This window comes from Lentzea sp. NPDC055074, assembly GCF_053608005.1.
The window spans coordinates 1-57,671 of record NZ_JBSGUQ010000005.1 but is presented as its reverse complement, the minus strand read 5'-3'; the positions used below and the strand labels follow the sequence as shown (position 1 = coordinate 57,671).

Here is a 57,671-nt window from a genome sequence, read left to right as displayed (position 1 = left end):
GATCCTGTGCTGCAGCACCTGCTTCATGACCACCGACTCTGATGAGGCCGCCTCGCGCGCGCAACGCGCGTCCCCCTGCCGGGTGGTGATCTTCAGCCGCACGGTACCGGCCGGGCCCGTTCGGCGGCACCTCCGCAGAGGCGGTATAGTTATACCGGCACCCGCTGATGGAGGAACACGTTGATCGAGCTCAAGTCCCCCGCCGAGATCGAACGCATGCACGTCACCGGCCAGTTCATCGCGGAGGTGCTCGACGAGCTCTCCACGAAGGCCGCCGTGGGCGTGAACCTGCTCGACCTCGAGCACCACGCCCGTCACATGATCGAAGAGCGTGGCGCGGTGTCCTGCTACTGGGACTACTCACCGTCGTTCGGGCGCGGCCCGTTCCGCAACGTGACCTGCCTCGCCGTCAACGACGCGGTGCTGCACGGCCTGCCCAAGAGCTACGTGCTGCGGGACGGCGACGTGCTGACCATGGACATCGCCGTCCTGATCGACGGCTGGGCGGCCGACTCGGCCATGACCGTCATCGTCGGCACGCCCCGCGAGGAGGACCAGCGCCTGGTCCACGCCACCGAGGTGGCGCTCGCGGCCGCGATCGAGGTCGCGCAGGCGGGCAACAAGCTCGGGGACATCTCGGCGGCCATCGGCGAGGTCTGCGGCAGGTTCGGCTACACGCCCAACCTGGAGTTCGGCGGGCACGGCATCGGCCGCACCATGCACGAGGCACCGCACGTGGCGAACAACGGCCGGCCCCGGCACGGCATGAAGCTCAAGCCCGGCCTGACGATCGCGATCGAACCGTGGCTCGCCGCGACGACCGACCAGATCATCTACGACGAGGACGGCTGGACGTTGCGCTCGGCCGACGGCTCGCGCACGGCGCACTCGGAGCACACCGTCGCGATCACCGAGGACGGCCCGCTCGTGCTGACCCGCCGCAAGAGCGAGCTCAAGGCGCAGACCGGCTCCGACACGTCTCAGGCGCGTCTGCCCCAGTCCTGAGACCGGTGGTCACGGTCGGCACCCTCGGGTGACCGTGCAGTGGGCTGCGGGAAGGGCACCACAGCACCCACTACAGGCGCTCCAGCATCGTCCGGACGGCGGACGCGATGAGTTCCGACGGTGAGCCGGTGCCGTAAGGAGAGGGGATCTCCCGCAGTGCGGCGCGATGCCCCTCCACGTCGTCGAGCCACGCCAGCACCGAGCCGCCGACCAGCGGGCCAGGAGGAACGAGCGTGCCGAACGTGCCCTCGATCTCCGGGCGTTCGGTGCTGCGCCGCACGACCACAACCGGCCGTTTGAGCACGCTCACCTCCTCCTGGATGCCGCCCGAGTCCGAGACGATCACGGCGGACCCGTGGGCCAGGGCCAGGAACGCGCGGTACGGCTGCGGTTCGATCACCTGCAGGCCGTGCAGCAGGCTGTCGAGGCCGAACGCGGTGACGCGTTGCGCGGTCCGCGGGTGCAGCGGCAGCACGACCGGCAGCGGCAACGCGCCGAGCTCGCGCAGGACGATCTCCAGGTTGCCCGCGTCGTCCACGTTCTCCGGGCGGTGGATCGTGGCGAGGACGTAGCGGTCGCGCTTGAGGCCCAGGTCGCCGAGGACCACGTCCTCCTCGTCCTCGGTGGGCAACGCGTGCGCCAGCGCCTCGACGACGGTGTTGCCGGTGACGGCGATGCGGCTGTCCGCCACGCCCTCGCCCAGGAGGTTGTCGCGGTTCAGCGGCGTGGGCGCGCAGCACAGGTCGGAGAGGTGGTCGATGAGCACGCGGTTGTGCTCCTCCGGCATCGCCCGGTCGTAGCTGCGCAGGCCCGCCTCCACGTGCACCAGCGGCACGTCGCAGGCGTTGGCCGCCAACGCTCCCGCGAGCGCGGAGGTCGTGTCGCCCTGCACGATCACGGCACCCGGCCGGTGCGCGGTCAGCACCTCGTCCACGGCCGAGACGGCGCGGCCGAGCTGGTCGCCCCGGCGCAGCCCGCCGAGCTCCAGCTCGTGGAAGGCGCCCGGGTCCGGCACATCGCGGCGGATGAGCGAGTACATCGAGCGGTCGTAGTGCTGGCCGGTGTAGATCATGGTGCACGCGCTGCCGAAGTGTTCGACGAGCGGCGCGAGTTTGATCAGTTCGGGCCTGGTGCCGCAGACGATCGTCACGCTGTTCGTTTCCCGCACCGCGGCAAGGTACTTCATCGATCTTGACGATTCCGGCGAAATCCCGCACACGTTCACTCGAAAGAGTTGTCTGGGATATCGCTCGAAAGTGTTGCGCCCCAAGCGTGTCGTAGTGTCCGCGCTCATGTCCGGTCATCTGGCACTTGCGGTGTCCACTGTGCTCTACGGCCTGGGGATAGTCGCGCAGACCGTCGCCGCGCGGAGGGCCGACGAGCGTCCCGGCACCGGGGTGGGGCTGCTCGCCCGCCTGGCCTCCGACCGGTTGTACCTGCTCGGGTTCTCCGGTCAGGTGGGCGGTTTCCTGTTCGCGTTCCTGGCCCGCGAGGATTTGCCCCTCTACCTGGTGCAGGCCGGGTCGTCGTGCGCGGTCGGCCTCGCCACCGTGATCGGTGTGGTGGCGCTGGGCTGGCGGATCCGGCGCGTCGAGATCGCGGTGCTGGTGGTGATGGCGTGCGGTCTGCTGCTGCTGACGGGGGCGGCGGCGCCGTCCACGGCCCGTGAGCTCCCGCTGGTGCCCGCGTTGGTGGTGCTGGGGCTGCTGACTCTCGCGGTGCTGCCGCTGGCGCGCACGTTCAAGGCCATGACGCCGGTGCTCGCCGGCGTCGCGTTCGCCGTGGTCGCGGTGGCCGCGCGCAACGTCGCCGGCAAGCCGGTGCTCGACCTGGTGCTGCATCCGCTGACCTGGGTGATGGTGCTCGCCGCGTTCGTCGGGCAGGCGTGCCTCGCCTCGGCGTTGCAGCGCACTTCGGCCACGTCCGCGGTGGCGTCGATGGACGCGACCACCGTCGTGATCAGCTCGGCGGCCGGGCTCGCGCTGATGGGCGACCAGATCGCGGCCGGGCGCGAGTGGTGGGTCGTGCTGGGCGTGGTGCTCGTGGTGTCCGGTGTGCTGGTGCTCGGGTCCGTCGCGCAGAAGCCCGCTCAGGACCTGGTCTCCGCCAGAGGTGAGCGGTGAGGCCCGTCGCCAGTGTGTCGCTGGACCTCGACAACCTGTGGGCGTACCTGCGCACGCACGGCGACCCCGGCTGGGAGAGCAGGCCGAGCTTCCTGCCGTCCGCGGTGCCGCGTCTGCTGGACGTCCTCGGTGAGCAGCGGCTGACCACCACGGTCTTCGTGGTCGGCGCGGACGCGGAACGGAACGACGGCGCCGAGGCGGTCGCGTCGATCGTCGCGGCCGGGCACGAGGTCGCGAACCACTCCTTCTGGCACCAGCCGTGGCTGCACCGGTTCTCCGACGAGGAGGTCGAGAAGGAGGTCCTGCGCGCCGAGGAGGCGATCACGGCCGCCGGTGCTCCGCAGCCGGTCGGGTTCCGCGGACCGGGGTACAGCGTCACGCCCGCGTTGCTGGACGTCCTGCAGCGGCGCGGTTATCTCTACGACGCGAGCGTGCTGCCGACGTGGATCGGGCCGCTGGCCCGCGCTTACCACAACCGGTCGGCCGGCTCGACCGACGGCGGCGAGGACCTGTTCGGCGGGTTCGGCAAGGTCCGCGCGCCCAACACCGCGTACCGCTGGCGGGACGGGCTGGTCGAGCTGCCGGTGACGACGATGCCGTTGCTGCGCGTGCCGATCCACGGCGCGTATCTGCTGCAGCTGCACCAGATCTCCCCTCGCCTGGCTCGCGGGTACTTCCGCACGGCGTTGCGGTTGTGCCTGGCGCGCAAGGTCTCCCCGTCGTTGCTGCTGCACCCGACCGACGTGCTGTCCGGTGCCGAGGCGCCCGGGATGGAGTTCTTCCCCGGCATGGCCGTGCCCGGAGCCGAGAAGGTCGCGCTGCTGGGCTGGGTGTTGTCGTTGCTGCGCAAGCACTTCGACGTGGTCGGCACCGGCGAGCACGTCGCGCGGATCTCGGGTTCCCCGTTGCGCGAACGGGATCCGGTCGCATGTGGCTGACGGTCCTGCTGCGCGTCTTCGCCTGCGGGACGGTGGCGCTCGCGCCGCTGGAGGGGTACCTGCTGCAGGTGCACGGGCAGTCGGCCAAGGTCGTACCCGCACTGTTGATCGGTGTGTGGCTGTTCTCCCTTTGGCGGCACCGGCGTCTGCCCGCGCCGCATCCGCTGCACCTCGTGGTCGCGTTGCTCGCGGTGGTGCTGCTGTCGACCTCCGCGGTGCACGTGGCCGAGCCGTTCACGCTGGAGTACCTGGTGCGGTGGGTGCCGTTCCTGGTGATCGCGGTGGTGCTCGCCGACGTGGCCGCGCGGGAGGTGCCGGTGCGCGCGCTGCTCGCGGCGACGGCGGCCGGTGCGGTCGTGGCGGCGGCGGGCGGGCTGCTCAGCGTGGCCGGCGGCTCGTTGCGCGCCACCGGGCCGTTGGAGGATCCCAACGACCTGGCGTTCTTCCTCGTGGCGGCGTTGCCGTTGCTGGTCGCGCTGCCCGCCAGAGGCTGGTCGCGGATCGTGCTGCTGGTGCTGGGCGCGGTGCTGGTGGCCGGTGCCGCGGCGACGTTCTCGCGCGGCGGCGGGATCGCGCTGGCCTGTGCACTGGTGTGGCTGATCGTGCGCCGGGCCCTGCCGGTGCGCGCGGTGGTCGTGACGGCGGCGGTCGCGGGGGTGGCGGCGCTGGCGTTCGCGACGACCGCGCAGGCCGAGCTTTCCCGGGCGTTCCAGGAGAAGAGCCACATCGCGGGCACGAACGCCGACACGCGGATGCTGCGCTGGCAGGCGGCCTCGCGGATGCTCGCCGACGACCCGGTGCTCGGCGTCGGGCCGGGCGGGTTCCGGCAGCAGTACGCGGCGGCCGGGAACAACGCCGAGATCGACGAGCAGACCCCGGTGGCGCACAACCTCTTCCTCGAAGTCGCGGCCGAGCTCGGGGTGCCCGGGTTCGTGCTGCTCGTCGCGTTCGTGGCGGTCGGGTTCGTGGCGAGCGAACGGGCGTTGCGGCGCGGGACGGACTGGCGTGAGGCCGTGGCCGTGCAGGCGGGGCTGATCGCCGTGCTCGTCGCCTCGATCTTCCTGTCCGAGCAGTACTACCTGCCCCTGTGGTCGCTCGTCGCCATCGCCGTCGCGATCGAGCGGCGTTCAGTTGAGGAGCCCCGATGCGCGTTCTCCACGTGATCAGCGAGATGGGCGCGGGCGGTGCGGAGTCGCTCGTGGCCGGCATGGCCCTGGCGGGCGGTGACGTCGGCTGGGAGTCCGCGGTGGCGTCCGGCGGCGGGTTCCGCGCCGAGTCGTTGCGCGCCGCCTCGGTGCCCGTGTTCGACGTGCCGGTGGCGCGCCGTTCGCCGTGGGGTGTCGTGCGCGCGTCCTGGGCGGTGCGGGTGGCGGTGAGCCGGTTCCGGCCGGACGTGGTGCTGGCGCACAACGTGTCCGCGTCCCTGGTGGCCCGCCTCGCGTCGCGGCGTCCGGTGGTGACGGTGTTCCACGGCGTCGCCGAGGCGGACGTGCCCGGAACGGTCCGGGTGCTGAACCGGGTGTCGTCGGCCGTCGTGACCGTCGCCTCCGCCGCCCGCACGCGCCTGCTCGCCGCCGGGCTCGACTCGGTGGTGATCCCGAACGCCGTGTTCCCGACGGTTCCCTCGGCGGACCGCGCGACCGTGCGGGCGCGGCTCGGCACGCCCCTGACCGTGCCGGTCGCCCTGTGCCCGGCCCGGCTGGAACCGCAGAAACGGCACGACGTGCTGCTCGCCGCGTGGGCCCAGGTCCCCGGCGACTGCGAACTGTGGCTCGCGGGCGACGGCAGCCTGCGCGCTTCCCTGGAGAAGAGGGCGGACGGCAGGGTCCGGTTCCTCGGCACCCGCACCGACGTGCGTGACCTGCTGGAGGCGGCGGACGTCACCGTGCTCACCAGCGACTGGGAGGGCATGCCGATCGCGCTCCTCGAGTCCCTGGCGGCGAACCGCCCGATCGTCGCGTCCGATGTGGACGGTGTGCGCGAGGTGCTGGCCGGCGGTGGCGGCGTCATGGTCCCCCGCCGGAGCCCGGAGCAGACCGCGAAGGCGTTGCGCGGCCTGCTCTTCTCCCCCACCGCGCGCTCGGTGGCCGCTTCTCACGACGGCTCGGCCGACGCGCACACCTTGATGAAGTCCTATGACGAACTGCTTCGTACCGTCCTGGAGGGACGATGAAAGCTCGCAGAGCTGTGCTGGAAGGCCTGCTGGCCGCCGTGCTGGTGGGCGGGGCCGTGCTGCTGGCCGTGGCGCTGCGCGACGGCGTGACCGAGGGCAGGCTGACCCTGCTCGCCACCCCGTCCGCACCGGACAGCGCCCAGTTCGGCGAGGTCACCTCGCTGGCCGCGCCCGCGGTGGTGCAACTGGTCCGCAGCCCGTCAGTGCTGGAGGTGGCGTCGAAGGCGGCCGGCACCACACCGGACCGCCTGTCCGACGCCATTGCCGTCGAACTGGTCCCGGCCTCGGGTGTGGCCCGCATCTCGGTGCGCGCGGACACCTCGGCGCACGCCGCTTCCGCCGTGACCGCGGTGGCGCAGGCCGTGATCGAGGCCGACCTGCTCGCACCCGCGGCCAAGTTCCGGCTGGTCGACCCGTTGCCGGAGACCACCCAGGTGTCGCCGGACTGGCGGCTCGCCACGGGCCTCGCGCTGGTGGCGGCGGTGATCGCGGGTGTGGCCGTGGTGGCGTTGCGTCGCTTGCGGGGCAACGTGGTGGGGGCCGCCCTGTCCACCGCCGGCATCCGCCATCCCGTCGTCGTCGCTGCCGACGACGACCCGGATCTGACTTCGCGGCTCACGTCGTTGTGCGTGGCAGCGGCTCGGCCGGTGCGGGTGTTGCCGGTGAGTCCGTCGCTGGTGGAGCGGGCGGAGGAGCTGGCTCGGGCGTTGCCGGACAAGGCTTCCGAGCCGGCGGACGGGACCGCGGTGATCGCGGTCGCGTCCGGCGATCGGGCTCGGCGCGATGATCTGGCGACGGCTCTGGCGGTGCTGCCCGCTTCTTCGGTGCTGGTGGCGGTGGTGCTGGCGTGAGCACGACGACGCTGTCAGACCTCGTGGGGACGCTGGACGTGAGGAACCGCTCCCCCAGGGTTGCGGCCAACTCGAGTCGTTCCCGGCTGTTGCCGTCCTCGCTGCACGCGACGCCGCTGCCTGCTTCTTCGGAGCTGGTGACCAGTGGCGCAGGCATGAGCACGACGACACAGCTCGACCTGGTCGGGACGACAGGAGCGAGGGACCGCTCCCCCAGGAGTGCGGACAGCTCAAGCCGACCGCGGCTGCTGCCGTCCTCGCTGCACGCTACGCCGCTGTCGGCCTCGTCGGTGCCGGCCTCGTCGGTGCCGGCCTCGTCGGTGCCGGCCTCGTCGGTGCCGGCCTCGTCGGTGCCGGCCTCGTCGGTGCCGGCCTCGTCGGTGCTGGCGGCGGTGGTGCCGACCTCGTCGCTGTCGGCCTCGTCGGTGCCGGCCTCGTCGCTGCGGGCGGCGGTGGTGCCGGTATGAGCATCCCGAAACTGTCAGACCCGCCTGAGACACTTGAGGTGGGGGCCGAATCCCCCCAGGGGGCCGGTGAGTCCGGATCGATTCCGAACGCCGCCGCCCCGACCGCACCCGTCTCCGGCTCCGGCTCCGGCTCCGGCCTGACGATCTCCCGCGTCACCGCCCTGGTGCGCCAGATCGACCTCCCGATCGCCCTCACCGCGGTCGGCCTCGCCGCGCTGGCAGCCCTGGCCACCGTCACCGCGGTAGCCGCCACCTCGATCGTCCTGGCGGTGGTCCCCGAATGATCACCACGACCAACCGGGCGGGACTGGCGAAGACCGTCGGCGTGGCCCTGGTGGCCGCCGCCGGCGCCCTGAGCGCGGTTCGTGCGCTCAAGCCGTCGTGGGAGGTGCCACTCCCCACCGAGGCGAACCTCCCCGAAGAACGCATGCAGGACTTCCGGGACGCGCTGTACTTCCCCATCCGGGAGTTCCTCAACGGCGGCAACCCGTACGACCCGGCGGTGATGTTCGAGCACTGGCCCGTGCGGCAGAACTTCAACCTCTACCAGCCCTACCACCTCGTGCTGCACCTGCCGTTCGCGCTGCCCGAGTACCGGGTGGGTGCAGTGGCGTTCGCGCTGGCCTGTCTCACCCTGCTCGTCGGGCTTGCGGTCATGGCCGCGGGCCGGGCGCGGTTGCCACTGGTAGCGGGCACGGTCGTCATCAGCACGCTGCTGGTCACGAGCCAGGTCGGCAAGGCCCAGATGTACGTCGGGCAGGTCAACCCGCTGATCGCGGTCGGTGCGGCCGGGGCACTGCTGTTGCGCACCCAGAGTCCCGGGTGGGCGTCCGCGGCGCTCGCGCTGGCCTGGTTGAAGCCGCAGTTCGGGCTTCCGCTGGCCTTGCTGCTGTTCGTGCGCGGTGATCGGAAGGTCGCACTCCTGGGCACGGTGCTAGCGGCGCTGGCCAGTCTGCCGGTGGCAATGCTCCTCGTCGTCAGAGGGGGCGGGGTCGGCGAGTTTCTCGACGTCATCTCGCGGAACCTCGAGTGGGCCAGCAGCACCGGGTACGGCGCGGTCGACTCCCTGACGGCGCAACGGGTCGACCTGCCCGCGGTGTTCTTCCGGACCACCGGGTGGTTGCCGCCCGCCGCGGAACTGCTGGCGTTGTGCGGGGTTCTCGCTACCACCGCGCTGCTGGCCCGCAAACTCGACCGGACCGCGAACGGGGGCGAGGCGGCGGATCTGTTGACCTGTCTCGGCATCGTGGTCGCGCTCGTGCACCAGCCGGGCGACGTGCTGATCGCGGTTCCGGCGATGGTGGCACTGGCCGTCGTGTGCTGGCGACGGCGCAAGGACAGTCACTGGCGGTGGGCCGGCGTGGCCACGTTGCTGCTCGTGGTTCCGTTCGCGCACTTGTACTTCGTGGACACGGTCATCAGGAACACGCTGGGAGCGCGCGCTAGCGTCACGCTGGACGGCATCGCGGTCGTGGCCGCGTGGGTCACGCTCGTGGTGTTCGCGGTGCGGCACGTGCGGCGCACCGCATGACAGACGTGGCGGTGCGGGGGTCGCTCTGGCTCTTCGCGGTCAACCTGGTGAGCAAGAGCAGCCAGATCGTGGTGACCCTCGCGCTCGCCCTGTTCCTCACGGAGGCCGACCTCGGCGCGGTGGCGCTGGTGGTGTCTGTCGTCAACATCGGGCAGGTCGTCCAGGCGATGGGCGTCTACGACATCGTCAGCCGCACCGCCCTGGACCCGAGGAGAACCGCGGGAACCGTGCTCACGATGAGCGTCGCGACCGGGGTCGTGCTGGCGGTGGCGATCGTCGCGGCCGCGGGTCCGATCGCCACCGCGCTCGGGGCTCCGGACGCGGCGAGCATGCTGCGGCTCGCGGCGCTCACCCTGCCGTTCACGGCGGCGGGCGGGGTGCAGATGGCGTTGATGCACCGCGACCTCGACTTCCGCCGCCGCATGCTCCCCGACGCGGGCGGCATGCTCATCGGCGCGGCGGTCACCGTCACGCTGGCAGCGCGGGGAACCGGTCCGGAGGCGCTCGTCCTCGGCCTGCTCTGCACCGCGGTCGCGCAACCCGTCCTCGCCGCCGTCGCCGGAGCGCGAATCCGGCCCGGCTGGGACCGTGAAGCGGCAACGGAAGCGGCGAAGTGGCTCGCCGTGGTGGGGCCCGGCGCGTTGATCGCCGTGCTGCTGATCAACGTCGACTACCTCGCCCTCGGGCACGTCCTCGGACCCGAGGCGGTGGGCGGGTACAGCCTCGCGTTCCGCATCGCCTGGGTGCCGTACATCATGATCGCGGTCGTGCTGGGCGGGGTGGTGTTCCCGATCTGCGCCGAGCTGGTCCGCAATGGACAGAGCACTCAGCTGCCGAACACCCTGCAGAGGTTCACGACCGCGACCCTCGTGATCACCGGCGGCCTCTACACGACGGTCGCGCTGTCCGCTCACGGCATCGTGGTGCTCGGCGAGCAGTGGGCCGACGCCGCCGAGCTCCTGGTCCTGTTGTGCGGCTACGGCCTCGGCCTCGGCCTGCTGCACGTCTGGTACCAGGTGATCAGGGCCGCCGGACACGCCCGCCAGTACCTCGCCCTCGAGACGATCCACCTCGTCGCCCTACTGTCCGCCCTGGTGTTCACCACCGAACGCGGCCCGGCGGCGGTCGCCGTCACGCAGCTCACCGTGGTGTGGCTCCTGGTCCCGGTGACGTGGCTGGTCCTCCGCCGCAACGGTCTCGCGTTCCCCCTGCCGCTCACAGCGATCGGCGGTGTCGCGGCAGCGGCAGCCGTCTGCCTGGCCCTCGCCACCGTCCTGCCCGACAGCACCGGCGTGGCAGGCCTGGTCACCACCGGCCTGCTGCTCCTCGCCGTCTACGGCGCGATCGCCCTGCCCCTCAACCGCACCGTCCTCATCGGACTGAAGGAGCGCGCGTGAAGATCGTCCACGTGACGCAGCCGGTCGAGGCGGGGGTCGCCGTCGTGGTCCTCGCCCTGGCCAAGGCCCAGCAGGAGCGAGGCTGGGACGTCGGCATCGCCTGCCCGCCCACCGGCTGGCTGCCGGACGAGGCGACCAGAGCAGGCATCCCGCTGCACCCGTGGCACGCCACCCGCACGCCAGGCCCGAACACCGCCCGAGAACTCCGCTCACTCCACAAGATCCTCAAGACACACCGCCCGGACGTCGTCCACCTGCACAGCTCCAAGGCAGGTCTGGCGAGGCTCGTCCTGCGCGGCCGCACGCCGACGATCTTCCAGCCCCACCTGTGGTCGTTCCGCGTCGCCACGGGCCTGCTCAGCAAAGCCTCCAGGCTCTGGGAGGCCAAGGCGTCCCGCTGGACGACCCTGCTGCTGTGCGTCAGCGACGACGAGCTCAAAGCCGGCCGCCGTGCAGAAGTAACCGCACGAGCCGTGGTCGTCTGCAACGGCGTCGACACCGAACGCCTGAGCCCGAAGCCGAAGTCGCACGACACCCCCACGGCGTTGTGCGTCGGCAGGCTCGCCCACCAGAAGGGCCAGGACCTGCTGCTCGAAGCCTGGCCGGACGTGCTCGCGAAGGTCCCGGACGCCGAGCTCCTGATCGTCGGCGACGGCCCGATGGCCGAACGACTCCAGGCCGCGGAGCACCCGAACACCCGCTGGCACGGCCACAGCGACTCGGTCGCCGGCTTCTACGCCGAAGCCGACGTCGTGGTCCTGCCGTCGCGCGCCGAAGGCATGGCACTGGTGCCGCTGGAGGCCATGGCCTGCGGACGCTCCGTCGTCGCGTTCGACGTCGAGGGCGTCGGGCAGAGCCTCGGCGACGCGGGCGAGGTGGTCCCCGCCGGCGACACGCAAGCCCTGGCGCAAGCGATTGCGCAGCGCCTCTCAGACCCGGAGCTCGCGGCCACCGAAGGAAAACGGGGCCGGCACAGGGCCGAGACCCTCTTCGACCGCGACCGCATGACCGACCAGATCCTGACGCTCACCGCGAAGCTGGTCACCGAGGAAGGACGACGATGACACGGATCGCCTACCTGCTCACCCAGGACAGCGGTGGCCCGGTGGACGTGACGGTGCGCCTGGCCGCCGCGCTGGCCGAGTCGGGCGACGCGGAGGTGCGCGTGTTCGGCCCGCGACCGAGGCGCGGCGCCGAGCTCATCGACCCGTTCTTCGAGGAGACGCTGGTGATGCGCAAGGGGGACGTGGCCGCCGCACGGCAGGCACGGGCCTCGATCAAGGCGTGGCGCCCGGACGTCGTGCACGCCCAGGACCGCCGCTCCGGACTGGTCAGCGCGGGCCTCGCGACCACGGGCACCAAGATCGTGCACACCTACCACGGCGTGCCCGACGACGTGGCCGAGCCGTGGTTCCGCAACGTCCGCGGCGCCACCCCTCCCCCGGCCTACACGAGGGCAGTGCTGGCCGCCGACGCCGCCGTCGCGCGCGTGGTGCACCGGACCGTCGTGCCCGCCAGGGAGATGGGCCGGTTCCTGCGCGAACGGCTCTACGTGCCCCCGCACCGCATGACCCACATCGACAACTGCGTCGAGGTCGGCTCCGCGAACCCGCCCGCCAGGCCGGTCCGCAAGCTCATCTTCGTGGGGCTCCTGGTGGAGCGCAAAGGCTTGCTGAACCTGCTGGACGCGCTGGAGACCACGATGCCGGAGGACGCCACGCTGACGGTCGTCGGCGACGGTCCTCAACGGCTCCAGGCGGAGGGCAGGGTCACGCGCAGGGGCCTCACGAACAGGGTCGAGTTCCTGGGTTTCCGCAGCGACGTCCCCGACCTGTTGCTGGACCACGACGCGCTGGTGCTCCCGTCCACGATGGAACAGCAGCCGCTGGTCGTCGCGGAGGCCATGGCGGCGGGCAAGCCCGTCGTCGCCACGGACACCGGCGGTGTCGCGGACATGCTGGGCGTTCCCGGGGACGACTGCCCGAAGCCCGGCGACGTCCCCGCACTCGCGGCACGGCTCGAAGCGCTGTTCGCCGACCCCGACCCCGCGAGCACCGGCGACCGGCTCGCCACGAGGGCACGGGAGCGGTTCACCCCGGAGGTCTGCGCCCGCAGGCACCTCGACCTCTACCGCAAGCTCACCGCCGCGGACCGTTGACGAGCACCACCGCGTCGGCTGCGGGCAGGTCGAGCTTGGTCGGCACCGGTTCGCCCTTGAGCGTCACGAGGCCCGGCGGAGGCGTCAGCAGCACGGACGTCTTCGTCGGGTTCACGGCCACCCAGCCGCCGGTGTAGCGGCGGTTCCACACGCCGCTGGGCAGGCGGTTGGCGGTCTCGACGGCCTCGCCGAGCCGCGCGTCCTGGTACAGCGACCAGTACGGGTTCTTGTAGTCGGGCTGAGCCCTCGTCCAGCACGTGTGGGGGCTCGCGAGGAGCGCGGCCGAGGCGTACCCGACGCGTTCCTCCTTGTCGGTCTTCGTGTGCGTGATCAGCAGCAGCCACGACTCGCCGAGCGCGGCCTGGGCGCGCTGCTCCTTGAACTGGTTGCCCTGGAACGTGATCAGCTCGCCGGTGCCGTCGTCGCCCTGCAGGCCGAAGTTCTCCTCCATCGCGCCCGCGTACCGGGAGTGCGCCGACCAGCGGCCGGGGGTGAGCTGCGACTCGGAGACGTTGGGGATCAGCATCTTCCCGGCCTTCTCCAGGGCGTCACCGGTGAGCTGGAGCATGCCGTCGAGGCCGTCGCGCAGCAGCCGGTCCGTGCCGGCGGCGTCGGCGGTCCCCGCGATCACGCCGGACGAGTAGTACCGCAGCGAGCTGAAGTCGTTGTCCGCCAGCACGCCGTCCCAGCCCTCGCGCAGCACCTCGCTGACGACCGCGTCCGCCCACGCCTTCTGGTAGGCCGGGTCCCACACCGTCATCTGCCAGTGCTTCGGGTAGCCGTCCCACTCGATGCGCTGGCCGAGCGTGCTGGTCGCGAACCACGCCGGCTGCTTCTGCTCCGCCGCGACGTACCCGACGCCGGTGGGCAGGTAGCGGGCGTCCCGATCGCCCTCCACCGCGCCGTTGTAGTTGCGGGTGCTGGAGAAGTCCTTGTACACGAGGACTTTGACCTTGGGGTTCAGCTCGTGGAGCTTGCGCATGGCCGCCGTCTCCCACGCGTTGAGCACGACGACGTCGTAGTGCTTCGCGGCGGCCCGGATCTCCCACGACGAGGGCGAGTCGCCGATGCCGTACCACCACGCGCAGGGCGCGAGCGCCTTCGGGATCGGCCCGTTGAGGATCGGGTCCGACTCGGCGGCGCTGACCGCACATGCACTCGAAAGAAGTACGAAGGCGACAGCGACGAATCGACTTATCAGCGATTTCTCCGACAACACAACTCACCCGCTGTCATCAGTAGAATCCTCAGGTCGAGCCACAACGACCAATTCGCGATGTAGTAGTTGTCGTATCGAGACCTGTCGGCGATGGAAGTGTCACCTCGCAGACCGTGCACCTGGGCAAGTCCAGTGAGTCCGGTCGGGACGCGATGGCGCGCCCAATATAGCTCGTGAATAGCGGAAAACTCGCGAACGAAACCGGGACGCTCCGGGCGTGGCCCGACGACGCACATGTCGCCGCGCAGCACGTTCCACAGCTGGGGCAGCTCGTCGAGCGAGGTGCGGCGCAGGAACCGGCCGACCGGGCCGACCCGCGAGTCACCGACGACGGACCACTTGACCTGCGAGTCGTCCTCGCCGGACTGCCGGACGCTGCGGATCTTGTAGAGGGTGAACGTGCGGTCGTCCATGCCGACGCGGACCTGCCGGAAGAACAGCGGCCGGCCGCTCTCGACCAGTACGGCGAGGGCGCACAGCCCGATCACCGGCGAGAGCACGACCAGGGCGAACGCCGCCAGCAGCAGGTCGGCCGCGCGCTTGATCCACCAGGTCGGCCTGCTGGTCGGGGCGGTGCCGAGGCGCATCAGCGGGTAGCTGCGCAGCCGTTCGATGCCGGGGCCGTCGGGGTGCAGCTCGTACATGCGGGGCACGACGAGGGTCGAGCAGCCGAGGCGGTGGGCGGTGATCGCCGCGTCCACCAGCGGTGAGTCGCGGGTGTGCGAGAACGCGAGCACGACGGTGCCCGCCTTGAGCCGCACGATCGCGTCGGCGAGGTCGCCGTCGACGACGTCGAGCATCGGCGGCTCCCGGTCCGGGTCGGGGCCCGAGTCGGCGAACGCGACGGGCCGCAGGCCGAACTGGGGGTGCTCGAGCATCGTCCGCGCGAGGTTCACGCCGACCTCGCCCGCGCCGACGATGATCGTGCGGTCGCAGCGGTCGAACCGGCGGCGGCACCAGCGGCCGAACGCGAACACGCCCCACCGCACCGGCTCGATGACCAGCGCGAACTCGATCATCGCCCACTGCACGGCGGAGAGGTCGGCGGTGTCGGCGCCGCTGACCAGGCCGATGCCGGACAGCAGGGCGAAGGCCAGCGCGGTGCTCGCCGCGGACCGGGGCAGGTCCTGCAGCCACGACAGCCAGAGCCGTCGCCGGTAGAGCCGCCAGGCTCCCCTGATCGTGAGCACCGCGGCGAGGACCGCGCTGCTCCAGCCCCAGCCGAGACCGTGCCGCGCGCACACCACGACGAGCGCCGCGGTGTCGGCGACAGCGAGCAGGACCGCGACCGCGTTCACCCGGCTGAGCAGGTCCCGGCCCACCGAGGACGGCTTGAGCGGGCGTTGCGACGGGCGTCTGCGGTCAGCCTCGCGCGCGGGCAGTGGGGCAGCGGGAACGGCAACCGCCGAGAATCGCCTCATTGGAAGATCATCCGATCGAAGGAGTTTTGGCCACAGGAGCGCACGAAAGAGTGAATGAACTCTGAGAAATCATCTCTTCGGGTATCAATATTCCCTCTTCAGTGTCCCGCGTGACCGCAGTTGGTGAGGTTTCGACGTTGTTCCTGCCCTGAACTCACCCAGGGCCGCACTCAAAGCTTTAGCACGCCGTGTCAATAATTCACGCCACCAACCACGAGTCTTCGAAGAGGGGGCGCCAGAGTGAGAGTCGACGAACACGGCATCCGGCATTCGGCCGGTGAACCGGTCGCGATCGTGCAGAAGCCGATCCGCACGTGCGGCGATGTGCACGTCGTCCTGCCCGCCTACAACGAGGCCGTGGCGCTGCCGTCCCTGCTGGCGCGCATCGCCCGCACCGACCTCGCCGACCGGATCACGGTCTGGGTGGTCGACGACGGCTCGTCCGACGGCACCGGCGCCAGCACGACCGGCGTGCGCGGGCTCGACGTCCGCCTCGTCACCCACCCGGTCAACCTCGGACTCGGCCAGGCCGTCCAATCAGGACTGATGGCCGCGCTCGACGAGGCCGAGCCCGACGACGTGCTGATCGTCATGGACGCCGACGACACGCACGACCCCGGTGTCTTCCCGGCGATGCTGGCCGAGGTCAAGGCCGGCGCGGACGTCGTGATCTGCTCCCGTTTCGTCGCGGGCGGCGACGACTCGACCGCGCCGCAGTGGCGCCGGCTGCTCTCGCGCGGGGCCCGCGTCGTGTTCGGCAAGGTGCTGCACTTCGACGGGGTCCGCGACTTCACGAGCGGTTTCCGCGCGTACCGGGTGAGCCTGCTGCGCCGGGCCTCCGCGCACTGGGGCGAGCGCCTGGTCGAGGAACGCGGGTTCGCCTGCATGGTCGAGCTCCTGCTCAAGCTGCGGCACTGCGGGCCGATCGTCAGCGAGATCCCGCTGCACCTGCGCTACGACCGCAAGCCCGGCGCCAGCAAGCTCCGGCTCGGCCGCACGCTCAAGCAGTACCTGCTCCTGCTCACGCGTGACCGCCTCGCGCCCGTGCCGTTCCGGAAGCTCTGATGCCCCAGCGCGTCGTCGTCATCGGCGGGGGCATCTGCGGCCTCGCCACCGCGCACCGCCTCGCCCGCGAGGGCATGGCCGTGACGCTGCTCGAGGCGAGCGACCAGCTCGGCGGCCTCGGCACGTTCTTCACCTCGCAGGGCCGCACGGTGGAACGCTTCTACCACTGCGTGATGCCGACCGACGACGCGTTGCTGGCGTTGCTCGACGAGATCGGCCTGCGCGAGAGCGTCGACTGGAACCCCACCTCGATGGGCATGGTCGTCGAGGGTGAGCACCGCTCGTTCAACTCGGCGCTCGACCTGCTGCGGTTCCGGCCGCTGAGCCTCGTGAACCGGATCCGCTTCGGCGTGGTCTCGTTGCTGCTGCGCCGGTTGGGCAAGGGCAAGGACCTCGACGGCATGCGCACCGAGGACTGGTTGCGCGGCCTGTACGGCGACAAGATCTGGGAGATGCTGCTCGCCCCGATGTTCGGCGCCAAGTTCGGTGCCGCGTTCGGCGACGTGCCCGCGCTGTACGTGTGGCAGCGCCTGGGCCGCGAGAGCAACGAGGCCGTGCGCGGCTACCCCGCCGGTGGCTACAAGAGCGTGATCGACGCGCTGAAGGCGTCCATCGAGGCGCACGGCGGCGAGGTCCGCGTCTCGGCTCCGGCCGCGCGGCTCGAAGCCGACGAGGACCGGGTGGTCGTCACCCTGGCGGACGGCGAGACGATCGAGGCGGACCACGCGGTCTCCACTCTCCCGCTGCCGGCGTTGCGGACCATCGCGGACACCGCCCTCGCGCCGCTGCTGCCCGACGTCCAGCTGCCGTACCAGGGCGTCGTCAACACCTTGTTCTTCCTGCGCAAGCCGTTGTCCGGGCACTACTGGGCGCCGGTGCTGCGCTCGGGCACGGACTTCGACGGTGTGATCGAGATGACCCCGCTGACGGGCTCGGAGCGCTACGGCGACCGCCACCTGGTGTACGTCATGCACTACACCGGCCGCGACTCCGCGCTGTACCGCGAGGACTCCGACAGCATCGCCCGCCGCTGGACCGAGCAGCTGCTGAGCATCCACAAAGGACTCACGCCGGACGACGTCGACGAGGTGCGCGTGTTCAAGGCGCCGTTCGTCGAACCGGTGTACCCGCTGGGCTACCTCACGAAGCGGCCCGCCGTCGAGGTCGCCGGCACCCGGCTGCTGCTCGCCACCACGGCCCACGTCTACCCGAACGTCACCAGCTGGAACTCGAGCGTCGAGCTCTCCGACTCGGTGACGGCCTCCCTCCTGCGCGACGCCAGGAGCTTCTCGAACCAGGAGAACACCGCATGCTCAGCAGAATCGGCGCGGTGATCGCAGCACTCACGATCACCGCGGTCAACCTCGTCTCCTCGCAGCACGTCCAGGCCGATCCCGCGCCGCTGCTGCCGGACCTCCGCCAGGCGCCCGTCGGCTGCCCCGGTGGGTACAACGGCTCCCCGCTCCTGTGCCGCGCCTGGGACGTGTGCCTCGTCGAGGACGCGTCGGCGCCGCGCGGCAAGTGCATGAACCGCGGTGGGTCCGCCCAGGCCGTGCGCCTGCGGTTCACCACGTCGATCGACAACGTGGGCGACGGCCCGTTGCTGCTGCACGCGCACCGCGACAGCACCTCCACCCCGACGATGAACGTCCGCCAGGCCGTTCAGTCCGGTGTGGACGGATCGCTCGCCGGGTCGTACAACGAGGCCCGCCGCGAGACGAGGTCGAGCGCGTACTACGAGCCCGCGCCCACGCACACGCACTGGCACCTGCTCAACTTCGAGTACTTCCAGCTGCGCAACCCCGACGGCAGCGTGGTCGTGACGGACCGCAAGAACGGTTTCTGCCTCGGCGACCGCTACGAGGTCTCCGACGACCTGCCGAACAGGCCGACGGATCCCACGACCCCGGCGGGCCGGCTCGCGAAGCGCCTGGACGGCCACATGTGCGAGCACCACAACCCGTCCGCATTGGACGTCGTGTTCGGCATCTCGGTGGGCTCGGGTGACGACTACAAGTACGAGGTCGACTTCCAGTGGCTCGACCTCACCCACGTCAAGTCCGGTGTGTACGACGTCGTGAACGTCGTGAACTCCGACCGGGCGTTGCTGGAGAAGAACTACGACAACAACGCGGCGTCGATCGCGATCTCCGTGCAGTGGCCCGGCGGTGCGGTGAACCCGCCCGCCACGATCACCGAGGCCCCCTCGGTGCGCATGATCCGCAGCTGTCCCGGCAAAGCGCGTTGCGCGAAGTCCGGCGGCTGAGGAGTTTCAATACAAGCCCCAAACGGGGGTGTCCGCACCGCGGGCGCCCCCGTTTTCTTTTGTACCGGGACAAACGGTCACGATACGGGCGCATTACCACGGAGCCCGCTAATGACACAAACCTTACTCTGCGATACCAATAGCCGCCCCGCATAGCACACCCGTGCAGTCGAACGCAATTGCGCAAGACGACGGCGATAACGGTCAAGTCAATAGACCGCATGGTGCAATCTTCATCACAGTCCAGAGTGTCGCACGCAACCCCCTTGGCTCTTGACCTGGGCATGTGGCTGGTTGAGAGAATTCACTTCGCGATTCCACCCCGTCAGGATTGCGACCCGATCGATTCCCGGCCGATCAGGAGTGCCCCATCTTGAGCGCGCCAGCCGTCTCGCTGCACGATTTCGCCATCGGACAACTTCACAACCTCCTGCGCGCCGTCGGTTTAGCCGGCTCCGCTAATACGGCGACAAAACTGCTGGGTGAGGCATTAGGACCGGGTTCCCGGCTGCCCCTGTCCCCCACTCCGCATTGGCCGTCATTCGTCGCCGACGACCACTCCCCGGTCGAATTCTCGGTGGCTTTGGCCCAAAACGAGCGCCCCGCCGTGCGGATGATCGTCGAGTCGCTCGCCGAGCAGCCCGGCAGCCGGGCCAACCTCGCCACCGCGCTCGAGGTGCTCGACCGGCTGGTGCGGGAGCACGGCTTGAGACGGGACAAGTTCGACCTGGTGCGCGACCTGTTCCTGCCGGAGGACCCGCAGGGCGCCTTCGCGTTCTGGTACGCGTTGATCGTCCAGCCCTCGGGCGCGCCCGCGATCAAGGTGTACCTCAACCCCGACGTGCGCGGGCCCGCGCACGGCACGGACCTCGTCACCGAGGCGTTGTCACGGCTCGGTCTGAGCACTGCGCTCCCGGCCATCACCGAGCACGGCCTGCGGCGCGAGGGGCTCGACAGGTTCTCCTTCTTCGCCCTCGACCTCATGGACGAGAACCGGGCGCGCGTGAAGACGTACGTGTCGCACGACGACGCGATGGTCTCGGACGTGGTGCACGCCGCCGCGGTGGCCCCCGACGTCGATCCGGAGCTCCTGGCGGACGTCTGCGCGCTCGCGTGCGGTGGCACCGGCCCGTTCACCCGACGCCCGATGATGTCGAGCTACACGTTCATGGCGGGCGACACGGACCGGCCGAGCGGCTACTCGCTCTACATGCCGCTGCGCGACTACGTCGAGGACGACCTGGAGGCCTGCGAGCGCGTGCTGGCGATCATGGCCCGCTGCGGGCTCGACACGGCGCCGTTCGTGATGGCGCTCGCCAGCCTCGTGCGCCGGCCGCTGAGCGACGGGGTGGGACTGATCGCCCACGTGTCGCTGCGGCTCGGCAGACCGAAGCCGGGAGTGTCGGTCTACCTGTCCTCGGAGGCGTACGACGTCACGCCACCGCGCAGCAAAGCCCTTCTCGTCTAGGGCTGTGTCGAAGTCCGGTTCACGACAGCCGGGCCCGAGGCGGCCCCTGGCGGCACGGACGGACCAGGAACCACCTCAAGCGCAGCTCTCATCGAACCGGACTTCGACACAGCCCCGACCGCAGCACCCCAGAAAGGCCACCGCCGTGGAGCCGTACCGCATCAAGGTCGTCGAACCCATCCCCATCACCACCCGCGACTACCGGGAACGCCGCTACGCCGAGGCCGGGTACAACCAGTTCAACCTGACTGCGGACGACGTCACGATCGACCTGCTGAGCGACTCCGGCACCGGCGCGTTGTCCGCGGAACAGCAGGCCGCCGGCATGCGCGGGGACGAGACCTACGCCGGAGCCCGGTCCTGGTTCCGGTTCCGCGAGGTCGCCGAGGAGCTGACCGGGTACCAGCACATCTTCCCCGTGCACCAGGGCCGTGCGGCCGAGCGCATCCTGTTCGGCGCGCTGCTGAAGCCGGGGCAGCTCTCGGTCGGCAACACCCACTTCGACACCACGCGCGCGAACGTCGAACTGGCGGGCGGCGTGGTGCGGGACCTGCCGTCCCCGGCGGCCGCAGACCTCGACAGCGACGCGGACTTCAAGGGCGACATCGACCTTGTCGCGCTCGAAGCCGTGCTGGACGGGCCGGAGGACGTCGGCCTGGTGCTCATGACGATCACCAACAACGGCGGTGGCGGGCAGCCGGTCTCGATGGCGAACCTCGAGGCCGTGAGCGCGTTGTGCCGCCGGTTCGGGGTGCCGTTCTTCCTGGACGCGGCGCGGTTCGCGGAGAACGCGTGGCTGGTGACGCAGCGGGAGGAGAAGTACCGCGGCCGCAGCCCGCGCGAGGTCGCGAAGCTCGCGTTCCGCCTCGCGGACGGCTGCGTGGTGAGCCTGAAGAAGGACGGCATCGTCCACATCGGAGGGATGCTCGCGCTGCAGGACACCGATCTGGCCAAGCAGTGCGAGCTCCTGCTGATCGCCACCGAGGGCTTCCGCACCTACGGCGGGCTTTCCGGGCGCGACCTGGACATGTGCGCGCAGGGTCTGATCGAGGTGACCGACCCGCTGTACCTGCGCGAGCGGGCCGACGCCACCGCGTACCTGGCCGAGTGCGCGCGTCAGGCCGGTGTGGACAGTGTCCGCCCGGCCGGGGTGCACGCGGTGTACCTCAACGCGGGCAGGCTGCTGCCGCACATCCCGTCGAGCCGGTTCACCGGCCACGCCCTCGCGTCGGAGCTGTATCTCGCGGGCGGGATCCGTTGTGCCGAACTGGGTTCGCTCTACCTCGGCGAGATCGACGAGTCCGGTGAGCTGCTCACGCCGGCACCGTTCGAGCTGGTGCGGCTCGCGATCCCGCGGCGGGTCTACACGCGCAGCCACCTGGAGTACGTGGCCGAGACGCTCGCGGGCATCGCCAAGAACCCCGAGCAGGTGCCCGGTTACCGGCTCACGGAGGCACCGGTGATGCTGCGGCCGTTCCGCTGCCGGCTGGAGCAGGTCAGGTCCTGAGAAACGTGGAAGCCCTTGGCGGACAACGCCAAGGGCTTCACGGGAGCGTGGCTCAGGCCATCACGTCGAGCCGGTTCATCGCGTGCTCGATGACGGAGACGAGCACCTTCTTGCACGACTCGCGGTCGCGCGCGTCGCACAGCAGCAGCGGCACCGACTCGGAGACGTCGAGCGCCACGCGCATCTCCTCCGCCGTGTAGGAGTGGCTGCCCTGGAAGCAGTTCACCGCCACCACGAACGGGATGCCGCGGCGCTCGAAGAAGTCGATCGCGCCGAAGCCCGCGTCGAGCCTGCGGGTGTCGACCAGGACGACGGCGCCGATCGAGCCGATCGCCAGCTCGTCCCACAGGAACCAGAAGCGGTCCTGGCCCGGTGTGCCGAAGAGGTAGAGCACCAGCTCGGGATTGATCGTGATGCGGCCGAAGTCCAGGGCGACCGTGGTGGTGGTCTTGCCCTCGACGCCGTAGAGGTCGTCGATCTCCTCGCCTGCCTCGGTGAGGAGCTCCTCGGTCCGCAGCGGGGTGATCTCGCTGACCGCGCCGACCATCGTCGTCTTGCCGACGCCGAAGCCACCGGCGACGACGATCTTGACCGACGAGGGGACGAGGAGTTCTTCCTTGCCCCGCCCGGAATCCGGGCGGTCAGATTGCACGGACACCATCGAGCACCTTCTGGAGTAGGTTCATGTCGACCGGGGCCACCGTGGTGGCCGGGCCGCTGGTGATGACGTCACCGCGCTGGATGAGGTCGCTCAGGAGCACCTTCACCACGACGAGCGGTGCGTGCAGGTAGGCGGCGACCTCCGCGACGGAAAGCGGCTTCCGGCAGAGTTTGATGATCTCCAGGTGCTCCACCGAGAGCGCGCCCTGGTCCGTCGTCGTGCGCAGCGCCCGGACCTGGGTCGTCAGGGTCAGGTCCTCGCCGGCGGGCTTGGGCCTGGTGCGGCCGCTGACCATCGCGTAGGGGCGGACCATGGGGCCCGCCGCCTCGTCGTACCACCAGTCGGAGGAGTTGCTCATGACAAGCCGAGGGGGTTCGGCATCCTGGGCGACGCCAGTGTTCTCGGCGCGGACGACAGGTACGCGCCGACGCGCTTCACGAGCATGTTCATCTCGTACGCGATCATGCCCATGTCGGCGTCCTCGTCACCCACCACCGCGAGACAGGCTCCCTGCCCCGCCGCGGTGACGAACAGGTGCGCGCGCTCCATCTCCACGATGGTCTGGCGGACCTGTCCACCCCCGAAGTGCCGTCCTGTGCCCCGGGCGAGGCTCTGGAACGCGGACGCCATCGCCGAGAGGTGGTCGGAGTCGTCCTTGGACAGCTCGGGAGAGTGGGCGAGCAGCAGGCCGTCCGCGGAGAGCACCACCGCGTGCCGGGCACCGACCACTCTCGCGACGAGGTCCTCCAGCAGCCAGTTGAGCTCGGGGTGCCCGCCGGTCAGGTCGTCCACGGAAATAGCCCTTTCAGTATTCGTGATCACGGTTCCACGACGTCGTCCGCCTGGCGGGCGTCACGCGTGCCCCGCTGGAAGGCGGACATGCCGTCGCGGGTGCGTTCCGCCCGTTCCTCGGGGTTGAACTCCGCGAGTTCGGGCATCGGCCGGAGTTCGTCGTTGGCCAGCTGTGGTACAAGGTGCTGCTGCCGCCTCCGGCGCGGCAGCTCCGGCCGTGCGTTCTGACGCGTCGTCGCCTCACCTTCCGCCGGGTCGTCGGTCGGCCACGTGCCGCCCAGGCGGTCGTCCCGGGGCAGCTCGATCTGCCCGCTGTTGCTGTCCAGATCCCTTTCCGGGTCTGGGCTCCGGCCGTTTCCCACTGCCCTCCCGGCCCAGAACTCGTCCAGCTGGAAGGTTTCGGTGGGCCTCTCGGCGGGCAGGGAGTCGTGCGTCAGCTCGCCCTGCATCGGCACGGCGGCCCCGAGGGCCTCCGGCGAACGCGAGGCCTGCTGCATCGTCTGCTGGCGGAACGTCGGCTTGGGCATCTGCACGGAGTCCGCGGGGTCGACCGCGCCCGCCTCACCGACGATCAGCTCGGACGGGATCAGGACCAGCGCGATGGTGCCGCCGGACGGGCAGTCGCGCAGCTCGACGTGGACGTGGCGGCGCGCGGCGAGCCGGGCGACGACGAACAGGCCCAGGCGGGACTCGCCGCGCAGCCTCATCGCCTCGAAGTCCGGCGGTGCCTCCAGCATCTTGTTGTGCTGCTCGCGGTCCTCCGGCTTGATTCCGAGGCCGTGGTCCTCGATCTCGATGACGAGGCCCTGCGGCACCTCGCTGCTGTGGATCTCGACCTGCGAGCGCGGCGACGAGAACGACGTCGCGTTGTCGACGAGCTCGGCGATCAGGTGGATGGTGTCCGCGACGGCGGCGCCGACCAGCGCGACCTCCGGCACCGGGTGCACCTTCACGCGGGCGTACTGCTCGGTCTCCGCGACGGCGGCGCGCACGACGTCGAGCATGCGCACGGGCTTGCGCCACTGCCGGCCCGGCTGCTCACCGGTGAGGATGATCAGGTTCTCGGCGTTGCGGCGCGCGCGGGTGGCGAGGTGGTCGAGCTGGAAGAACGCGTCGAGGTGGTCCGGGTTCTCCTCCTCGCGCTCCAGCTTGTCGAGGATCTTGAGCTGGCGGTGCACCAGGCCCTGGTTGCGGCGCGCGATGTCGAGGAAGACCCGGTTCACGCCTTCGCGCGTCTGCGACTCCTTCACGGCCGCGGCGACGGCGGTGTACTGCGCGGCGTTGAACGCGTCGGCCACCTGGCCGATCTCGTCGTTGCCGTAGTCGAGCGCGGGGACCTCGGCGGCGACGTCGACGTGCTTGCCGTCCCGCAGCCGCTCGACGATGCTCGGCAGCCGTTCGTGGGCGAGCTTGAGCGAGTCGCTCTTCAGGCTGATCAGGCGGACGATCAACGCCTTGTTGACGAGGCGGTTCGACACGCGCACCGCGACGAAGATGCCGGCGATGACGGCGATCAGGGCGATCAGGCTGCCGATCAGAACGGTGGTGAACTTCTCCTTGCCGTTCGCCATGGCGGTGTTCACGGCGCCGGTCGACTGCTCCTGCACCAGCGTGGTGAGCTCGGCCGACACGGCCCGGCTGGTGTTCTCCCAGTCCGTCAGCGAGACCTGCTGGCCGATGGCCCGTTCCGCGTTCTGCAGCAGGCGGTTCTCGAGGCCGACCAGCTGCTGGTACGGCGCGCTGCCGGTGAGCTGCTTGTAGTGGTCGCGCACGTTCTGCAGGGCGGTGGGCTCGATGACGTTGAGCGTGAAGTGGTACGCGCCGACGAGCTGGACGAACTCGCGGTGCTCCTCGGGCGTGAACTTGCCGGCCGCGATGGCACCGGCCGCGATCGAGCTGGACCGCGAGGCCGCGTCGGAGGCCTGGAAGTACTGCACCGCGCCGATCGCGCCCTGGACGGTCTCGGCGTCGGGCACCACGCGGGCCTGCGTGCCGAACAGCGAGCCACCGGCGTCGAGCACGCTGTTGTAGTACCGGTAGACCTCGTCCTTGGACGAGTTGCCGGTCTCCAGCCGCTCGCGCTGGTCGGGCAGCTGCTCCAGCAGCCCGTTGAGCTTGTTGATGCCGTCGACGATCTCCTGCGGCGCCTGGGAGGCGAGCTCCGCGAACGCCGACTTCATCTTCTCGACGTCCTTGTCGGTGTCCTGCTGCTGCTTGAGCAACGCCGACGCGTTCGCACCGGGACGGCTCAGGCTCGTCATGCTGAGCTCGCGTTCCTTCTGCAGCGACGCGAAGGACTGGACGGCGGGGATCGACGCGTCCCGCACACCGGAGGCGACCAGCTGGAGGTAGAGCCCCTCGAACACCGTGTAGGACGAGAACAGCGCCCACATGGCCAGAAGGACGACGCTGGGAACCACCACGACACCAGTGAGCCGAGAACGAATTGTCTTGTAATTCGTCTCAGGCACGTTCTTCAGCTTCACAACGCTCCACGACCACCCGAATTGGCGACGGAAAGATAACACCACATGATCAACACGATCAACAGCGATGATCTTGAGGGGGTGAGAGCAGAGTACTCAGTCGGATGCGCAACGCAACACCCCCGAACCCAGGATCGCTCTCGCTCGTTGAGATGGATGAACACGCACTCGCAGGCCAGGGCTGGTCAAGGCGACCGAGCGGGCGAAAGGATGCCTAGCTGGGCTTTTGGCAACAGAACTGTGGAAACGCAGTGGCTATTCAGCATGAACTTGACAAGGACGCACGGGGTCTTCTACGCGGGCGCGGAGCGCAACCAAGTGTCGCTATCCGTCACCAGCACTTATTCCGAAATTCGCATGACGATCAAGGCGGGCCGCGGTGATCGACTCCGGTCATTCCTGGGCCGTGATCAGTGAGACCGGCCTCGCGCACATCATCAAGATCGCGTCAATTCCGCTGGTCATGGCCATGACGAGGACGACACGGCCACGATCAACGCGAGCAGCGCCCAGGCACCTGCACCGCGATGACGCCGATCGCGGCCCCGACGGAACCGCCGATGCCGGCCAATCCCGCGCCGGCCCCCACGCGTCCGAGCCGAGGCCGAGGAGCGCACCACCACAGTGGCCTCCGCCACAGCTGCCCGAGTTCACGACGGCCATCAGCGCGCAGCGCTCGACCAAACCCATCGGCGCACTAAGCAACTACACGTTTTCTGTCTGATTTCAGTCCGCAAGCGTCCTCACGCGATCCGTTCCGCGACAACACGGGCGCTTTGTTCTGCCACCACCTCCGCGACGGTGAGAACCAGCGGGTTTCCTTCCGTCAGCGATACGACCGCTCGCCGCGTTCCGCCCGTGACTGTTCGATGCGCTGCTCCAGATCCGCGAACCACTGCCGGCCATCGGTGCCGCAGCTGTCCCGGATCTCGTGCTTGAGCTCGTGGGTGTTGGCGTTGAGCGTGCGGACCTGCTCCAGCCCGTGGTCGACCTGCGTCCGCAACTCTCCCCGCGACCTCTCCAGGTGTGCCGCGGCCGCCCGCATCTCGATCCGGGCCTGCCTGCTCACCATCAGCTGACGCGGTGCGACCCGTGCCCGCCGGGCCAGGAACGACATGGTGCGCAGGGAGGCCTGCGTGGACTCGTAGTTGAGGTGCGCGGTGTCGGCGCACTGGTAGGACTCGCGGTGGAAGAGGCGCAGAGCGTGGAACTTCACCTCGCCGTCGGCCGTGTTCCTCGCCCGCAGCTTCACGAGCCGTGCCTGCACCCGCTCGGCCTGGCGGCGCACCTTGGCGTTCTCGGCCCGGACGCGTACCAGCGCGCGGTCCGCCTCCGCCGCGGCGCTGCGGACCTCCTCGACGGTGACTCTGCGGGCGCGGCGGTCCCAGAGCCTCATCATCACCAGGACGAGCACCGCGGCCGTTGCCGCGCTGCCGAAGAGCGAGGTGCCGTCGTCGACGACGTGGTCGCCGGGCAGGGACGGCTTCTTGCCCAGGAACACGTAGGTGTTCACAGCGGCCAGCAGCACGAGGCCGCGCACGAGCAGGCCGGACCAGCGCTTCAGCGGTGGCGAGCCGCGCAGGCGGCCGTTGCGGTGCAAGGCGAACCTGGTCAGCACCATCGACAAGGGCACCGCCGCCAGCGAGCCCCAGAGCCACTCGTGGAGGTGGACCGCGTGTTCGGGGACGCCGTCGACGACGATGCGCGCCGCGACCGCCGGTGCCGCCAGGACGATCGCCGTCGGCATGGCGAGGAACAGGACGAAGAACGCGATCGCGCAGCCACTGCCACCACCGCGCTGGTTGCGGCTCACCGGCGCCGCCCGTCCGACAACGTCACTGCTCTCTCCTTGGTGTGCGAGGGCTTCAGTGCAGCGGGCTCTCGCCGCGTGCCGCCCGTGCCTCGTCGATGCGCGTTTCGAGCTCGGCGTACCACTGCTGTCCCTGCGGCCCGCAGGTGTCGCGGATCTCGTACTTGAGGTCGGCGGTGCCGATGTTGAGACCGCGGACCGCGTTCAGCCCCTGGTCGACGTCCACTTTCAGCACGTCCCGCTGCCCTTCCAGGTGCGCGGCCAGTGCCTGCATGTCCTCGTGGACGCCTTCGCGCCTCAACCGCGTGGACGCCTTCCGCGTTCGCCGGACCAGGTACTCGACCCTGTGCATGGACGTCTGCGCGGACTCGTACCTGCCGTACTCGAGGTCGGCGCACTGGTAGGACTCGCGGTGGAAGCCGCACAGGGCCGGGAACTCCAGCCCCGATCCCCTGTGCGCGGGACCGCCCGCCCGCATCATCCGCAGGCGCGTGCGCACCTGTTCCGTCTGCTGCGCCACCCGCTGGTTCGCGGCCCTGACCTCGGCTGTGACGGCGTCGACCTCCCGGACCGCCCGGCGCAGGTTGCCCCGCGTCGGCAGCCGCCAGGAATGCCTGTCCCACGCCCTCGTCACGATCAGCACGACGATCGCGGTCAGGCCCGACTTCCAGATGGCCGGCCAGACGTGGCCGGTGATCACCTCGGACGGGCGGCCGAGCGGCCCGTCGAGCGCGAGCGCCTGATAGGCGACGAAGTTCACGGCGCAGAGCAGCACCACGGCCCGCAGCAGGATCCCGAGCCAGCGCCGCGGCCAGGTCGTGTGGCGGCGCAGCCGTCCGTCGCGGTGCAGCACGCACCGGATCAGGACCATCGCCAACGGCACGGAGAGGGCCGTGCCCCAGAGGTTGTCGGTCAGCCGGTGCGCCTGGTCCGCCCGGTCGCCGACCAGGATGTGCGCCACGGCCGCGGCCGACAGCAGGTACCGGACCAGCAACCACGCGAGGACCGGGGTGATCAGCAGGAGGCCGCACCCGAGCGCGCTCCTGTCGTTCTTCGCCACGACCCGGTACCCCTACCGCCGGCCCCGGCCGCGCCGCCGCTCGACTCCCGCCGCGGCGGCGACGTTCCGCGCGCCCCCGCCGTTGAGGACCTTGTCGACGACCGCCGTGACGTCGTCGCCGAGTTCCTTGTGCTGCTGGACGAGCAGGGTGGTGAGGCGCTCGGTGAGGTCGATGTACATCTGGCGTTCTTCCAGTGCCAGCCCCGGTTTCACCGCCTTGCGCTGCATCTCCAGCAGGCACTCGCGCATCGCCACGGCGTTCTTCTCCACGCCGCCGAGGTGCTTGCGCGCGTGGCGCAGCGTGGCGGACGACTCCTGGCGGCGCTGGTCCAGCAGCGCGAGGACGATCTCCTTGCGCTCCGAGGACTCCGACTCGACCCGCCGCATCTCGGTGGTGAGCGCGTACGACTCGGCGATGTACTGCCCGAGGGGCCCGAGCGGGCGCAAAGTCCTGGCGACACGGGACACCGTCTCGCTGAAGCGGACGTCGTCGCCCTGGATCGTGACCAAACCCATGGCCCGTTCATCCGCGAGGTCCGGCGGGACGTTACAGCCCGAACGAGTCGCTCAGGGGGGCCACGCCACCCCCAGTGGCGTGGCCCCGCCTCACTCTTTGACTGACGTGGAGAGCGTGTTGCGCTGATTCACCCCAGTTGAAGCGAGGTAAGTTAAACCCGGTCCACCCCGGGCCGTCAACCGGTGTGAATGTCACACTTTTCGGATTCACGCCAGTCAAAACGCGAGGTGGGTGGGATGACCGACCGCGAGAAGCCCGACAGCCACACCCTGGCCGCGCGGCTGGACCACCTGTTCCGCTCCATCCGGGCGTCCGAGCAGCGCGAGTACAGCAACGAGGACGTCGCCGAGGCCATCACCCGCGACCAGGGCGTGACGATCTCCGCGTCCTACCTCTGGTACCTGCGCACCGGGCAGCGGGACAACCCGACCCTCAAGCACCTCACCGCGCTCGCGACGTTCTTCGGGGTGCCGGCCGCCTACTTCTTCGACGACACGGTGCGCGAGCAAGTGGAGAGCGAGATCGCGCTGGTCACGGCACTGAAGGACAACGGTGTGCGGGAGGTCGCGATGCGGGCGTCCGGGCTCTCGGACAAGAGCCTGGACACGATCACCGAGATCATCAACCGCGTGCGCGAGCTGGAGGGCCTGCCGCCGAAAGAGTCCTGAAGTCGCGCGCGAGCTCGGTCAGCCCGGCGACGTCGAGCGCGGGCAGGCTCGCCGGACCGGCCTCGACGGGTTCGTCCCTGGCCTTCGCCCGCAGTGCCGCCGCCAGCGCGGCCGCCTCGCCGTCCCGCGAGGCGATCCGGGTGTCCCAGTAGGCCCGCAGCGCGAGCCGTCCGTCCAGGATCTCGATGACGCACCGGTAGACGCGCAGGTCGATCGGCACGCGCTCCTCCGGCGCCACGAGCGCGATCTCCGGCATCACGTCGTAGCAGGCCCGCCACAACGGCAGGAGCTCGCGATACCGTCGGTGCTGCCGCCGCCGTTCCGAGGCACGGGCGATCCGCGGCCCCCACAGGTACGCCGTCAGGCCCGCCACGAAGAACACCAGGACGAGACCGCCCAGCGACGTCGACACGGCGCCCTCCCACCAGGGCGGCTGCAGGTCGAGGCGGGACGCCAGGGCGTACGCGGCCTTGTGCGCGGCGTAGGCGAACCCGATCAGGCTGGCGACCGACCACAGGCGCAGGGCGAACCTCATCGGCCCGTCGGCCGCGGCGCCCGCGAACTGCCTCGTGAGCCGGAAGACGTCGACCAGCACGAACGCCATGTAACCGAGGTAGACGAGCAGGTACTCCGTCACGAACGGCGCCTTGGCGTACGCGCCGACGAAGTCCTCCGCGTCGTTGCCGGGGTTCGCCAGCCAGAACAGCACGATCATCGAGCCGAGGGCGACGACCGCCGTCCCCGCCCGCGCCACGATCCCGGTCCTCGACCGCGACCCGGAGTGCGCCACGAAGACGTTCAGCCAGAAGAGGCTGACCACGATGAGCCCGTGCTGCACCAGCCGGACCAGGCTCGCGCCCTCCGCGAGCACCGGGATCCGCAGGTAGAGCGGCGGCAACCCGACCGTGAACCCGAGCGCCAGGAAGAGCAGCGCGAGGCAGACGGCGGCGTTGCCGAAGCTCCGCGACGGCCGCCGCACCAGCAGCATCACCCGGTACGCCGTGCACGCCCAGAGCAGCAGCACGACGAGGATGTGGAACGCCCTAAGCACCGAGCACCTCCCGCAACCTCGCGAGCTCGGGATCGGGTTCGACCGGCGTCACGGTGCCCACGAGCTCGAAGTCCGCCCGCATGAGCACGAGCGTGGCGAACAGCTCGGCCTCCTGCTCGTGCTCGTTGCCGTAGCTGTCGCGGCACAGCAGCTGCCGCACCACCTTCGGGTCGAGGTTCGGCGCGAGCAGGCGCGCGGTCAGGTCGTCCAGCTCGGCGACCCCCGCGTGCTCGAACACCATGTGCCCGATCTCGTGCAGCACGATGTGCGCGCGGTGCGCCTCGCTCACGGACTCGTCGTAGAAGATGTAGTCGGCCTTCTTCGCCGACACCCACAGCCCGGACGGGTTGGAGGTGCGCGAAGTCAGCGCGAGCAGGTGAAGGGGCCTGCCGCGCTGCTCCGCCAGCCGTGCGCACAGCGCCGCGACGTCGAGCGGTGTGCCGATGCCCAGCCGCTGGATCTCCTTCTCGCAGCGCTTCCGCACCCGCACCAGGTCCACGAGGACGATCGTAGTGGGCCGCCCCGGCGTGGAATCAGGGCGTGAGGATCGCCCTGCCGCGCACCCGTCCCGCGTCCAGGTCGTCGATCGCGTCCTGGAACCGGTCGAGCGGGTACTTCTGGGTGTGCAGCGTGACCCTGCCCTGCGCCGCCAGCACCATCAGCTCGCACAGGTCGGTGTAGGAGCCGACGAGGTTGCCGATCAGGTTGATCTCGGTGGAGATGATGTCGATCGTGGGCACGTCGATGTTCTCGCCGTAGCCGACGACGTGGTAGTCGCCCGCCCTGCGCAGCATCGCCACGCCGTCCTTCGTCGCGCCGCCCTCGCCGACGAAGTCGATCACGGTCTCGGCGCCGTTCCCGCCGGTGAGGTCGAGGACGGCCGGGACGTGCGCGCCGTCCGCGACGACGCCGTGGTCGGCGCCGATGGTCTCGGCGAGCTTCACCGCGTCCGGGTTGCGGTCCACGACGACGATCTCCGCCGCGGTCAGCGCCTTGAGCACCTGCACGCCGATGTGGCCGAGGCCACCCGCGCCGATCACCACGCACCGGTCCCCCGGCCGCAGCCTGCGCGCCGCCTTGGCCGCCGCGTGGTACGCCGTGAGGCCCGCGTCCGCGAGTGCCGCCACGTCGGAGGGCTCCAGCGCGTCGTCGATCTTCACGACCGAACGCGCCGAGGTCTTCAGGTACTCCGCGTAGCCGCCGGCGGTGTCGATGCCGGGGAACTGCGAGGCGGTGCAGTGCACGTCGTCACCGCTGCGGCAGGCCCGGCACAGGCCGCACGTGATCAGCGGGTGCACGATCACCTTGTCGCCCTCCGCGACGTTCGTGACGGCCGCGCCGACCGCGTGCACCCAGCCCGCGTTCTCGTGGCCGATCGTGTACGGCAGGGTCACGCCGGACTTCTCCGCCCACTGCCCTTCCAGGATGTGCAGGTCCGTGCGGCAGACTCCGGCGCCGCCGATGCGCACGACGACGTCGAACGGACCGGTCACCTCGGGCTCTTGGACCTCGATGAGCTCCAACGGCTTGTGGTAGCCGACTACCTGCACGGCCCTCATGACGTTCCCTCCAGTGCGTAACGGGTGCGGAGCAGGCCGCGGCAGAAGTGCGCGTTGCCCTCGATGGAGATGCCGACCGACCTCGCGAACCGCAGGCGCAGCGGGAGGTCGCCCGGTGGCAGCGGTACGCCGTTGTCGTCGACCAGCACCAGTGCGTCCGGCGCGGTGTCGAAGCCGAGCGCGGACCGCCTGCGCCGCAACGCTTCCGTCGCCTTGGAAGCCGGTAGCTCCGCCAGCGTCAGAGACCTCAGGCGTTCCAGCGGCACGGAGCGCACGGCCCGTTCCATCGCCGCCGCGTGGGCCTTGCGCTGGAACGTGAGCCGCAGGTCCTCCAGCTCCCGGGACGCCTCGTCGCCGTACGTGCCGACGAACCCGGCGTCGGCGGCGACACCCCGGTTGATCACGTCCGAGTCGTGGTGGTCGTCCAGCACCACGAGCACGTGCCTCGCGAGGCCGCGCAGCACGTCCTTGGCGTCCGATGCCATGAGGTACGCGAAGTTCGGCGCGCAGAACGCCGTCGGAAGTCGCAAGTGGACGGTCAGGACGTCGCCGTCCAGCTCCACCGACCTGACGAACCCGAGCGTGGTGATCGGCTCGTCCAGCTCGGGGTCCATGACCTCGCCGAGCGCCTCGTACACGGCCGTGTCGATCATGCGACCGACACCGCCTCCTGCTCAACCGGGGCGAGGTCGAGACCGGCGGGCACCGGGATGTCGTACATGCGGGCCGCGTTGAGGCCGAGGATCTTCTTCTTCTGCGCCACGGTGAGCGGCGCGTACTCGGTCATGTCGGCGGGGATCTGGAAGTCGACGAACCGCTCGATCAGCCAGCGCGGCGTCCACAGCGCGTAGTCGCTGGAGAACTGGATGCGGTCCTCGTTCAGCCAGTACAGCAGCTCGCCGATGATCTGCGCGAAGTAGCGCGGCCGGGTGTGGATGAACGGCATCGCGACCGCGAGGCCCGCGTGCACGTTCGGCTCCTGCGTGGCGATCCAGCAGAAGTCCTCCAGCCGCGGCAGCCCGCAGTGCTCGATCACGAAGTTCAGCTCGGGGAAGTCCGTCGCCGCGTGGTCCACGTCCGCCACGTCGAACGCGTCGCGGTCGAGCGGCCGGATCGTCGGCCCCTTGTGGATGTGGATGTTCCTGATCCCCAGCTCCTGCGCGGTCTCCAGGTACCGGTAGTTCCACGGGTCGTTGAGCCGCCAGCCGCGCGAGTCGCCGTACCACTCGGCGGTGTAGAGCTTCACGCCCTTGAGCCCGAACCGTTCCGCGTCGCGCTTGAGCTCGTCGAGGCCCTGCTGCTCGCGGCGCGGGTCCCAGCAGTGGTTGTAGGTGAGCTTGTCCGGGTGCTTCGAGGTGAGCGCGAACGCCTCCTCCGTCTGCCCGAAACCGTTGTTGTAGAAGGCACCCAGGTGAGCGGGCTGGAAGATCGCGTGGTCCACGTACCCGTCGTCGAACAGGTCCTTCATCAGGCGTTCGCCGCCCTGGTACAGGTACTCCTCGTACGACCAGACCTCCTCCTCCGGCGAGAGGTTGCGGTGGTAGTCGTAGAAGCAGTCGATGAACTGCTTGCCGTGGATGTTGCGCTGGTTCTCCGGGCGGGCGTCCCAGAGCGCGACGTGCGCGTCGACGATGAAGTAGCTCTCGCCGTCCTTCGAGTACATGGCCGCCTCCTGTGGTGGTTGGGACCGACCGTAGGAAGATCGCCGCAGCTCAGGGAGGTGCCCGGTGTCTCACTTTGAGACAGCCGGTACCCCTTCGCACGAACCTGGGAGTCGTACTCTGGGGTCCGGACGTGCGACGAGGAGGTCGACGTGGACGACCGGCGGCTGGCCGCGATCCCGCAGCGCCTGCGGGCGTCGTGGTTGCGCAGCGAGGGGTACGGCGTGCCCGAGGACGAGGTCCGGCCCGTCTTCACCGGCACGGTCGACACGACGTCGTTGTTCTACGAGTGCGGCCACGAGGTGCTGCGCGGGCTGCACGCCACGTTGTCCAACGAGCCCATCAGCCTGATGATCACCGACAGCGAGGGCCTGGTGCTGACCAGGCTGTGCACGGACCCGGCCATCGTCCGCTCGCTCGACCGCGTCTCCCTGGCACCCGGCTTCTACTTCGCCGAGACCAACGCGGGCACGAACGGCCTGGGCCTCGCCCTCGCCGACCGCACGGCGTCGCTGGTCAGGGCCGACGAGCACTACTGCACGGGCCTGCGCGGCTACACGTGCGCGGCGGTGCCGGTGCTCGACCCGCTCTCCGGCGCGCTGGCCGGCAGCGTGAACCTCACGACCTGGTCGGAGCAGTCGTCCGACCTGCTGCTCGCGCTGGCGCAGGCCGCGGCGGGCAACACGGCGGCGTTGATGCTGGCCCGCGCGTCCGGCCGCAAGGCCCGCCCGACACCGCGCGGCGAGGTGTTCCGCGTCTACGCCGACCGGGTGGAGCCGCCCCGGCTGTCCGCGGCGTGGACGTCCGCGGTGGCGACGGCGGTCGACGCGATGCGCAACGACCGGGTCGTGGCCGTCGTCGGTGAACCGGGAGCGGGCAAGACCGCGCTGGCCACCCTCGCGCGCCGCACGGTCCGTCCTCGCGAACGCCTGCTCAACGCCCGTCCACCGGCGCCGGACGACGTCGGCTCGTGGTTGCGGCTGTGGACCCCGGAGCTGGGCAAGGCCGACACCTGCGTCGTCGTCTCGGACGTGGACGCACTGCCCGCGTGGGCCGCGTCCTCCCTGGCCCCGCTGCTCACGGGGTTCGCCCTGACGGCGACCGAGGCGGTGCCCGAGGCGCTGGCCCCGCTGGTCGACGTGGTCGTGGAGGCACCGGCGTTGCGCTACCGCCCGGACGACGTCCTTCCGCTGGCGCACTACTTCGCGCACCGCGACCGAGGCCGTGAGGTCACGTTCACCTCGGCCGCCGTGCGCGCTTTGCTGTCCTACGAATGGCCGGAGAACACCCGGCAGCTGCGCCAGGTCGTGCGCGTCGCGGCCGCCCGGTCGGACGTCGTCGACGTGCAGCACCTGCCCGCCGAGGTGTTCACCAGCGTCGGCCACCGGCTGAGCAGGCTGCAGGCCCTGGAGCGCGACGAGATCGTGCGCTGCCTGACGGAGCCGGGCGCGACCATCGCACAGGCGTCCGCCGAGCTCGGCATCGGCCGGGCGACGATCTACCGCAAGATGGCGCAGTACGGCATCAGGGCGGACCAGCTCAGGGGCTGGTGACGGCGTTCGCGATGCGCAGCGTCATCTCCTGCTGCGTGGCGTCGCGCACGGTCGGCGTGAACGAGTAGGCGATGCGCCGCTGCTGGTCCCTGGTCGAGAACACGCCCGCCGCGTAGCCGTACCACTCCCCCGTCTTGCCCCACACCTCGACGCCGTTGATCGTGAAGGTCTGCAGACCCGTGGCGTACGACGCGGGCCGGCCGTCCACCATGGACACCTGAGGCAGCGTGAACATCTTCTCCAGCAACGCTTCCGGCAGGAGCCTTCCGCTGAAGAGCGCCTGGGAGAACCGGGTGAGGTCGCCGGTCGTGGAGACCATGTCGCCCTCGCCGTGAGCCCTCGACGTGCTGAAGTCGCTGACGTCGACCTTCTGCCCCGAGACGTCCAGGTAACCGTGGACGTGCGCACCGCGGATCCTCGTCTCGGTGCGGGCGGGGACGTAGGTCCTGGTGAGGCCGAGCGGCCGGGTGATGCGCTTCTCCACCTCCTGCGCCAGATCGCGGCCGGTGACCTTCTCGATCACCATCGTGGCGAGCAGGTAGTTGATGCCCCGGTACTCCTGCTTGGTGCCGGCGTCGAACTTGGGCCGCGTGGCGGGAACCAGCGCGCGGAGCTGCTCGGCCGTCCACTGGTCGTAGCGGTGCGCGAGGACCTTCTCCGGCGTGCTCAGGTCGGGGTAGCCGACCTCGTTGGGGATTCCGCTGGTGTGGTTCAGCAACTGCCCGACGGTCACCGGGTCGATCGTCTCCGGCAGGTCGGGGAAGTAGTGCCGCACCCTGGTGTCGAGGCTGAGCCTGCGTTCCGCCACCAGCTGCAGCGCCACCGTCGCCACGAACACCTTGGTGACGCTGCCGATCCGAAACCTGTCGTCCGGCCGGACGGCGCGTTGCTCGTCCGCCGTGCCTTCCGCGCCGTACCAGCGGCCGGCCGGGCCCGCCACCCGCAGCTGCGCCGACGTGACCACCGGGTGTTCGAGGTCGGCGATCGCCGCGTGCAGCAGTTCCGGTTGCAGCGGCGGCAAAGGAGTCACCGCGACCATCGCCGCGATCAGGAGTGATTTCATGATCACCACGATCTCGTGATGATCATGGCGCGGCCATGGCGCTGGCCCCCGCGCTCGCGGTAGGGCCAGCACCAGGCCGCTGGAGCACTAGCGAACCGCGCGGACGCCGTTCTCGAAGAACGCCAGCCGGACCTCGCGGTCCATCGCGCGTTCCGGGTGGTCCATCAGACCGAACGCCAGACCGTCGGCGCTCGTGATGCCCGCGACGTCCTCGAACGAGCCGTCCGGGTTCGAGTCCTTCTCGTACCGCAGCGCGACGCGGTAGCCCTCGGTCTCGCTGCCCGGGTCGAACCGGCCTTCCCCGTGCGCGCACGGGAAAGCGAGGGTCTGACCGCCCAGGCCGGTGAGCCACGGGCTGTCGTTGTCGCTGTCGACGACGTGCCGCTGGTTCTCCTCGTTGTGGAACGTGCCGGAGCTGTTGACCTTCAGCCCGACCTTGCCGAAGCAGCCTCCGCGCACGGCGATCTGGAAGCCGTTGCAGATGCCGATCAGCGGACGCGTGCGAGCCGTCTCGAACTGATCCGCGAGATGGCTGCGCAGCAACGCCGACGCGACCGCGCCGCCGCCGAGGTGATCACCGAACGAGAACCCTCCGGGGATGCAGAGGATGTCGGCGTCGTCGAGCCGTTCGGCACCCGAGAGCAGGTCGGCCGCGAACCTCATCCGCGGCTCGGCGCCCACCTCCGCGAACGCTCGGACGGTCTCCTCCTGGCAGTTGGTGCCGGGCAGGTACAGGACGTTGACGGTCGGCTTCATGCGATCCTCGCCGTGAACGAGTTGAGCCAGCCGTCGCGCGCGGCCGGTGCGAACAGGTCGACGCCTTCGAGCACGATGCCGGTGCCCTCCAGCGTTCCTTCGAGCGTGCCGAGCACGACGGGGTCGAGCTCCGCCGGCAGGGCCGCGACGTCCTCGGGGGCGACCTCGACGACGGCGCCGACGCGGTGCTCGGCGAAGAGCGACTCGGTGGTCCCGGACTCGAGCTTCACGCCGATGCCGCTCGCGAGCACGCCCTGGGCGAGCGCGGCCGCGACACCACCGGCGCCGATGCGGGCACCGCTGCGCAGCAGGTGCCTGCTCGCGGCGAGCGCGGTCAGGTAGCTGTCCACATCGGACAGTTCCAGGTCGTCGAGGGCGCCGACCGGCAGGCCGAGCTTGCGCGCGGCGACCGTGCCGACCGGGGACGACGTCCGCAGGCCGATCTGGACCAGCACGTTGCCCGCCGTGGTCCACTGCTCGCGCAGCAGGCCGTCGGTGTGCGGCACCTTGCCCAGGGCGCTCAGGAACACCGCGGGCGGCACGCTGACCAGGCCCTCGTCGGTCTGCACCGAGCCCGCCGACGAGTCCTTGCCCGAGATCAGCGGCACGCCGAAGTGGCGCACCAGCACCGCGAGCTCGTCGACCATGCCGACCAGCCACTCGCGCCAGTGCGGCGAGAGGTGCGGGGTGTAGAAGTTGTCGCACATGCAGATGTCCTTCACCGCGACACCCGCGAGCACCTGGCCCGCGATCGCCGAGACGAACATCTGGCGGGTCGCGGCGACCGGGTCGGCGTCGAACATCCACGGGTTGAACGCGGTGTTGAGCACCGCCGCGGCGGACGACCCGGCGACCGGCGTACCGGCCCAGTAGGCCGTGCGGACCGAGTGCTCGGTGCCGTAGTGCGGGCCGTACCAGGTGTTGCCCTGGACGGTGGAGTCGTACTGCGAGTCGGCGAAGTGCTGCGAGGCCACCTCCGCGTCGGCGACGACCTCCTCCAGCAGCCCGGCGAGCTGCGTGGGCGCGAGCTCGGGCCACTCGACCACGTCCGTGGGACGCGGCGGCGGGCCGACCTCCTGGCGTTCGACCTCGATGTCGAGCAGGTCGTACGCCACGTCGAAGCCCGTCTCGCCCTGGTGCACCGGAGCGGCGTCCGGTGCGGCGGCGATGAGCGCCTCCTCGGTCAGGTCCGGGGCGTGGAACACGTGGTAGCGACCCGTGTCCGCGAACCGGCCGATGACCGTCGAACGCACCATGTGGCGGTCGAGGATCTTCTTCGCCCGCTCCTGGTGCTCCGGCGGCACGGCGAGCAGCATGCGTTCCTGCGACTCGGACAGCAGGATCCGCCACATCGGCAGCGCCGCGGTCTTCAACGGCACCAGCGCGGTGTTGATCCAGACACCGCACGCCTCGCCGATCTCGCCGACGGCGCTGTTCAGGCCCGCGCCACCGACGTCGGTGAGAGCGCTCATGCAGCCCTCTTCGCGGAGCTCGATCAGCGCCTTGCGGAACTTGACCTGCTCCAGCGGCGCGCCGATCTGCACCGCGGTCGTGTCCATCGTGGCGCCCGCGGAACTGGCGGACGCGCCGTGGATGCCCTCGTTGCCGGTCAGACCACCGATCAGCACCACGAAGTCACCGGGCCGCGGCGTGCCGCGCTGCGCCGCCGACACGGGCAGCAACCCGATGCTCCCGCCGAGTGCGAACGGCTTGGCGCGGTAGCTGGGGTGGAACGTCATGCGCGACGACATCATCGGCACGCCGAAGGTGTTGCCGTACTCCTTGATCGCCCGGATCGTCTCGCCGGCGAGCCTGCGCGCGTCCGGCCGGCCCTGGATGGGCGCGGGCGCCTCGGGCTCGCCGACTGCGGTGTACTCGAAGCTGCCGATCGGGTCCGCGGACAGGCCGGTGCCGAGGATGTCCCGCAGCACACCGCCGAGCTTCGTCAACTGTCCGAAGTAGCCGGAGATCGCCGACGGCCCGTTGTGCGTCTCGGCCTTGATGGCGATCGCGTGGCCGTCGTAGAAGTCCCAGACGCCGGCGTTGTCGTGGAACATGCTCAGCACGTTGGGGTTGTCGACGTCCTTGGCCGCCTGGACCAGGCGGCCGAGCAGGCTGCCGAGCGACTTCCACGTGGTGTGCGCGCAGTGGTCGCTCCACCGGGCGTCCAGCGCCTCCAGCAGAACGTCCGTGACGAACTCGTCCTTCAGCGTCACCTGCACGTGCTGGACGTGCTTCATCTGCGCGAGCGTCAGGTTCCGGCCACCCGCGGTGCCCAGCGCGGCGAGCTCGTCGTCACCGAGCCCGCGCAGGTCGAACTGCGCGGCCTTGTCGTAGTGCCCCTGCGGCACGAGGGTGTCGTAGCGAGGCTCCTCGTCGTGCAGCTCCTCGATCGTCGCGTTGAACCGCGTCGAGAGGATCAGGTCCCGCAGCCGCGGCGACGCCGACCGGTAGCTGGTCGCGACCTTGCCGGCCTTGGCCTTCACCCCGAGCAGCCCGCACACCGTGATGATGGAGTCGCTCTCGTTGTCGACCACACCGCGCTTGTAGGCGACCTGCACGGCGCCCGCGGGCAGCGGCTGGTCCAGGGAAACCTCGACGTCGAGCTGGTCACCGAGCACGGCGGCCACCTCGCCCAGCGCGGCGGCGTCGGGCGCGGCCTCGAACTCGACGTAGTAGTCGCGCCACACCTCGAGGTCGTCGAGCTCCCACGATCGGCCGAGCTCACGGATGTCGGGCTCCGCTACCCCCGCGGAGCGAACCGAGAACTTGTGGATCAACAATCCTCCTGGAGCTGAACGGTCGGGAGCAATTGTCCCCGGCAGCGACCGCGCTCGTGGAGGCACCCAGGCATCCGGGCGAGGCCGCACTGCGACACACGCAGCACCCTAGGCGGTGGGCCCTCGCCCGGCCGAATTGGCGGAGGGCGACGCGCGTCACTCGTTCGGCGTCGACAGCCGCGGGCGGAGGCGCTATCAGTTGATCCCGTACGGACAGCGGATCTGGGGGATCACATGCAACAAGAGCACGACCTGTCGTGGATGGACGCCGTCCACAGCGCTCCGCAGTTCCTGGGGGACATCTTCGCGCTCGTGTTCGTGCGCGGTCTCACCCCGCACGAGGCGATGGTGCGCGTCGGCGGCTTGGAGGACACCTCGGCTCAGCGCACACCGGCCGAGATCAGGGAGACGCACGACTACGACCACGGCTACCCGGAGATCGTCGCGGCGTTCGCGCTCGGCGAGTGGGCAGTCCTGGTCCAGCCGACGTCGTACGTGATCGGGTCGATGACCGACGCCCTCTCGCGAGGCACCGAGGCCGTCGCGGTCGTGCGCCACGACTACGCCTCGCCGGGCTTCACCCACGCCGTGGACGGCGAGGTCGTCGCCCACTTCAACCCCGAGTGGCCCGACGAGCGCAGCGGCGACCTCGACCGGCTGCTGCCGCTGATGCGCGAGGCCGGGTTCGGCACCGACCCGGTCGACGACGACGACGAGGACGAGGACTGGGACTCCCGGTACGACGAGCCGATGACCCGCTCGCTGCGGCTCGCCGGCCTGATCACCGGCGTGGTGCCGACGTTCGAGCAGGTCAGCGCCTCCCTGCCGAGCATGCACCTCGACCGGCTGTTCAGCCGCACCAGGCCAGAGCACATCGAGGACGCCCACGCCACGGCCGCCATGCTCGTGGCCGAACTGGACCTGGCCGACACCCCGGGACTCACCGCGGCACTGGCCGCGGACGCCCCCGTCGTCGTCACCCCCGACAGCGACCTGGGCCGACACCTGCGCGAGTGGTCGGAGTTCGCGAGGCGGGCGAGTTGGACGCAGAACCACGAACGCAGCCGCATGACCGACGCCGAACGCACCCGCGGCTACCGCTTCGGCCATCTGCTCCTGGCACTGGCGGCCACGTTCCGATCGGACCTGAGCCGATGACGATCCCTGCCGACGGCCTGAGCCACACCGCCCTTTACACCGCCTGGGTCCGGCACGTCGAGGCCTCACAACCGGACCCGCTCTTCACCGATCCGCTGGCCGGCCACCTGGTCACCGAACTTCGAGGCCACCCCGCGCTGGACGCGTTCATCGCCCAGATGGGTATCACGTCGAGTGGTTTCCCCTCGTACCACGTGGTGCGCACCCGGTACTTCGACGACCGGATCGCCGACGCACTGGACAGCGGCGTCCGCCAGGTCGTGACCCTCGCCGCGGGCGTCGACGGCCGCCCGACGCGCCTGCCGTGCCCTGCCGGCACCCGCTGGTTCGAGCTCGACCTGCCGGGCATGACCGAGTTCAAGACCGCCCTGGTCGCACGCTCCGGCCTGCCCACCTGCGAGCGGATCGGGGTGGCCGCCGACCTCGCCGCGGACTGGACGGCCCCGTTGCGCGCGGCCGGGTTCGACGAGGACCAGCCGGCCGCGTGGCTCGTCGAGGGCGTGCTGATGTACCTCACCCCGGCGCAGGGCGACGCACTGCTGGCCGAGGTGACCGCACTGTCGGCCCCCGGCAGCCACCTGCTCCTCGAACACCTGCAGGTGTCGATGCTCGGCGAGGAGGGCGCGCAGGTGCGCGAGGGGCTGGGCAAGCACGGGGTGGTCTTCACGGCCGCCCGTGACGACATCGGGGACTGGCTCGGTGCCGCCGGGTGGGAGGCGAGCGTCCACGAGGGCGTGGACCCCGCGATCGGCCACGGCCGTTCCGTCGCACCGGTGCCCGCGGCGTGGCTGGCGGCCGCGACCAAGGTCGGGTCTGTTGAGGACGGTCGCGCTTCCACCTGAGGCCGGGGAACCACCGGCGGCGCGATCCCGTGCACGGCCCCGCAGATGGTGTTGTGGGGCCAAGGCGATCGTGCCGCCTGCGAGCACTCGCACCTCGACTCTGGCGCTCACACGCGGCGCCAGTCCCAGGCCTGTCGGCATGGTGGGCCCGTTCGAACCGAGCCGTTGACAAGTCTGGTTTGCGATGCAAACCTAACTGCATCACAGTCACGTTTGGGGGAACAAGATGACAAGTGATCCGGGCGAACTGCTCGACGAACTGGCCGGCCTGCGCAAACGCGCCCGCGACGACCGCCACGGTTACTGGTTCCCGTTGCTGCTCACGGGTTTGCTGACGCTGGTCTCGCTACCGCTCTCGCAGGCCGATCCCGCTCCCACCGACCACCTGGTCGACGGCGGGCCGGGGTGGTGGATGAACCCGTTGGTGCACCTCAGGTTGAAGACCGAGGTGGTGCATCCGCTGGGGCTCGCGGTGTACTGGCTCGTGGCGCTGCTCGTGGTCGTGCTCGCAACCGTGTGGTGGTACCGGTGGCGTGCGCTGCGCGTCGGGGTGGAGACGCCCACGGGCACTTACGTTCAGGTCGCGCTGTTCGGGCTGTTCGCCGTGCTGTTCGGGATTCCGTTGAGCACCAGCGTGATCCTGCACTACACCCTCTTCTACCCCACGGTCCTCCTCGCCGCGATCGTCATGGCGGTGTTGCTGGGGCTGGCGTTCCTCTGCTTCCGCGCGCAGCGGTGGCGAGCCCTGTTCGTTCCCGCAGGACTGGTGCTGGTGTCGGTGGCGCTGTCGTTGTTGCAACTGCCCGATGTCGGCGTCGATCTCGGGATGGCGGGCGGAGCGCAGTTCATGGCGATCGCGCTCGGGTTGGCGACGCTGGCGTGGATCGAACGCAGCGTGTTGTGCACGGTGATCGCGGTGGTGTTCGCCGCCGGCGTGCTGATCGTCAACAATCTGTCCATGGAGAACGATGCTCTGGGCGGCGCCGGCGGCGTCCTGCTGCTCGCCACCACCTTGGTGCTCGGCGGTCTCGGCGCACTGGCGGCAGGCCGGACCTCGTCGTGACGGACCACCCGACAGCGGCACTCGACGACGTCGTCCACCAACGGCACCGGCTGGGCATCCTCACCATCGCGGCGGAGGTGAAGCGGGTGGAGTTCGCGTACCTGAAGTCCACCCTCAGCCTCACGGCGGGCAACCTCTCACGCCACATCACCGTGCTGGAGGAGGCCGGGCTGCTGGTGATCGAGAAGGGCTACGAGGGCAAGCGGCCCAAGACGTGGGTGAGCGTCACAGCGGCCGGCCGCCAGGCGCTCGCCGCCGAGATGGCCGCGTTGCGGGCGCTGCTGGAACGCCACAGCAAGGCGTAGGCGCCTGCTGGACGGACGGGCGGCTCGTGCCGTGAGATCACGGCCCTACCCGCCGCACCACCACGAACCTGCTGACCCACCTCTACCCCGCAGCCCGCCCACACCGACAAGCCTGCCGGCAGTGTGGGCTTGTCAGCTCTTGACCGACGCGATCCACTCGTTCGCGGCCGCGGCGCATCGCTTGAGGGCCGCCCGTTCACTGAAGTAGCTGCTCGCCATGCCGACGCCCGGCACCTTGCCCACCACCGCGTGGTGCGCGTGGCCCTTGGGCCGGTTCTCCAGTTCCTCGCGGATGGCCGCGATCATCTGCCCCTGACGCCACAACAACTTCGCGGCGACCGCGACCTCCAACGTCCTGCCCTTGCGCAGCTCCAAGGCACTCCCGGTGGCGTCCGGCACCAACTGGCCGACCATCTCCTCGTCCCGCACGTCACCTCCGTCACCCGCCGCTGTCGCGGGATCGATGTCCCGGTTGAACAACACGGCCCCCAGCAGCCGCACCTTCGTACCGTCGTCATCGAGGCCGCGCTCAGACGCTATGGCGCACAACAGAAGTCCTTGTCCCGCCGAGCCGAGCAGGTCCTGCAACGGAAACCGCTCACCGATCGCACCCGCGAGCCCGGCGAACGACGTCACCAACGCAGTCAGCCGCCCGACCCTGTTGACCCACCAGTCCGAGCGGTCGTCGACGTCCATCCGCGTCCACTGGTCCGAGCCGGGAAACCTCGTCTGCGCCAGCCTGCCTCTCATCTTGCCGAGCAGGCGACCGTCCGTCGCGCCCTCGCCGACGTCGACCGGTTCGCCCTTCTCCCGCAACTGCTGGATCATCAGCCCGCAGCCCCGGACGAACACTCGGAGGACAGCGGCGACATGCGCGTCGGTAATCGCTTCAGCCATGGTTCGCGACCTCCACCACAGTTTCGAATCTGCCTTCGCTACGTCGCCCGCCCCAACACTCGCGTTACCGAAAAAGCACCAACGAAATAATGGACATGAATATGGACGCGGGGAATCTGAAAACAGGTGGCGAAGCCCCGAACAACCGCAGCGTCCGCCAGACCGAAAGTCCAATCGAAGGCGAATAGTTAACGCTGGGCTTGCTCGTTCGCTCTTGGATGCATGGAACGGTTCATCGCCCTGGCGGGCGTAGTGGTGCCGCATCGCCATGCTGCTGTGGCAGGAGCCCGCGTCACAGAAGCCGTGGACGTCGCCCGCGAAGCCATGACCGGGGCCTACCAGCACTGGAGCACGATCGAACAACCGAGGGCTTGGGCGCGCCGCGTCGCGTCACGGGAATGGGCACGGCGGTGCTTCCAGTCCCACCAGGATCTGGTCGACCAGGTGCCAGAACCCTGCGCGGTCATGAGACTGGACGCCGACGTCGATGCGTGGGAACAACGGCAGAAAGTGCTCGCACTGCTTGAGCTGCTGCATGCCAGGCAACGGCAGATCATGGCGTGGAAACTGGACGGGTACACACCCGCGGAGATCGCTGAAAACAGAGGCGACCCTCCGTCCGCAGCAGTCTGCTGAAAGCGCGTCGAACGCTCGTGGCTCTGCTGGGGAGGCACGGTGAACGAGCAGCTGGACGAGCTCGTGGACGTTGAAGCGAGCCTGAGTTCCATCACCGGCACAGCCCAACCCCGTGCTCGCCCACGTCGCCGAGCTCGACGCACAGCAACGACTCAGCGCGCACCCCATCTGCAGCCCGTTGCGACCGGTGACCTCGGTCCTGGCCATGGTTCGACTGTGCGCGCGCAGGTCGCTGAGGCGGAACAGGTGACGGTCTCGTGGCGGACGTGCCGCTGGACGGCGTGCGGTGGTCGCGCGGCACGCAGTGGCCGCCCGAATGGTCCGACCGAACCGCCAACATGTCGACGGAGGTAGCACTCGGAGTGTTCGAGATCGGCCACGGCAGGCAGACGCGGGTCCGGACACACTGACCGCGAAGTCACGTCGAAAACTTGCCAGCCGTACCCGAAGGACGTAACTTTCCTTGCCGCGTCTGGCTTGGAAAAACTCCAAACAGTACAACGAAGAGCGGACAAGTTCGACGCACCCAGGGCAAAGGGATCCAGTGTCAGAACAACCTGACCGCTCACCCGTCCAAGGACACCGCGGCACCACGTCGGGCGCGTGCCGAAGCAAGTCCGACGCGAAGTTCCAGGAGTGGATGCACCAAAACCTCAGCTACGCCGCAAGACATTTCGGACTCACCGTCACCGGAATCCCTTCCCCCGGCTGGCTGGGCCGATCGATCAGCGCACCCGTGCAACGGACCGACGAGCAGCTGTGGCTGCGAGTGGTGTCCGAGGAAAGACAATGGGTCGAAGACGAGTTCTGGACCGGAAACCTCGAAGCGAACGCCTTCACGAGCCTGTCCAAACCGCGCGTCGTCGACGTCTTCGAGTGGGAGCAAGGACGACACCAGCGCGCGGAGCTCATGACCTTGATGCCGGGTTCGCCCTGCTCCCGCACCGACGTCCTGCACCACGTGGCCGACCTCCCGGACGAGTGGTGGACCGAGCTGCGCAGGACGATCGAGTCGATCGCGACGATGCCGACCAACCGCGTCAACACGGACCAGGCCCTGGTCACCGGCCGGATGCAACAGCAGTTCGGAAACTCGGTGAATCCCGTTGTGCGCGAATGGGAAACGGTCCACGGCGACCTGCACTGGACGAACCTGATGGGCCCGGAGTTCGGTCTGCTGGACTGGGAGACGTGGGGTCGCGGCCCGGCGGGAACGGACGCGGCCACGTTGCTCAGCTACAGCCTCCTCGTACCGCAGACCGCTGAACGAGTGCGCGACACGTTCGCCGACGTCCTGACGACCGACGCCGGCTCACTCGCCCAGTTCTACGTGGCCGCCCGGCTGCAGCACCGCATCGACAGGAGCAACTACCCAGAACTCGCCGTGCCGCTCAGAAAGCACGTCAACAGCTTGTGATGACGCCCCTCTCAACGGAGGCGTGGCGCCGCTGTTGAAGCTCATCGCGTTCAGCGTCCGGAATCGTCATCGACTCGGCGAGCACGGCGGCAAGCGCGTCCACCTGACTGTTGTCGACGTCGGGGTGGAAGAGCCACCGGATGTTCTCGTCGCGCGTGATGAGGTCGATCGCCAAACGTGAACTGCTGTCCGGCGTGGTGGGCGCTCGGACGTACCGCACCTGGTCGATCGGGATGTCCTGGTCGATCGCGGCCTGTTCGAGGAACGTGTTCGTCGTGGCCAGGATGACGCGGCGATCGGTGACGGCGACCAGTGACCTGTCCGCCGTCTTGTCCATCGCCGCCGCCAGCATCCCCATCGCTCCGCCGACGATCGCGGAGATGGGGTTCGCGTCGTCGAGCTGCTCGGGGAAGCCGAGAGCGCGGAGCTCCTCACCGTCCTCGAAGAGCCACCGCAGAATGCGACGGTACGGCTCTGAGTCCAGCGGTCCGCAGATGACGTCGGGGGCTTCGATCGGAGGGACCGGCGGGTGGAGAGCGTCGGCAAGTGGCTCGATCGCCTGCAGAAGCCTGGCGGAGACGTCGCGGGCCGCCTTCACGTCCTTCCGCTTCCCCGGCAACGGCCATCCGTCGGGGTTGCGGACCTCGACCGTGATCCGGAGCTCCCGGACCAGCGCGTCGACGAGGCTCGTCATCTCGGCGAGGGTCGAGTCGAACTCCGCGCGGGTGTCGCGGGCGATGACCTCGGCGTACTGCGCCTCGGCGGCGTCTTCACGGCCGGCGGCTCTCGCCCTCGCGGCGCGCAGCGCGTGATATCCCGTCCACGCGTTGAGCGAGGACAGCAGGGCGCAGACGTCGAAGGCGATGGCCTCGGTGTTGGTCTGCAGGTACTCGCGATGGCTGCGGGCGTCGGCCCGGCCGATCCGCTTGACGTGGTCGCGGACGTTCCCCTGGTAGAGCTCGAGCTGCTTGCGCAGCAGCGCTCCACTGCCCGCGACGTCGTCCCACAACGACGTGGGGACCGACTCGATCTCCCGAGCCTGGTCGACCGCGCGTTCGACGGCGGCGACGAGTCCTGTCAGCTCGGCCCACTGCTCCTTGCGGACGGTGGTCAAGACCTGGTTCGTCACCGCGAGGTTGGCCCTGACGAGGCCGGAGACCTCGCTCAACATCATCTGCAACGCGACCATGGCCAGTGCCGGCCCCACAGAGGCCGCCATCGACGCCTTGCTCACCGTGGTCACGGGATAGAAGCGGGCCTGATGCAGGATGCCGCCGGGACCCATCACCGTTCCGAGGTTCCCGCCGTCCTTGACGGCGAGCGTCGCGCCGCTCTTCAACAGCGCTTGCGCCGTGTCGCCGATCCTGTAGAGCCCCTGCACGCTGGCGAAAGCGTTCCCGAGGTTGCCTGCCACGGTCGCCGCGTTCCCGATCGAGGCGAGGATCGCCGAGATCTGCTTGCGGTCGGCGGCGGGCACGATCCCGAAGTCGATCAGATCGAGCTTCAGGTCCGGCGGTACCTCACCGGCGACGACGGCCACCCCTGGGAGCACCTCCACCAGGACCGTCGCCGGATCGTCCCCGACAGGCGAGTCGGTGCTGTCGGTTCGGTCGTTCTGCTCACGCTCGGCGTCGTCCAAGGATTCCGAAGGGTCCTGCATGCTCAGCAGATCGACACCTTCGCCGCGTTCGTTACGAACGCGGTCAAGCGCGACGCGTTCCCGTGCGGCGCAACAACCCTGCGACCGTCTTCTCCCTGATCGGGTCGCCGTACTGCCCCATCAACGCGAGCGCCTCGGTCAGCACTCCCCGCGCGGCCTCGCCCTGACCAGCGTCCAGCAGCGTCTCCCCCAGGTCCACCAACGTGTTCGCCTCACTCGGCACGTCGGCGATCCGGCGCCACTGCTCTACGCTGCGCCGCAAGCTCGCGATCGCTTCGGCGAGGTTCCCGTCCGTCCGGTGTGCCAGTCCCAGCACGACGAACGCGAACGCCAGGCCGTGAGCGTTGTCGAGCGGTTCGAGGACGGCGATGGCGTCGGCGAGGTAGCGGTGCTGGGTCGCACGGTCACCGGCCAGCGCGTAGAGCTCGGCCAGGTTCACCAACGTCAGGCCGTACGGGCAACTGTTGCCGCCCAGCGCGATGTGCAGAGCGCGGCCACGTTCGCCGAATGCGATCGCCTCGTCGATGGCACCGCTGATGCGGAAGACGTAACAGACGTTGTTGAGCGACCTTGCGGTCATGTCGTCATCACCGTGCTGCTCGAACAACGCGAGACTGTCCTGAGCGTGCTGCTGCGCGGAGCGGTAGTCGCCGTCGCCGCGTTGAGCGAGCTCGGCCTCCGCGACGGCGAGATCGCTCAGCAGACTTCCCCGGGTGAGCAGGTCGCCGGGCTGCCGGAGAGCCGCCTGGCACACCTGGACCCAGTCCGCCCACAGCCCTCGTGTGCGGTAGAACTCGAACATCCCCAAGGCGAGTGACGTGATCGGTTCCGCGGCCACCTCTGTGTCGGCCGCCTGGGTCGTGACCGCGACCAGGTGAGCGCGCTCGCCGTCCAACCACCCGAACGCGTCACCCTCGAACTCCGTTGTGGCAACGGATTTCGGTGCCCTGCTCAGCCGTGGTGAGCCGGGACTGGCGACGATCAGCCCCTTCCAGGCGATCGCGCCGTACAACTCGAGAACGCGGGTCAACGCGGCTGTCCGTGCCGTCACGTCCGCCAGCCCGGCCCCGTACACGCGCAGCAGGTCGTGCAACCGGTAGCGGCCGGGGGTCAGCGCCTCCAGCAGGCAGGCACCGGTCAGCCGTTCGAGCAACCGTTCCGTCGTGTCCTCGTCGCGGTCGAGCAACCTCGCCGCCACCGCGACGGACAGATCCGGGAGATCGGGCCAGGCCAGCAACGGGTACGCCGCCGCAGCGGCCTGGTCCACAGGGTCATCACTGCCGGCCAGCCCGTCGATCGACAGGGCGAAGCACGCGCGCACGCCGGCTTCGTCCTGGTCCAGTTCCTCCAGCCGACGGCCGGCGTCGGCCAGCCGTTCCGCCAGGTACGAGACCGGCCAGGCGGGCCTCGCTGCCAGCCGCGCTCCCGCGAGGCGGAGGGCGAGCGGCAGCCCACCACAAAGCCGCACCACCTCCGCGGCCGCCTCGGGTTCGGCGTCCACCCGCTCGGCTCCCGCCGTCACAGCGAGCAAGGCGATCGCGTCCCGCTCCGTGAACACCTCCACGGTGACCTGCCGAGCCTGACGGACACCGAGCAGCGCACGGCGGCTGGTGATGATCGCGGCGGCACCCGCCGTCCCCGGCAACAGCGGCGCGACCTGATCGGAGTCGGCCGCGTTGTCGAGCAGGAGCAGCACCCTGCGTCCGGCGAGCTCGGTCCGCAGCCTGGCCGCGGCCTCGCCGACGGTGCCGGGCACGTTCTTCCCCGCCACACCGAGCGCGCGCAGGAACCGGCCCAGCGCCTCGATCGGCGGCACCGGCTCGCGCGCGCCGTGTGCCTGGAGGTCGAGGTAGAGCTGGCCGTCCGGGAAGTCCGCCTCGAGGAGGTGGCCGACGTGCACGGCCAGCGAGGTCTTGCCGACCCCGCCCATGCCGGTGATCGAGACCACCGCGGCCGTCGCCGGATCGCGCAGGATCTCCGCGACGACGCCGGCCTGCCCGGTCCTGCCGGTGAAGTCCGCGAGGCCAGCGGGTAGTTGCCGGGGTGTCCAGACGCCGGGTCGACGCGGCACACGTTTGCGCGCGGCCGCCTGCACGAACTCCGATCGCTGCGCTCCTGTCAGTCCGAACACGCTGACCAGCCGGTCCACCGTGACGGCCTGGGGAAACCGGCGGTCCCCGCGTTCCAGCGCGCCCACGGCCTGCACGCTGAGCTGGGCCTGCTCCGCCAGGACCTGCTGGGTCAGCCCGAGCGCGAGCCGGTGGTCGCGCAGGAGCTCACCGAACGTCCTGTCCCCCCGCACCTCGATCACACGACCGAGTCTGCCGGGGATGCCCGCCCGCCGTGGGGCGAACGGGCCAACGTGGTGACCGCGACAACGGGCGAACGGCCTGCCGGCAGTGTTCGCGGCAGGCCGTACCCGGTTGATCAGCGCATTACCTGCAGCGCCAGCGGAAGCCGCAGTTCAGAACCCTCCGGTACTTGTTGTAGTAGCGGTTGTAGACGCGGTAACCCCGCTTGGCGGTGCGCCACCCCCACTTGAGGATCCGCACCTGCATGCGCAAGGACCACTTGTAGGCGTTCAAGATCTTGCCGCCTACCCACTTCACCGCGTCTTCGAGACCGATGCTGCCGACGAAGCAAAGAGCCGCCACCCTCCAGTTCTTGCGGCAGAGCTTCTTGCCCCCGTGCTTCTTCCAGAGTTCCTTGCCCTTCCTCTTGGCCTTGTCCCACCAGCCGTCGTCGCCGCCCTTCCTGCTGCTGCGGTAGTGGCGCTCCTCGGCCTCGCGCCGGCCGTCGGTGTCGAACTTGTTGATCGGGTCGGCGGGATAGGTGTAGGCGGTGGCGTTGCCGCCCTCGACCGGGTCGGCCGAGGTGAACAGGCCGGTCGCCGCGTTGTAGAGGCGGGCGCCCATGAGGATCAGGCCCGCGCCGCTCACCGCGCGCTGGCTGTCGCCGAGCCACCCGTAGTCCAGTTCACCGGTGCGAGCGGAGTTGGACTCGGAGGCGATGCCGTACTCGTCGTACTGGCTCCAGCCCGAGATCGACGTGGCCGCCGCACCCTGCACCGGCAGTTCGACCGTGGTGACGACGTCACCGTGGAGGTTGGCGACCGACAGTTCGGCCTTCCCGTCGTCGTCGACCGTCAGTGCGAGGTCGTCGCCGACGAGCTCCGTGTAGCGGGTCGTGACGTCGTCCCTGGTGACCCAGGTGGGGTTGTCGGAGCTGTCCGCGTAGTGGCGGCGCACGGTGGTCACCGTGCCGTCGGCCGCGGTGGTGGTCTCGATGCCGCGGCGGTCTGCCGCGTCGAGAGCAAGCTCCGTGGTGGCGCCTCCCTGCTTGATCGACTTGGCGAGGTCGTTGTCGTAGTAGGACAACGTGATGTCGCCCTGCTGCGGGCGCGGCGCCTCGGACGCGGGGATGGTCGTCGCCCGGCCCAGCACGTCGTGGACGTACGAGCCCTGGCCACTGGTCACCGGCCGGTCCGCGGCGTCGAACGTCCGGGTCGCGGTGGTGGCCCCCGCGGTCGAGCACGTGCCGTCCGCCGCGGCGGGGGCGGTGCTCTTGGTGGTGCGGTTGCCGTTGCGGTCGAAGCCGTACGACCGCGTCACGCACGCGGGCGCCTCCGCCGGATCGGTGACGTCGACGCCGCTCGTGGCCGCCGTGCGATCGCGGACCTGGGACAACCTGCCGGCCGCGTCGTAGGAGTACGCGCGGTCGTACGGGATCGCGTCGCCCACCTCGTCCTCGGCCGGGCCGGTGAACGCGGCGCCGTCCGGGGTCCACTCGCGGGTGACCCGGCCGGTCACGTCGTTGTCCTGGGACCACGCCAGCCAGCCACCGTCGGCCTCGACCGTGCTGGTGCCGTCCTCGTCGACCGTGGTGATCTGGCCGGTGTAGCGACGACCGGTCTCCTCGCCCACGTGGTCGAGGTCGGTGTGCTGGGTGATGCCGCCGGGCAGTTTCTGCACGACGAGCGAACCCGCGGCGTCGTAGGCACCCGTGGACGACCAGGTGGCACCTGCGGTGGTCACCTCGACCTTGGTGACAAGGCCGCGGTGTTCGCTCTTGCCCGCCGCGTCGGTGCCGTCGTAGGTGTACTTCGTTGTGCCGTTGGAGTCGGCGACGGACGCGACCGCGCCAGAGGCGTCGTAGACCGTGGTGGCCGGCACCTCGTTGGACGCCTGGTAGGTCGTCTGCCTGCCCCACGAGTCGTAGCCCGTGGTCGTCGTGCCCGCGACCGAACCGTCGGCGTTGCGTGCGGTGGCCTTCACCGCGGCCCCGGTGCCGGGGTCGTACTCGGTCTCCTTCCTGGTGTTCGGCGTCGACCCGGCGAGGCCGGTCACCTTCGCCTCCGACCACGCGACCCGCCCGTCGGAGAGGTGGCTCGTGGTCTCCGAGCGGACCACCGAGCCGGAGACCTCCTCGACCAGCGTGGGCGAGAGCAGGTAGCTGAACGACTTCGTGGTGGTCACCGGCGCGGAACCCGCTGCCGGGTAGGTCTTGCAGACCAGGCCCGCCCACTGCGGCTTCTCACCGCACTCGGGGTGCGCCGGGTTGGCCACGACGGTGTGGTGGACCGTCCGCTTGGTGCCCGCGTCAGTACCGTTCGACGACGGCTGGCGCTGCTCGGTCACACGGCCTTCGGCGTCGTACCGGGTCACCGCCACGATGTCGCCCGGGGACTGCGCACCGTCGAGGTCGACGTCGGTGGTCACCGAGGACGGCAGGCTCAACGCCCATCCGTCCGGATCCCCTGCCACGACCGGTGAGTAGGCCGTCAACGAGCGGGAGACGACCTCGACGTCCGTCCCGGCACCGGGGTCGTGCGCGAAGACGGTCTCGCTCGTCGGCAGCCGGTACGGCAGCGTCGTCGCGGGGTTGATCCCGTTGTTCGGCGCGTTCTGGTCGTGCTGGCTCACGGTGTGGGTGCGCAGCCACCGCAGCGACCCGTCCCGCAACGTGGCCTCGCGTGCGGGGCCGTAGACGTCGGTGACCAGGGTGCCCGCCGGGGTCACCACCGTCTCGCCGCTCTTGATGTCCTGGTTGTAGCCGGTCAGCGTGGCGAGCTGGTCCGCGGACGCACCCGCGGGCAGCCGGTCGTCGACGATCAGCCGCAACGCCCGCACGTCGAGGGCACGAACCTCGTTGCCCTGCGCGTTGTAGTCCGAGGCCGTGTACTGCCAGGCGCCCGAGCCGTGCTTCGCGGTGTTGACCGTGTAGCCCTCGTCGTCGGTGTACTGCAGGTCCGCGTGCTCCCAGTCGCCGGCCGAGATGGCGGACGGCGACGTGGAGCCCACCGGGTGGTCGGGCCCGAAGACCGCGAAACCCTTCTGCGGCGCGGAAGCCTGGTTCCACTTGCCGACGAACCCCGCCGAGAGGTCGGGCAGGCCCGCACCGGTGGTGGGCACGTCGTAGACGAACGACGCCAGCGTCGCCGTGCCGCCCTCGGGACGATCGCGCTTCACGTTCGCGAGCTTGACCTCCGGTGAGGTGACGTAGCTGAGCTGGAACGGCACCTGGCCCGCGGGCTTCACCGACGTGAGCCGGTTGGCCGAGTCGTAGCCGTAGGCGGTGCCGAGGTTGCTGCGCGGGTCGGTGGCCGTGGCCAGCCGTCCCGAGCCGTCGTAGGTGTAGGCCGCGACCTTGACGACGTCCATGCCGGCTCCGCCGCCCTTGGCGGGGTTGTAGATGTCGAGCCACGCGGCGACGAGCCGGCCGTTGGCCGAACCCGTTGTGCCGTAGTCGAAGCGCAGCGATCGGCACCCGACAGCGTTGGTGAAGCTGCCCTGGGCGTAGGTGCACGTGACGCCTGGGGCTGCGGGAGCGACGATCCTCGTCACCCGGCCGGTCGTGGCGTCGTAGGTGTAGGTGGTCTTGTTCGCCACGCCCGGCTCGGAGATGCCGGCGGGGCGGAACCTGCCCGCGGTGGTGGCGGTCGGTGCCGTGGTGGCGGTGGTGGCGTAGGTCGTGACCGTGCCCTCGTCATCGGTGTGGGCGATGGTGGTCGCCGCGCCGGTACCCGTGACGGTCAGCTTGCCCGCGTCCTGAGCCGTCTCCTCGTCGGCCGCGACCCAGGTGCCCGCCTCCAGGTTCGCCGTCGTGCGCCGGTTGCCCGAGGGCGAGGCGTAGACGAGGGCGGAACCTTCCCCGTCGATCAGCGCGATCGTGCCGTCGAGCCGGGTGTTGTCCACGACCTGCATGTCGGCGACACCCGCGTCGGCGCCCTCGAACTGTGCGGTCCAGCCGGGGCCGAAGACGCCGTTGACCGCGTCGGTGGCACCGGCGAAGGTGGAGTGCGATCGCGAGATCGTCAGGTCACCGGTGTAGCCGGGCACGGAGATGTCGGTGGCGTCGGTGTGGAACTCACCGGTCCACAACGCCACCTGGCCCGGTCCCGCGTCGGAGGTCGGGAAGCCGTTGCCGAACGCGTGCGGAACCCGCATGACCGTCGCCTTGGACTGCGACCACGTGCACTGCGTGGATCCCGAGTACGCCAGGCACACCTGCACGTCCATCAGCGCGGGCACGCGGTCACCGAGCTTGGTCGGCTGGACGCCTGCGGTGTTCGGGTCGGCGTCGAGCTGGCCGTCCTGGGTCTCCGCGGCGGTGTTCCAGTTGCCGGACACCGTCACGCCCGCGGCCCCGTTGTCGGTGACCGTCAGCGGCGCGCTGGTGGCGGTGTTCCAGCCGGTGGTCTCACCGGTGCCGCCGTAGCCGGACAGGCGCCAGCGCACGGTGGCGGACACAGTGCCGGAAGTGCCCTTGGGCGGACCCGAAGCGGTGATCCGGACGTTGCCCGTGGTGGTCGTGCGGGGGCTGGCCGCCGGACTGGCGAGCGTCGCGGGACCGTAGCCGAACGAGTAGTTCGTGATCGAGGAGAGCAGACCCGCCGGGCTTTCCGCCCGGACGGACACCGAGTGCTGGCCCGCGGTCCTGGGAATCGTGACGGTCGTCTTGCCGTCACCTCCCGCGCTGGACGGCGTGATCTTGATCTGGCCGGCCGCCCCACCGCTGAAGTTCGTCGCGTACGGCTTGCCGTCCACGTTGACCCGCACGTAGCCCGGCGCGCTGTACCCGGTGCCGGTGGCGGTGATGGTGCACGTCACGACCGCCGGGGGCAGCGTGTCGCTCCACGAACCGTTGGCGTACGGGCAGGAGACCGTCGCGGGCGGCGGAGTCGTGGCGGCGATCCGCACGAGCGCCCAGGGCGACCAGGCGGACCGGAGACTGCCGTCGAACGTCCTCGACCGCACCACGATCGCGGTGTTGTCGGGCAGGTCGGCGCTGGGCGTGCAGCCCGCCTGCGTGCCGGACGGGTACGTCGCACTCGTGCAGGTCGCCTTCAACGTGGCGGCCGTACCCGCGGTGGACGTGTGGAACTCGAACTCGTAGCGCACGGTGTTGGCGTCGGCGTCGGTGCCCTTCGTCGCCACCCAGGTGCGCCGGTTCGCCGTGTAGAGGTAGGTGGACGCGCCGGGAGCGGCGTACGCGACGGCGTTGACGATCGTCGGCTGTGCCGGCACCGCCGGTGCGCGGTTGTAGGTGAAGGAGATGAACGGCGGGGTCGCGCTCTCGGTGGAGCGGAACCGCTTCCACGAGTTCGAGTCGGCCTCGTTGGCCGCCATCAGCACCATGCCGCCGGTCGGGTACGACGCCACCGCCCAGGCCTTGACCAGGTTCGTGACGGGCACCGAGGTCCGGCCGGCCGGACAGCCGCTGTCGTGCCCCTTGGCGAACGACGCCGAACCGTACTGGCTGCCGATGGGCGGCTGGGCCGTCCACCGGGTCGCCGTCGTCGCGGTCTGCGCGCTCTTGACCACGATCCCCGAAGCCGTGCAGGAGTAGGACCACGTCTCGTACAGCGACAGGGAGGCGCTGACGATCTGCTTGCCCTTGAACGGCGCGACCGGGAAGTTGAGGAACGACCGCGCCTTCACGCCGCCACCGTTGTAGGTGCCGACCTTGAGCTCCTGCGAGGCGGACTGGTCACTGGTGTAGTCGCTCTGGACCCAGGTGTCGAAGCTCGGCTTGTTCGTCGCCACCGCGTACGTGGGGTCGACCGTGACGGGAAACCTGCGTCCGGCGTCCATGAACCACGCGGGATCCGGTGCCACCACGAGGAAGTCGCCCTCGACGCGCAGGTCCACCTTCGCGCGGTTGACCGGCTCGCCGCTGCGCTCGTTGATCTGGCTGTCCCACATGTACGCGACCGGGATCGACGAGTGCTCCTTCCCCGCGCGGTCCAGGAACTGGATCGAGCCGTCGGGCTGCGGCTTCGCCGTCAACCCCTTGGTGCGCAACGGGACCCGCCACACCGGCGCCTTGGCCGGACGCTGCTTGACCTCGAAGTCGTACTCGAACCCGGAACGGCGCGAGTGCACGACGAAGTCGACGCCGGGCTCGACCTCGGCATAACGGGCCTTGGTGCCGTCCAGTTGTGCCTTGGGCAGCGGCCAAGGCGCGTCCCAGCGCACCTCCCGTTCGGCATCAGGGGACGCCGCCAGCAACAGACCGCCCGCCTTCGCGTTCGGCTTCCCCAGCTTCACCTGCAGCGGGTGCCCGCCGGTGGCCACCGTGCCGTCACGTTCCGCACGCCAGTCGAGCTTGATGTCCTGCCAACCACCCTTGGCGTCACGGAACCGCACCGGAGCACCGTGCTCGTCCGTCGTCATGGTGCCGTCAGGATTCGACCAGGTCGTTGACGTCTCGGTGCGCAGGTCCTCCACCTCGACGCGGGATCCCTGGGCTCTCGCCGACACGGCGGCGGACAGGACGTCCGGTCTGGAATCCACCCTCGGGTTCTGGGCGGTGGACGGTGCCGCCATCGCAGGTTGTGGCGGCAGCACCGCCTCTGCTGAAGTCATCGACAGCGCTACTAGTGCGGTCAGGAGTATTCCTTTGCGCAGCGCTGATAGTCGTGTGGTCACAGGGCCCCCTCGCAGATCGGACAGCACGCGAAATTCTTGCGGTGCAAGGCCGATCGCCCCAGCAACAACCTCTACAGTTCGCCTACACAGTTCTCGGAACTTGTGCCGATCCCCTCGAACGCGTGTGAGCAGCGCGCTTACGTCGTTACGGCTCGAAGGTCGAACCCAGGCTCTGCGATCCCAGACTCTGCGCGCTTTGGCTTCGCCGCTGGACGCTCATGCCGATCCCAGGACCAGCTGCATGTCCTGTGGCATCGTGATGCCAGGGTTTGGACTGGCGCAGCTGGGACAGCAACCTGCGTGAGTTCGCGACAACCCAACTATTGGCTCGCGTTCAGGTTCTGCGGTCTCGCGCCATCGATCGCACTGGCGTAGCTCACACCGGCACGTCACCAGCTCATGCTCTGACGGGACGCGAAGAATCAGATGATCGGTACCGCACAGCTACGAACGCGGCCACCGTGCGCCGAGGTACCGACCGGCCACATCGGACGCAAGAGGTCATGCCCGGCGGGATGCCGTCCGGTACGTGCCCCCACGAACACCGTCCACGCGGCAAAGCACACACATGCGAAAGGGGCAGCGCTCGCCAGGAGCACCACCCCGCCACATCACAACCGACCTCTCACCACGATCAGGTGGCGTAGGGCAACTTGAACCCACGTGCCCGAGAAGCGTCCTCGTACGTGGACATCATCGCCGATACGACGGACTCGATCTCCGCGAGCGGATACTGGGCCTCGTCGAGATCACCTTC

The 57,671-nt window shown here is 69.9% G+C and carries 48 protein-coding genes (1 of these 48 running past the window's edge); 25 read left to right on the top strand and 23 right to left on the bottom strand.

Translation table 11 applies throughout. The annotated features are described in order from the left end of the window. Positions 1-27 carry the beginning of an EF-hand domain-containing protein gene (locus tag ACWF7A_RS13445; RefSeq protein ID WP_452250722.1) on the bottom strand. The gene continues 528 nt to the left of window position 1, outside the view, so only the first 27 of its 555 coding nucleotides appear in the window; it begins with the start codon at positions 25-27; its stop codon lies off the left edge, out of view. A 153-nt stretch (positions 28-180) separates the two neighbouring features. Here ACWF7A_RS13445 and map point away from each other — a divergent pair, with 153 nt between their 5' ends. After that, positions 181-1,005: a type I methionyl aminopeptidase gene (gene map / locus ACWF7A_RS13440; RefSeq protein ID WP_452250721.1), complete on the top strand. Its 825-nt coding sequence runs from the start codon at positions 181-183 to the stop codon at positions 1,003-1,005. A gap of 70 nt (positions 1,006-1,075) precedes the next feature. Here the strand turns inward: map and wecB are convergent, their stop codons facing one another. After that, positions 1,076-2,191 carry a non-hydrolyzing UDP-N-acetylglucosamine 2-epimerase gene (wecB, locus tag ACWF7A_RS13435; RefSeq protein WP_452250720.1) on the bottom strand — a complete coding sequence of 372 codons (1,116 nt, stop codon included), beginning with the start codon at positions 2,189-2,191 and terminating at the stop codon, positions 1,076-1,078. A gap of 106 nt (positions 2,192-2,297) precedes the next feature. On the opposite strand from wecB, the gene ACWF7A_RS13430 reads away from it, so the two are divergent. Genes ACWF7A_RS13430 through ACWF7A_RS13380 form a run of 11 tightly spaced genes read left to right on the top strand, consistent with a single transcriptional unit; the run spans position 2,298 to position 12,643 of the window. Continuing rightward, positions 2,298-3,128, top strand: a complete 831-nt coding sequence (locus tag ACWF7A_RS13430) for a hypothetical protein (RefSeq protein ID WP_452250719.1) — start codon at positions 2,298-2,300, stop codon at positions 3,126-3,128. Next, on the top strand, positions 3,125-4,066 hold the full coding sequence (locus tag ACWF7A_RS13425; RefSeq protein ID WP_452250718.1) for a polysaccharide deacetylase family protein: 942 nt from the start codon (positions 3,125-3,127) through the stop codon (positions 4,064-4,066). Before ACWF7A_RS13430 ends, ACWF7A_RS13425 begins: the two co-directional genes overlap by 4 nt. Further along, positions 4,057-5,229 (top strand): O-antigen ligase family protein, encoded by a 1,173-nt coding sequence (locus tag ACWF7A_RS13420; protein ID WP_452250717.1) that lies wholly within the window; start codon positions 4,057-4,059, stop codon positions 5,227-5,229. Before ACWF7A_RS13425 ends, ACWF7A_RS13420 begins: the two co-directional genes overlap by 10 nt. Beyond that, a complete protein-coding gene (locus ACWF7A_RS13415) occupies positions 5,211-6,239 on the top strand; it encodes a glycosyltransferase (protein ID WP_452250716.1) in 1,029 nt (342 codons plus the stop codon). Before ACWF7A_RS13420 ends, ACWF7A_RS13415 begins: the two co-directional genes overlap by 19 nt. Further along, positions 6,236-7,090, top strand: a complete 855-nt coding sequence (locus ACWF7A_RS13410) for a hypothetical protein (protein WP_452250715.1) — start codon at positions 6,236-6,238, stop codon at positions 7,088-7,090. The genes ACWF7A_RS13415 and ACWF7A_RS13410 overlap by 4 nt, the downstream gene beginning before the upstream one ends. Next, complete coding sequence (locus ACWF7A_RS13405; protein ID WP_452250714.1) at positions 7,087-7,557, top strand: hypothetical protein; 471 nt, start codon at positions 7,087-7,089, stop codon at positions 7,555-7,557. Before ACWF7A_RS13410 ends, ACWF7A_RS13405 begins: the two co-directional genes overlap by 4 nt. 38 nt (positions 7,558-7,595) lie before the next feature. Continuing rightward, positions 7,596-7,841: a hypothetical protein gene (locus ACWF7A_RS13400; RefSeq protein ID WP_452250713.1), complete on the top strand. Its 246-nt coding sequence runs from the start codon at positions 7,596-7,598 to the stop codon at positions 7,839-7,841. Beyond that, the gene (locus tag ACWF7A_RS13395; protein WP_452250712.1) at positions 7,838-9,088 is read left to right on the top strand and encodes a glycosyltransferase 87 family protein; all 1,251 of its coding nucleotides are present in this window, start codon (positions 7,838-7,840) and stop codon (positions 9,086-9,088) included. The genes ACWF7A_RS13400 and ACWF7A_RS13395 overlap by 4 nt, the downstream gene beginning before the upstream one ends. Then, complete coding sequence (locus ACWF7A_RS13390) at positions 9,085-10,485, top strand: oligosaccharide flippase family protein (RefSeq protein ID WP_452250711.1); 1,401 nt, start codon at positions 9,085-9,087, stop codon at positions 10,483-10,485. The genes ACWF7A_RS13395 and ACWF7A_RS13390 overlap by 4 nt, the downstream gene beginning before the upstream one ends. Next, positions 10,482-11,549: a glycosyltransferase gene (locus ACWF7A_RS13385; protein ID WP_452250710.1), complete on the top strand. Its 1,068-nt coding sequence runs from the start codon at positions 10,482-10,484 to the stop codon at positions 11,547-11,549. Before ACWF7A_RS13390 ends, ACWF7A_RS13385 begins: the two co-directional genes overlap by 4 nt. After that, a complete protein-coding gene (locus ACWF7A_RS13380) occupies positions 11,546-12,643 on the top strand; it encodes a glycosyltransferase family 4 protein (RefSeq protein WP_452250709.1) in 1,098 nt (365 codons plus the stop codon). Before ACWF7A_RS13385 ends, ACWF7A_RS13380 begins: the two co-directional genes overlap by 4 nt. Here the strand turns inward: ACWF7A_RS13380 and ACWF7A_RS13375 are convergent. Continuing rightward, on the bottom strand, positions 12,624-13,859 hold the full coding sequence (locus ACWF7A_RS13375) for a putative glycoside hydrolase family 15 protein (protein ID WP_452250708.1): 1,236 nt from the start codon (positions 13,857-13,859) through the stop codon (positions 12,624-12,626). The genes ACWF7A_RS13380 and ACWF7A_RS13375 overlap by 20 nt on opposite strands. Then, positions 13,841-15,283 (bottom strand): sugar transferase, encoded by a 1,443-nt coding sequence (locus ACWF7A_RS13370; RefSeq protein ID WP_452250707.1) that lies wholly within the window; start codon positions 15,281-15,283, stop codon positions 13,841-13,843. The genes ACWF7A_RS13375 and ACWF7A_RS13370 overlap by 19 nt, the downstream gene beginning before the upstream one ends. Before the next feature lie 240 nt (positions 15,284-15,523). Between ACWF7A_RS13370 and ACWF7A_RS13365 the strand changes: the two genes are divergently transcribed. The 5 genes from ACWF7A_RS13365 (at position 15,524) to ACWF7A_RS13345 (ending at position 21,589) form a co-directional block, all read left to right on the top strand. Beyond that, the gene (locus ACWF7A_RS13365; RefSeq protein WP_452250706.1) at positions 15,524-16,348 is read left to right on the top strand and encodes a glycosyltransferase; all 825 of its coding nucleotides are present in this window, start codon (positions 15,524-15,526) and stop codon (positions 16,346-16,348) included. Then, a complete protein-coding gene (locus ACWF7A_RS13360; protein WP_452250705.1) occupies positions 16,348-17,682 on the top strand; it encodes an NAD(P)/FAD-dependent oxidoreductase in 1,335 nt (444 codons plus the stop codon). Before ACWF7A_RS13365 ends, ACWF7A_RS13360 begins: the two co-directional genes overlap by 1 nt. Beyond that, complete coding sequence (locus ACWF7A_RS13355; RefSeq protein ID WP_452250704.1) at positions 17,658-18,614, top strand: lysyl oxidase family protein; 957 nt, start codon at positions 17,658-17,660, stop codon at positions 18,612-18,614. Before ACWF7A_RS13360 ends, ACWF7A_RS13355 begins: the two co-directional genes overlap by 25 nt. Positions 18,615-18,945: 331 nt before the next feature. Beyond that, positions 18,946-20,082: a tryptophan dimethylallyltransferase family protein gene (locus ACWF7A_RS13350; protein ID WP_452250703.1), complete on the top strand. Its 1,137-nt coding sequence runs from the start codon at positions 18,946-18,948 to the stop codon at positions 20,080-20,082. A gap of 145 nt (positions 20,083-20,227) precedes the next feature. Beyond that, positions 20,228-21,589 (top strand): tryptophanase, encoded by a 1,362-nt coding sequence (locus tag ACWF7A_RS13345; protein WP_452250702.1) that lies wholly within the window; start codon positions 20,228-20,230, stop codon positions 21,587-21,589. 52 nt (positions 21,590-21,641) lie between these two features. Here ACWF7A_RS13345 and ACWF7A_RS13340 read toward each other — a convergent pair whose 3' ends face one another. The 7 genes from ACWF7A_RS13340 to ACWF7A_RS13310 all read right to left on the bottom strand — a co-directional run bounded on the left by ACWF7A_RS13340 (position 21,642) and on the right by ACWF7A_RS13310 (position 28,914). Beyond that, positions 21,642-22,250 carry a GTP-binding protein gene (locus ACWF7A_RS13340; protein WP_452250701.1) on the bottom strand — a complete coding sequence of 203 codons (609 nt, stop codon included), beginning with the start codon at positions 22,248-22,250 and terminating at the stop codon, positions 21,642-21,644. Beyond that, a complete protein-coding gene (locus ACWF7A_RS13335) occupies positions 22,231-22,608 on the bottom strand; it encodes a DUF742 domain-containing protein (RefSeq protein ID WP_452250700.1) in 378 nt (125 codons plus the stop codon). Before ACWF7A_RS13335 ends, ACWF7A_RS13340 begins: the two co-directional genes overlap by 20 nt. Continuing rightward, positions 22,605-23,042, bottom strand: coding sequence for a roadblock/LC7 domain-containing protein (locus ACWF7A_RS13330; protein ID WP_030475700.1), 438 nt, complete (start codon positions 23,040-23,042; stop codon positions 22,605-22,607). Before ACWF7A_RS13330 ends, ACWF7A_RS13335 begins: the two co-directional genes overlap by 4 nt. Positions 23,043-23,068: 26 nt before the next feature. Next, positions 23,069-25,465 carry a nitrate- and nitrite sensing domain-containing protein gene (locus ACWF7A_RS13325; RefSeq protein ID WP_452250699.1) on the bottom strand — a complete coding sequence of 799 codons (2,397 nt, stop codon included), beginning with the start codon at positions 25,463-25,465 and terminating at the stop codon, positions 23,069-23,071. Positions 25,466-26,354: 889 nt separating this feature from the next. Further along, entirely contained in the window at positions 26,355-27,341 is a 987-nt protein-coding gene (locus ACWF7A_RS13320) for a hypothetical protein (protein ID WP_452250698.1), read from the bottom strand. A gap of 52 nt (positions 27,342-27,393) precedes the next feature. Continuing rightward, the gene (locus ACWF7A_RS13315) at positions 27,394-28,398 is read right to left on the bottom strand and encodes a hypothetical protein (RefSeq protein WP_452250697.1); all 1,005 of its coding nucleotides are present in this window, start codon (positions 28,396-28,398) and stop codon (positions 27,394-27,396) included. Positions 28,399-28,410: 12 nt separating this feature from the next. Further along, the gene (locus tag ACWF7A_RS13310) at positions 28,411-28,914 is read right to left on the bottom strand and encodes a hypothetical protein (RefSeq protein ID WP_452250696.1); all 504 of its coding nucleotides are present in this window, start codon (positions 28,912-28,914) and stop codon (positions 28,411-28,413) included. A gap of 237 nt (positions 28,915-29,151) precedes the next feature. Between ACWF7A_RS13310 and ACWF7A_RS13305 the strand changes: the two genes are divergently transcribed. Continuing rightward, positions 29,152-29,583 carry a helix-turn-helix domain-containing protein gene (locus tag ACWF7A_RS13305; protein WP_452250695.1) on the top strand — a complete coding sequence of 144 codons (432 nt, stop codon included), beginning with the start codon at positions 29,152-29,154 and terminating at the stop codon, positions 29,581-29,583. On the opposite strand, the gene ACWF7A_RS13300 is transcribed toward ACWF7A_RS13305, so the two are convergent. Genes ACWF7A_RS13300 through ACWF7A_RS13280 form a run of 5 tightly spaced genes read right to left on the bottom strand, consistent with a single transcriptional unit; the run spans position 29,537 to position 33,856 of the window. Further along, positions 29,537-30,634, bottom strand: a complete 1,098-nt coding sequence (locus ACWF7A_RS13300) for an MAB_1171c family putative transporter (RefSeq protein ID WP_452250694.1) — start codon at positions 30,632-30,634, stop codon at positions 29,537-29,539. The genes ACWF7A_RS13305 and ACWF7A_RS13300 overlap by 47 nt on opposite strands. Then, positions 30,627-31,133, bottom strand: coding sequence for a hypothetical protein (locus ACWF7A_RS13295; RefSeq protein WP_452250693.1), 507 nt, complete (start codon positions 31,131-31,133; stop codon positions 30,627-30,629). Before ACWF7A_RS13295 ends, ACWF7A_RS13300 begins: the two co-directional genes overlap by 8 nt. A gap of 34 nt (positions 31,134-31,167) precedes the next feature. After that, positions 31,168-32,193 carry an NAD(P)-dependent alcohol dehydrogenase gene (locus ACWF7A_RS13290; RefSeq protein WP_452250692.1) on the bottom strand — a complete coding sequence of 342 codons (1,026 nt, stop codon included), beginning with the start codon at positions 32,191-32,193 and terminating at the stop codon, positions 31,168-31,170. Continuing rightward, entirely contained in the window at positions 32,190-32,846 is a 657-nt protein-coding gene (locus ACWF7A_RS13285; RefSeq protein WP_452250691.1) for an iron-sulfur cluster assembly protein, read from the bottom strand. Before ACWF7A_RS13285 ends, ACWF7A_RS13290 begins: the two co-directional genes overlap by 4 nt. Beyond that, positions 32,843-33,856, bottom strand: a complete 1,014-nt coding sequence (locus ACWF7A_RS13280) for an amidohydrolase family protein (protein WP_452250690.1) — start codon at positions 33,854-33,856, stop codon at positions 32,843-32,845. The genes ACWF7A_RS13285 and ACWF7A_RS13280 overlap by 4 nt, the downstream gene beginning before the upstream one ends. A 150-nt stretch (positions 33,857-34,006) precedes the next feature. Between ACWF7A_RS13280 and ACWF7A_RS13275 the strand changes: the two genes are divergently transcribed. Then, positions 34,007-35,407: a helix-turn-helix domain-containing protein gene (locus ACWF7A_RS13275; RefSeq protein WP_452250689.1), complete on the top strand. Its 1,401-nt coding sequence runs from the start codon at positions 34,007-34,009 to the stop codon at positions 35,405-35,407. Here the strand turns inward: ACWF7A_RS13275 and ACWF7A_RS13270 are convergent. From ACWF7A_RS13270 to ACWF7A_RS13260, 3 genes are all read right to left on the bottom strand, one after another. Then, on the bottom strand, positions 35,394-36,470 hold the full coding sequence (locus ACWF7A_RS13270; RefSeq protein WP_452250688.1) for a serine hydrolase domain-containing protein: 1,077 nt from the start codon (positions 36,468-36,470) through the stop codon (positions 35,394-35,396). The genes ACWF7A_RS13275 and ACWF7A_RS13270 overlap by 14 nt on opposite strands. Positions 36,471-36,557: 87 nt before the next feature. Then, positions 36,558-37,226 carry a phosphoribosylformylglycinamidine synthase subunit PurQ gene (locus tag ACWF7A_RS13265; RefSeq protein WP_452250687.1) on the bottom strand — a complete coding sequence of 223 codons (669 nt, stop codon included), beginning with the start codon at positions 37,224-37,226 and terminating at the stop codon, positions 36,558-36,560. Continuing rightward, positions 37,223-40,006 (bottom strand): AIR synthase-related protein, encoded by a 2,784-nt coding sequence (locus tag ACWF7A_RS13260; RefSeq protein WP_452250686.1) that lies wholly within the window; start codon positions 40,004-40,006, stop codon positions 37,223-37,225. The genes ACWF7A_RS13265 and ACWF7A_RS13260 overlap by 4 nt, the downstream gene beginning before the upstream one ends. 234 nt (positions 40,007-40,240) lie before the next feature. Here ACWF7A_RS13260 and ACWF7A_RS13255 point away from each other — a divergent pair, with 234 nt between their 5' ends. The 4 genes from ACWF7A_RS13255 to ACWF7A_RS13240 all read left to right on the top strand — a co-directional run bounded on the left by ACWF7A_RS13255 (position 40,241) and on the right by ACWF7A_RS13240 (position 43,374). Beyond that, entirely contained in the window at positions 40,241-41,164 is a 924-nt protein-coding gene (locus ACWF7A_RS13255) for a DUF6461 domain-containing protein (RefSeq protein ID WP_452250685.1), read from the top strand. Continuing rightward, positions 41,161-42,006, top strand: a complete 846-nt coding sequence (locus tag ACWF7A_RS13250) for an SAM-dependent methyltransferase (protein WP_452250684.1) — start codon at positions 41,161-41,163, stop codon at positions 42,004-42,006. The genes ACWF7A_RS13255 and ACWF7A_RS13250 overlap by 4 nt, the downstream gene beginning before the upstream one ends. 226 nt (positions 42,007-42,232) lie before the next feature. Continuing rightward, positions 42,233-43,069, top strand: a complete 837-nt coding sequence (locus ACWF7A_RS13245; RefSeq protein ID WP_452250683.1) for a hypothetical protein — start codon at positions 42,233-42,235, stop codon at positions 43,067-43,069. Then, positions 43,066-43,374, top strand: a complete 309-nt coding sequence (locus tag ACWF7A_RS13240; RefSeq protein WP_452250682.1) for a transcriptional regulator — start codon at positions 43,066-43,068, stop codon at positions 43,372-43,374. Before ACWF7A_RS13245 ends, ACWF7A_RS13240 begins: the two co-directional genes overlap by 4 nt. A gap of 132 nt (positions 43,375-43,506) precedes the next feature. On the opposite strand, the gene ACWF7A_RS13235 is transcribed toward ACWF7A_RS13240, so the two are convergent. Then, complete coding sequence (locus tag ACWF7A_RS13235; protein ID WP_452250681.1) at positions 43,507-44,271, bottom strand: hypothetical protein; 765 nt, start codon at positions 44,269-44,271, stop codon at positions 43,507-43,509. Positions 44,272-44,493: 222 nt separating this feature from the next. Between ACWF7A_RS13235 and ACWF7A_RS13230 the strand changes: the two genes are divergently transcribed. Next, entirely contained in the window at positions 44,494-44,907 is a 414-nt protein-coding gene (locus tag ACWF7A_RS13230; protein WP_452250680.1) for a hypothetical protein, read from the top strand. Positions 44,908-45,643: 736 nt separating this feature from the next. Beyond that, on the top strand, positions 45,644-46,324 hold the full coding sequence (locus ACWF7A_RS13225) for a phosphotransferase (RefSeq protein ID WP_452250679.1): 681 nt from the start codon (positions 45,644-45,646) through the stop codon (positions 46,322-46,324). Here ACWF7A_RS13225 and ACWF7A_RS13220 read toward each other — a convergent pair. From ACWF7A_RS13220 to ACWF7A_RS13210, 3 genes are all read right to left on the bottom strand, one after another. Further along, positions 46,311-47,984, bottom strand: coding sequence for a hypothetical protein (locus tag ACWF7A_RS13220; RefSeq protein ID WP_452250678.1), 1,674 nt, complete (start codon positions 47,982-47,984; stop codon positions 46,311-46,313). The genes ACWF7A_RS13225 and ACWF7A_RS13220 overlap by 14 nt on opposite strands. Before the next feature lie 43 nt (positions 47,985-48,027). Continuing rightward, positions 48,028-50,295 (bottom strand): tetratricopeptide repeat protein, encoded by a 2,268-nt coding sequence (locus ACWF7A_RS13215; protein WP_452250677.1) that lies wholly within the window; start codon positions 50,293-50,295, stop codon positions 48,028-48,030. A gap of 124 nt (positions 50,296-50,419) precedes the next feature. Further along, complete coding sequence (locus tag ACWF7A_RS13210) at positions 50,420-56,851, bottom strand: DNRLRE domain-containing protein (RefSeq protein WP_452250676.1); 6,432 nt, start codon at positions 56,849-56,851, stop codon at positions 50,420-50,422. Between the last annotated feature and the right edge of the window lie 820 nt (positions 56,852-57,671).

Coding starts and splice junctions, on each gene's coding strand:
- wecB (WP_452250720.1), bottom strand. CDS start 2,191: ATGAAGTACCTTGCCGCGGTGCGGGAAACGAACAGCGTGACGATCGTC.
- ACWF7A_RS13430 (WP_452250719.1), top strand. CDS start 2,298: ATGTCCGGTCATCTGGCACTTGCGGTGTCCACTGTGCTCTACGGCCTG.
- ACWF7A_RS13420 (WP_452250717.1), top strand. CDS start 4,057: ATGTGGCTGACGGTCCTGCTGCGCGTCTTCGCCTGCGGGACGGTGGCG.
- ACWF7A_RS13415 (WP_452250716.1), top strand. CDS start 5,211: ATGCGCGTTCTCCACGTGATCAGCGAGATGGGCGCGGGCGGTGCGGAG.
- ACWF7A_RS13410 (WP_452250715.1), top strand. CDS start 6,236: ATGAAAGCTCGCAGAGCTGTGCTGGAAGGCCTGCTGGCCGCCGTGCTG.
- ACWF7A_RS13395 (WP_452250712.1), top strand. CDS start 7,838: ATGATCACCACGACCAACCGGGCGGGACTGGCGAAGACCGTCGGCGTG.
- ACWF7A_RS13390 (WP_452250711.1), top strand. CDS start 9,085: ATGACAGACGTGGCGGTGCGGGGGTCGCTCTGGCTCTTCGCGGTCAAC.
- ACWF7A_RS13380 (WP_452250709.1), top strand. CDS start 11,546: ATGACACGGATCGCCTACCTGCTCACCCAGGACAGCGGTGGCCCGGTG.
- ACWF7A_RS13370 (WP_452250707.1), bottom strand. CDS start 15,283: ATGAGGCGATTCTCGGCGGTTGCCGTTCCCGCTGCCCCACTGCCCGCG.
- ACWF7A_RS13360 (WP_452250705.1), top strand. CDS start 16,348: ATGCCCCAGCGCGTCGTCGTCATCGGCGGGGGCATCTGCGGCCTCGCC.
- ACWF7A_RS13355 (WP_452250704.1), top strand. CDS start 17,658: ATGCTCAGCAGAATCGGCGCGGTGATCGCAGCACTCACGATCACCGCG.
- ACWF7A_RS13340 (WP_452250701.1), bottom strand. CDS start 22,250: ATGGTGTCCGTGCAATCTGACCGCCCGGATTCCGGGCGGGGCAAGGAA.
- ACWF7A_RS13335 (WP_452250700.1), bottom strand. CDS start 22,608: ATGAGCAACTCCTCCGACTGGTGGTACGACGAGGCGGCGGGCCCCATG.
- ACWF7A_RS13310 (WP_452250696.1), bottom strand. CDS start 28,914: ATGGGTTTGGTCACGATCCAGGGCGACGACGTCCGCTTCAGCGAGACG.
- ACWF7A_RS13305 (WP_452250695.1), top strand. CDS start 29,152: ATGACCGACCGCGAGAAGCCCGACAGCCACACCCTGGCCGCGCGGCTG.
- ACWF7A_RS13290 (WP_452250692.1), bottom strand. CDS start 32,193: ATGAGGGCCGTGCAGGTAGTCGGCTACCACAAGCCGTTGGAGCTCATC.
- ACWF7A_RS13285 (WP_452250691.1), bottom strand. CDS start 32,846: ATGATCGACACGGCCGTGTACGAGGCGCTCGGCGAGGTCATGGACCCC.
- ACWF7A_RS13280 (WP_452250690.1), bottom strand. CDS start 33,856: ATGTACTCGAAGGACGGCGAGAGCTACTTCATCGTCGACGCGCACGTC.
- ACWF7A_RS13270 (WP_452250688.1), bottom strand. CDS start 36,470: ATGAAATCACTCCTGATCGCGGCGATGGTCGCGGTGACTCCTTTGCCG.
- ACWF7A_RS13265 (WP_452250687.1), bottom strand. CDS start 37,226: ATGAAGCCGACCGTCAACGTCCTGTACCTGCCCGGCACCAACTGCCAG.
- ACWF7A_RS13255 (WP_452250685.1), top strand. CDS start 40,241: ATGCAACAAGAGCACGACCTGTCGTGGATGGACGCCGTCCACAGCGCT.
- ACWF7A_RS13250 (WP_452250684.1), top strand. CDS start 41,161: ATGACGATCCCTGCCGACGGCCTGAGCCACACCGCCCTTTACACCGCC.
- ACWF7A_RS13245 (WP_452250683.1), top strand. CDS start 42,233: ATGACAAGTGATCCGGGCGAACTGCTCGACGAACTGGCCGGCCTGCGC.
- ACWF7A_RS13235 (WP_452250681.1), bottom strand. CDS start 44,271: ATGGCTGAAGCGATTACCGACGCGCATGTCGCCGCTGTCCTCCGAGTG.
- ACWF7A_RS13230 (WP_452250680.1), top strand. CDS start 44,494: ATGGAACGGTTCATCGCCCTGGCGGGCGTAGTGGTGCCGCATCGCCAT.
- ACWF7A_RS13220 (WP_452250678.1), bottom strand. CDS start 47,984: ATGCAGGACCCTTCGGAATCCTTGGACGACGCCGAGCGTGAGCAGAAC.
- ACWF7A_RS13210 (WP_452250676.1), bottom strand. CDS start 56,851: ATGACTTCAGCAGAGGCGGTGCTGCCGCCACAACCTGCGATGGCGGCA.